Source organism: Pseudomonas sp. 39004 (genome assembly GCF_028682155.1).
GTDB lineage: Bacteria > Pseudomonadota > Gammaproteobacteria > Pseudomonadales > Pseudomonadaceae > Aquipseudomonas > Aquipseudomonas capeferrum.
This window is the reverse complement of sequence record NZ_JANIAG010000007.1, coordinates 1-57,671: the sequence shown is the minus strand read 5'-3', so window position 1 is coordinate 57,671 and position 57,671 is coordinate 1. Positions and strand designations below refer to the sequence as shown.

Below are 57,671 nucleotides of genomic sequence, written 5' to 3'. Positions count from 1 at the left end.
CTGACCAACGTGCCGTTCATCAACGGCGCCGGCGAGGCGGTGGTGGTGACCACCGACGCCCTTGGCCGGCAGGTGTCGACCACGCTGCCGTTCTATGTCACCAGCAGCCTGCTGCAAAAAGGCCTGTCGGACTTTTCGGTAGCTGCCGGTAGCCTTCGCCGCGACTACGCGGTGCGCGACTTCAGTTACGGCCCAGGCGTCGCCTCGGGCAGCCTGCGCTATGGCCTGAGCGACAGCTTTACCCTCGAAAGCCACATCGAAACCTCTGAATCGCTTTTGCTGGGCGGGCTGGGTGGCAACATGCGGGTGGGCAACTTCGGGGTGCTCAACGCGGCCTTGGCGCAGAGCCAGTTCGAGGGCGAGAAGGGCCATCAGGTCGCCCTCGGCTACCAGTACAACAGCCAGCGCATCGGCTTCAGCTACCAGCGCCTGCAGCGCTATGGCGACTATGCCGACCTGTCACGGGTCGACAGCCCGGACATGCAGCTGAGCCAACGCAGCGAGCAGGTCACCGTCAGCCTCAACCTCAACGAATACGGCAGCCTCGGCGCCGGCTATTTCGATGTCCGGGCCGGGGACGGTTCGCGCACACGGCTGATCAACCTCAGCTGGAGCAAGTCGCTATGGGGCAACACCAGCATCTACCTGTCGGGCAACCGCGAGGTTGGTGATAGCCAGTGGGCCGTGCAGGCGCAAATGGTGATTCCGTTCGACTTCAATGGCACCTTGGCCATGAGTGTGGAACGCAGCAAGGAAGGCGAGGACCTGCAGCGGGTCAATTACAGCCGTGCGGTGCCGGTGGGCGGTGGTGTCGGCTACAACCTGGGTTACGCCACCGGTGGCAACCGCGATGCCTACCGCCAGGCCGATGCCACCTGGCGCCTGCAGTCGGTGCAGTTGCAGGCTGGTGTGTATGGCAGCAGTGGCGAGATGACCCGTTGGGCTGATGCCAGCGGCTCACTGGTGTGGATGGACGCCGGGGTGTTCGCCGCCAACCGCATCGACGACGCCTTCGTGGTAGTCAGCACCAATGGCTATGCCGATGTGCCGGTGCGCTACGAAAACCAGCAGATCGGCCGCACCGACAGCAGCGGCCATCTGCTGGTGCCGTACAGCAGCGGCTACTACCGGGGCAAGTATGAAATCGACCCGATGGACCTGCCGCCCGACATCCTGGCGCCGGAAGTGGAGCAACGCGTGGCGGTCCGTCGGGGCAGTGGTTACTTGCTGGAGTTCCCGATCAAACGTGTGCTGGCGGCGAGCATTGAGCTGGTGGATGGCAATCAGCAGGTGATCAAGCTCGGCAGCCGCGTGACCCATGAGGAAAGTGGCAGCCAGGCCGTGGTTGGCTGGGATGGGTTGGTCTACCTGGAGAACCTGTCGCCGCACAACCGCCTGCAAGTTGCGCTGGAGGGGGGCGGGCATTGCCAGGTCGAATTCGACCTGCCTGAAAGTGCAGGGTCGATCCCCTTGATTGGCCCATTGGTGTGCCGATGAAGGCCTGGCAACGAAGGTTATGGGCCAGCGCGCTGCTGCTGCCAGCAGGTGTGGCATGGGGCAAATGCACGTCAGTGCCAACCGTGCCTGCGACATTTGGCACCATCAGTTCGACCCTGGTGCGCAGCACGGTACAGACCGCTTTCAGCAGCAATTCGGGGTTGCAGTGCAACGGCTCGGTGCTCAGCGTGCTCGGCAGTGGCGATACCTTCAAGGCGACCATTCTTCCGGCCACCGGTGGCTTGGTCGGCCCCACAGGCGACGTCATTCCCTACACGTTGTATGCCGACAGCAGCACCAACTACCCGATCACCCGGGGCGTGGCCTTCGATTTCGCCCGCAACGGCATTATTGACCTGCTCGGGTTGCTCAACGGTACGCCCAAGGCGGTACCGATCTACATGCGGACCCAGATCGGCAGTAACGTTGCGGCGGGGCTCTATCAGGAAACGCTGAGCGTCGGCTGGGCCTGGAACTACTGCGACGGCATCGGCATTGGCGGTTTGTGCATCGGGCGCGACAACAGTTCCGGCACCCAGCCGCTCACGGTCAGCCTGACGGTGAGCAACGACTGCCAGATCACCACCCCCACCATCAGTTTCGGCAGTGCACCCGTGGTATCGGGGTTTGCCACGGTGAACCAGGGCGTAAGCCTGACCTGCACCAAGGGTACCAGCTACACGGTGGGGCTGGATGACGGGCAGAACGTGTCTGGCGGGCGGCGCCGGATGAAATCCGCAGCCAACAACTACCTGGCCTACGATATTTTCAAGAGCGCCAGCGCGGTGCGCTGGGGCTCGGTCACCGGGGCCCGACGTTCGAGCAGTGACGCCGACATCAACCCGGGGGCTGGCACCGGCACGGGCAGCCAGGTGTTCAACTACAACGCCAAGGTGTACACCGACCAGGCCACACCGCCGGCGGCCACCTATACCGACAATGTGACGCTGGATGTGCAGTTTTAGCGGTCGACCCTTGATGTCAACGCAGGTCGTCAACCATTTTCAGCAACGTCTCCAGCACAGCCCCGGCCAAAGCCTTCGACCGCGCCCCCGACCACCCGGCAACCGGATCAGGCGCATCGTCATGGTCCTTGAACGGCATCTCCAGCGTCAGTGACAGGCAGTCATGGGCCATCCCCACGGCATTGCACGCCAGCGTGGTATTGGCCTGCCCAGGCTCATCGCGCGTGTAGCCATGCACGGTCTGGAAGTCCGGCGTCACGCTGCACAGCGTGCTACGGAACTGTTCCTCCAGCTTCGCCAGGCGTGGCGTGTAGCCTGGGTTGCCTTCACACGCAGCGGTGAACACATGCGGGATTTCTTCGTCCCCATGCACATCGATGAATGCATCCACCCCGTACTGCTTCATCTGCGCCTGGGCAAAGAACACCTCGGGGCTGAGTTCGACGCTGGCGTCCTGCCAGGCGCGGTTGAGGTCCTTGCCTTTGAAGTTGGTGCGCAGATGCCCGAGGAAGGCACCGTCCGGGTTCATGTTGGGGATCAGGTACAGGTCGGCTTTTTCCAGCAGTTGCCGCACCTTGTCATCGTTGGCTTGCAGGCGGTCGATCACGCCCTCCATGAACCACTCGGCCATGTGTTCGCCCGGGTGCTGCTGGGCGATCAGCCACAGCTTGCGTTTGCCGGGTGCGCCGTTGCCGGCACGTAGCAAAGGGATGTCACGGCCCTGCACGCTACGGCCGCTGGCCAGCAGTTCGACCCCCGGAATCTGCTGTGCGCGTTCGATCAGTTGGTTGTGGCGGGCGCGAGGGTAGGGTTGGAAGTAGGCGAACCAGACCTGTTCGTGCTCAGCGTTCAGCTCGAACGACAAGGCCTTGCCATCGAACTGGCTGGGTACGCGGAACCACACCTGCTGGTCGTAGGAGGCCACCGCGTTGTAGCCGGCCCAGGCCTGCTTGTATGAAGATTCGTAGGCGTTATCCAGGCTGAAGCGATGGGCCTGCCCCGGTGTCAGCCCGCTGACCTTGAAGTGAAACCACTGGAAGTGGCCGCTGTGGGTGTCCGGGCGGATGGCCAGGTGCACCTGGGCTGGGTTGCTGGCATCCAGTACCTGGATGTTGCCGGAATCGAAATCGCAGTCGATCTGCAGGGGGGACAGCGTCACGGTCATCGCCGGGCTCCTTGACGGGCTTTGTTGTGGGGTTACTGTACACCGGTTGCGTGCCGGAGTGATGCAGGTGGCCTGTTGCTGCGGGTTTCATGTGCTCGGCAATAGGTTAATAGCTGTGTATTTTGCATATTAGGTTAGTTCTAAAATCAATTTCATTTATTAGCTGTCGCCCGCTACAGTCGTGGTTTTCCAGGCCCTGCAAGGAGCAGCGGATGTCCCTTCGAACCCGACTCTTGATCATCGCCGCCAGCACGTTGCTGGCCACCCAGGCATTGGCTGCCGAGCGCCTGACGCTGCGCATCGGTGACCAGAAAGGCAACATGCGCGCCCAACTGGAGGCCGCGGACGCCCTGCGCGACCTGCCATACGACATTCAGTGGGCCGAGTTCCCCGCAGCCGCGCCATTGGCCGAGGCGCTCAATGCCGGGGCAATCGACGCCGGCATCATCGGCGATGCGCCATTGCTGTTTGTGCTGGCCTCGGGGGCGCCGGTCAAGGCGGTTGCCGTTGACAAGTCCGACCCGTACGGCACCGCGCTGCTGGTCAGCCCAGAGGCGCCGTTGCACAGTGCCGCCGACCTCAAGGGCAAGCGCATCGCGACTGGCCGAGGCTCGATTGGCCATCACCTGGCCCTCAAGGCGCTGGACCAGGTTGGCCTGTCGGAAAAGGACGTCGAGTTCCGCTTCCTCGGCCCGGTCGACGCCAAGATCGCCTTGGCCAATGGCGCGGTAGACGCCTGGTCGACCTGGGAGCCCTACACCGCACTGTCGGAATTGAGCGGGCAGGGCCGGGTGCTGGTCAATGGGCGCGGCCTTTCCAGCGGCAACAGCTTCCTTGCGGCCACCGACAAGGCGCTGGAGGACGCGCCACGTCGCGCGGCGTTGCAGGACTACCTTGCGCGCCTGGCCGGTGCCCAGGTCTGGGCCAACCAGCACCTGGACAGCTACTCGAAAACCCTTGCGGCGATCATCGGCTTCCCTGAAGACGCCGCCCGCCTGCAGTTCGAACGCCGCCAACTGCGCTGGCAGGCGATCGATGCCAAGACCATCGCCGAGCAACAGGAAACCGCCGACTTCTACCAGGCCCATGGCCTGATGAGCCGGCGGCTGGACGTTGCGCCGACCTTCGCCAGCGGCTTCAGCGTGCCCGCTGCCGATTCACTGGCGGCCCAACGCTGAGCCGCTGGCAGCGGCCGCCGATCAATCCGCCAAGGTGGCGTTGTCGATCACGAAGCGATACTTCACGTCGCCTTTGAGCATCCGCTCATAACTCTCATTGATCTGATCGGCCCGGATCAGCTCGATGTCGGCAACGATCCCATGCTCGGCGCAGAAGTCGAGCATCTCCTGGGTTTCGGCAATGCCGCCGATCATCGACCCGGCAATCGCTCGGCGCTTCATGATCAGGTTGAATACGTTCGGCGATGGATGCGCCGTGGCAGGTGCCCCCACCAGGCCCAGCGTGCCATCGCGCTTGAGCAGCACCAGGAATGCATCCAACTCATGCGGCGCCGCGACAGTGTTGAGGATGAAGTCGAATGACAGGCGGTGCGCTGCCATTGCGTCGGCGTCGCGCGACACCACCACTTCATCGGCGCCCAACGCCAGCGCCGCTTCACGTTTGGACTCGGACGTGGTGAAGGCCACCACATGCGCGCCCATGGCATGGGCCAGCTTGATGCCCATGTGCCCCAAGCCACCGATGCCGACCACGCCGACCTTCTTGCCCGGCCCAGCGCCCCAGTGGCGCAGCGGGGAATACGTGGTGATACCGGCGCACAGCAGTGGCGCCACGGCCGCCAGTTGCGCTTGCGGATGGCGTACGCGCAGCACATAGCGCGCATGCACGACGATCTGTTGCGAGTAGCCGCCCAGGGTCCAGCCGGGTTCGTCGGGCGTTGGGAAGTTGTAGGTACCGATCATGCCGTTGCAGTAGTTTTCCAGCCCCGCGTCACAGTCGGCGCAGTGTTTGCAACTGTCGACGATGCAGCCGACACCGACCAGATCGCCGGCCTTGAAGCCTTTGACATGCTCACCCACGGCAGTCACCCGGCCGACGATTTCGTGGCCCGGTACACAGGGGAAGCGGGTGCCCTCCCATTCGGAGCGCACCTGGTGCAGGTCGGAGTGACAGATGCCGCAATAGTCGATGGCGATCTGCACATCGTCGGCGCCTGGCGCGCGACGGGTGATGCGGATCGGTTCGAGGGGCTGGTCGCTGGCGTGGGCGCCATAGGCGATGACGTGCATGGGGAGATCCTCGGGTGAAGAGTCGGAACAAGCAGCATGTCCGACCCTCACCGGGCAGGGGTAACTCGATTCAGCCGACGGATTGCCTGATTCTGTTGCCGGCGTCAGCGCATGGCGCGCTGAAAAACGCCATCAGCATGGCTCGCCTTCTGCGCCTTCCCTGGCCATCCACTTCAACAGCGTTGCGATGGGCACGCGGCGGTGCACTTCGTGCCGCTGCTGCGCAGCTGCATCGCCAGAGCGTTCGCGATAGCGGCTGACGATCAGGTACCGGCCATCTTCGGAGACCCGGGCCTCGAGCTCGTGCAGCAACTGTTGCCGGGCGTTGCTCTCCAGGCGCCTGAACAGCACCACGGTTGGTTGTGCATCACGCATCGGTTGGCACCCCCTGGCAGCGTGCTGGGTGGCCAGCTTTGCCCTCGGCTACCCGTTCGGCACGCTGCTGGGCGGTGTAGTCGCGCACGGCCTGATAATAGTCTGGCTGAGTGCGCAGCCTGTCGGTCAGCGGCAGCACTGCGGCGCGGCCATCCACCAGCCCACCTGCCGCTGCCGCGTTGCCCAAGGTGTCGACCGTGTCGCTGGTGTCGCCAAACGGTGCGACTGCGATGCCCAGCACCCTGCCGGTTGCATCGCGCAGGTTGTGCGTGCCGAGCAACGGCAGTTCGACGATCGGGCCATCGGCAATGTTCCACACACCGAAGGTCTGGCCAAAGTCCGAGGTGTGTCGGGCCAGCCCCATCTTCCCGGACACATCGACCAGGCCTGCCACGCCCAGGGTCGTGTTGAAGGTGAAGCGTGCAAGGCTGGTCATTGCCCGCTCGCCATTGCCTTGCAGCAGGTCGTTGAGAAATACCTTGGGCTCGCCGAAGTTGGCGGCGAAGTTGTGCACGCCCTGCTGGGTGAAATCAGGCAATGCGCTGTAGCCACGGGCGATGGGTGCCAGCAGGTAGTCATCGACACTTCGGTTGAAGGCGAACACGGCGCGGTTGGCGGGTTCGGCGGGGTCGCTGAGTTGATAGGCCACAGGCCCGCAGGCACTGGCAGGCGGCCGCTGACTGCAGCCTGCGGCGGCGAGCAGTGACAGGGCGAGTAGGGCATTGCGGGCTGAGGACCAGGCATGGGGGAGGGTGGGCATGGGCGCATTCCTGACAAGAACTGGCGCCGATGGTGTGGCCGGTTGATTGCCAGGGAATGTCCGGATTGCTTCGCGGTTGTCACTTTGTTTCCGGGTTGAAATATATGACGGCAGCTGCGCGATGGCCGTACAGTAAGCGTTTACTGTCCCTGTTCGCGGTGCCCTGGTGTGAGCCATTTGCTGATTGTCGACGATGATGTCGAAGTACTCGACCTGCTGCAGAAGTTTCTCCGTCAGCATGGTTACGAAGTCGATGTGGCCAGTGATGGCAAAGGCCTTTGGCAGGCGCTCGAACGGCGGGTGCCAGACCTGGTCATTCTTGATGTGATGCTTCCGGGCGACAGCGGCCTGGTGCTGTGCCAGCGCTTGCGTGCCGAATACAAGATGGCGGTGATCATGCTCACCGCCATGGGCGAGCTGAGCGACCGTGTGGTCGGGCTGGAGCTGGGCGCAGACGACTACCTGACCAAGCCGTTCGCTGCCCGTGAGCTGTTGGCCAGGGTGCGGGCGGTGCTGCGCCGCGCAGGCGAAAGTGCGAGCAGCCCACCCGCTGACGTGCGTACGGTACTTGAGTTCTCGGGCTGGCAACTGGAGGTGCTGCGCCGTGAGTTGCGCTCGCCAGAGGGCGTGCTGATCCCCTTGTCCACGGGCGAATTCGAACTGCTGCTGGTGTTTGCCGAGCACCCCAGGCGCGTGCTCAGCCGCCAGCAATTGCTGGACCTGGCGCGGGGTGAAGCGCACGAAGCCTATGATCGAAGCATCGATGTGCAGGTGAGCCGGCTGCGGCGCAAGCTTGAGCGCGATGACGACTGCGAGCCGCTGATCCGCACCTTGCGCAACGTCGGCTACCTGTTCAGCGCCAGCGTGAACAAACGATGAGCCCGCTTGCCTGGGTGCGCAAGGCGCTGCCACGGCCGCGGGTCACCATCGCCCGCTGGATTGCGCTCACGACCCTGGCTGCCATGCTTGGCCTGCTGCTGCTCAAGTGGCTGTTCAGTGTGCTGCTCAGTGTGTGGGCGCAACCGCCGTTGCTGGAAAGCGGCCTGATCGACAAGGTTGCCTCGGTCGCCCGCATGATCGACGCCGCGCCTGCGGCACAGCGGCCGGCCCTGGCCAGCGCAGCGGGTGATGCGGCCTACAGCGTGCAATGGCTGCGCCGGCATGCCGACGCTGGGTTGCCGACCCTGGCCGATAGCGAGTTTCGCGAAGGCGCGCCGACCTTGCGTGCGCTGTTGAAGCGCCCGGACGCGCAGATCGAGGTCTTCGGACCGCAGGATCTGCCCGCGCAGGCGCAGCAGCGTGGGTATGCCCTGCTGATCGAACTGTCGGACAAGTCGTGGCTGCTGTATCGCGCCAGTGACCGCAGCTGGGGGCTGGATGAACTGCCGCGCAACCTGATCATTCTGGCGTTGATGATTGCCTCCAGCCTGGCCTTGGCGCTGCTCGCCACGCGTTACCTCGCCCAGCCTCTGGAGCGTTTCGCCGAAGGGGCGCGGCGCTTTGGCAAGGACTTCAACGCGCCACCGATACCGGTGGTCGGCCCTTACGACTTGCGCCAGGCCATCCTTGCGTTCAACGCCACGCAGGCCCAGCTCAAGCACTTTCTCGACGACCGCACGCAAATGCTCGCCGCCATCTCCCATGACCTGCGCGCCCCGCTGACCCGCATGCGCCTGCGCGCCGAGTTCATCGAGGACAGTGAACTGCAGGCCAAGTTGTTCAAGGACGTGGACGAGATGCAGGCGATGGTCGACGCCGCATTGCAGTTCTTCCGTGACGATGCGCGGCTGGAGCCGAGCACGGCGTTCGACCTGGGTGAACTGCTGTTGACGGTGGTGGATGACTTCAAGGATGCAGGCATGGACATCCGCCTCAGCGGCCCGCGCCGCTGCGTCTATGTGGGCCGGCCCATCGGCATCAAACGGGTGGTGGTGAACCTGATCGACAACGCAGTGAAGTACGGCTGTGAGCCGACCGTGCAGTTGCACGTTGCTGACGAGCACCTCGTCATTGCAGTGCTTGACCGTGGGCCGGGCATTGCGCAGCCACTGCAGGCGCGTGTTTTCGAGCCGTTCTACCGCATCGAAGGCTCGCGCAACAAGGATACCGGCGGGGTGGGCCTTGGCTTGCCGGCGGCGCGCGCCATCGTGCTGGAACAGGGCGGCAGCGTGACCCTGAGCAACCGCCAGGGCGGCGGGCTCGAGGTCAGGGTCACGCTGCCTGTCGGTTGACCGGGTCGCTGTGCTCAGAGCTCCAGGTCACTGAGGCCGGGGTGATCGTCCGGGCGCCGGCCGAGGGGCCAGTGGAACTTGCGATCCGCTTCGGCTATGGGTTGCTCATTGATACTCGAATGGCGGTTGTGCATCAGGCCATCGTCGGCGAATTCCCAGTTCTCGTTACCATACGCGCGGAACCATTGGCCGCTGTCATCGTGGTACTCGTAGGCGTAACGCACGGCAATGCGGTTGCCGGTAAAGGCCCACAGCTCCTTGATCAGGCGATACTCCAGCTCATGGTTCCACTTGCGTGTCAGAAAGGCCTGCACCTCGGCCCGGCCACGGGGGAACTCGACGCGGTTACGCCACACCGTATCGGGCGTGTAGGCAAGCGCCACCTTGGCGGCGTCGCGGCTGTTCCAGCCGTCTTCGGCGAGGCGGACTTTTTCGATGGCGGTTTCGCGGTTGAAGGGGGGCAGCGGTGGGCGGGGCATCGTAGGCACTCCTGAGGTGATTTGCACCTATTCAGAGTAGTCACCGAGTCTGGTGAGGAGAATGGGTGCGTTTGACACTTCATAGTTGCGGGCTGCGGAACAATGCGCTGTACGGCGTAGTATCGAGTTCTGGCACCGTAGCGCAACCCAGGTCTCAGCCGGCTCAGTCCCAGTGCGGCGCCAGGCCGTCGGGGCTGACTTCGCGGCCATTGCGCTCGAGGGTGGCAATGCGCGCCATGTCGTCGGTATCCAGGTGCAGGTCACGGGCGAGCAGGTTGCTGGCCAGGTTTTCGCGCTTGGTAGAGGACGGGATTACCGCGTAACCCAGTTGCAGGGCCCAGGCCAGTGCGACCTGCGCGACGGTGGCTTTGTGCTTGGCGGCGATTTCGGCCAGCAGCCGGTCCTTCAGGACCTTGCCATAGGCCAGGGTCATGTAGGAGGTGACGGTGATGCCCTGTTCCTTGAGGAAAGCGCTCAGCGCGCTGTTTTGCAGATAGGGGCTGAGCTCGATCTGGTTGGTGGCGATTTCGCCCTTGCCCACCACTTCGATGGCCTGGCGGGTCAGGTCGATGTTGAAGTTGGACACACCGATCTGGCGGGTCAGGCCCAGCGCCTTGGCCTCAGCCAGTGCAGTCATGTATTCGGGCAGCTCGATGCCATTGCCCGGTGCGGGCCAGTGGATCAGCAACAGGTCGACGTAGTCGGTGCGCAGTTTGGCGAGGCTTTCGCGCAGGCTGGGGATCAGTTTGTCGGCTGCATAGTTGTCGACCCAGATCTTGGTGGTGATGAACAGCTCGCTGCGCGCCACGCCGCTTTCGGCAATGGCCTGGCCCACGTCGGCTTCGTTCTTGTAGATCTGTGCGGTGTCGATGGCGCGGTAGCCCAGTTGCAGTGCCGAGCTGACCGAGTCGATGACGGCTTGGCCGGTAAGGCGGAAGGTGCCTAGGCCGAAAGAGGGAATGCTCATGGAGGTGCTCCTGTTGAGTGAGACTGTTCGAGTGGGCAGCAGTGTGCGGGGTTCAGGTGAAATGATTAAGGCGGGTCTGGGCGAAGGTCATTTGACTTGTAGTCACGAATGGCGGGGGTGACCGTGATCAAGTCGCGGGCAATCCATCGATTGCCGCCCTGGTTGACTTAAGTAGTGCGGCTGCCCGGCGCAACGCTGTTTAGCTGCGGGCTGAACCTACAATCGGAAAATGCCGCCCATGACCTCGCCATCGCAGCAACCCAATCTCACCGACACCCTGATCGCCAGCCTGTTACCCACCTGGCTCAGCACGGCCTCACTCGATCAGCTGGGCAAGTTGCGGACAAGCCTGCAGCATCAGCAGCGCACCCAGCACAGGCTGGCGACGTTGTTTTCCCGTGTAACCCCATTGGATGCCTTCGCCGAGGCGTTGCTTGACCAGGTATTGAGCGAGCAACTGTTGCCTGGGCTTGATGTGCGGCAGGTGAAGTTGCGGCGCACCACCATCCTTCCTGGTTCGTCTACGGTACCTGGCGGGTTGGGCCAGTCGCAGACCGAGGTCAGCGAGGTGACGTTGCTGGTTGCTGCGCTGCACAACTTCGCCGAACAGGAAGCCGCGCCGGCAGGCTCGCTGCAGACCGAGGTGATCGTTGACGCTGAAGGCACGGTGCAGGCGCTTGACCCACAAACCTACGTTGCGCTATGCCGAAGCGTGGATGTCGGGGGGCAGTACCAGGGGCATCTTGAATCCATACTGCTGGCGCCGGGCGTGCCGGGTACGCAGGTAGCCGCATTGCTCGAAGAAAGCGCACGCGCCAACCTGGAGGCCGACGTGCGCCTGGCGGCAGCCAAAGGTGAGATCGATGAGCGCACGTGCTTGCAATGCCTGCCGGTCATCGCGGAAGTTGCCGTGGTGGCGTCCGACCCAGCCCGATTGTTGCCCTTCGAGATTCGCCTGCTGGGCAAGTTGCTGCGCGGGGTGGTGGCGTTCGAAGCGCGCCAGGAGGGGCTGCCGAGCGCACCGCTCGAGGGGGTCGTGCTGTGGGTGCCGGATGATGTTCATGGTGCGTTGCAACGTTATGATTCCTGGGATGACCTGTGGCAGGCCCTGAGCCAAAGGTGCCGGCAGGACGGCTATCCTGCCTTCATTCAGCGCTTCGTCAGCGAGCGCGACCGGTGCGCCTTCAGCCAGACCCTGCAACGTTTGTTGCAGACCCATACCAACAGCCAGCCAGTCCAGCTCGATGGCCGCAGTCAAGCGATCGAAGGGCAGCTGTTTCAGCACGTACGCCAGGTGCGTATCAATACGCTGCTTGACGATGCGTGCGTGTTGGCCACACCCACTGCCAAGGCCAACCAGGCAGAGCGCGAGCGGCGCATGGGCGACTATGCCAGTGCAGGTCTTGACCTGTTGGGGCTGGCCAGCCTGTTCGTCCCCGTGCTTGGCCTGCCGTTGTTGGGTATCGCTGCGTTGCAGGCCAGCCATGAGGTTTATGAAGGGTATGCCGACTGGCAGCTAGGGGACCGGGAAGGCGCGCTGAATCACCTGTGGGGCGTTGCTGAAAACCTGGCCGCAGGGGTGGCATTGGCGTCGATCGGTTTGGTAGCAGGGCGCCTGATCGAACGGTCTGCCTACGTGGACGCATTGATGCCGGTGTTGACCGAAAACCATGGGTTGCGCCTGATCGATGCAGCTCTGCCAGGCTACGCGTTGCCAGATGGAGGGCTGGCCGTTGGCGAGCGGGCCGAGGTGGTGGGACAGATGCGCTTGCGTACCCACCTGGCGACCTACCAGGTGGTCGAGGATGCTCAAGGGGCGGGCTTGCGCATCCGCCACCCCAGCAGGGCGCAGGCCTACTCGCCGTTGCTCGACAGCAATGGCGAGGGCGGTTGGCGCCATCAGTTGGAAACCCCACAGCATTGGCAGGGTTCTACGCAACTGATGCAACGCTTGAACAGCGCCTGGGCGGCGCTCGAGCCACTGACTGCCGAGCATGTCATGCGCATCACAGGCTTCGATGAAGCGCGTCTGCGCCGCTTGCACCTTGAGCATGCGCCAGCGCCTGCACGGTTGCAGGATGCTGTGCAGCGCTACCAGTTGCATGCACAGCATCCAGCGTTGCACGGTGACGCTTTCGAGCTGCACCTGAGTGGGCTGCAGGCCCCTGCAGAACCCGCCGAGCGGGTGTTGAGGCGCGACTTCCCCGGCCTAACGCCGCGTGGCGCGCGGGAGATCACCCAGCGTGCGGGGCCCGAAGTGATCGAAGCCATGAACAGCAGCCAACGTGTGCCGCTTGCCTTGGCCACCGAAGCACGCTGGCTGTTGCGTGACTGCCGCTTGGATCGTGCCTGCGCAGGGTTCTATCAGGCGGCAGCGGTGAATGCTGACACCGAGCGGTTGGCGCTGGGCCTGATCGCAGAGGCGGCACCGTGGCCGCAAACCGTGCGGGTCGAGCTGCGCAGCGAGCGCCTGGGCGGCGATCTGCTCGCCCAGTCAGGTGCACAGGATGCCAGCCAAGTGAGGTACATCGTCAGGCGTGGCCAGGGTTACCAGGCTCTGCAGGATTCGGGGGTGCCACTGCCGTCGGCGAGCGAAAATGACAGCGTGTGCCAGGCGCTATGGTGGCACCTCGATGAGGCGCAGAAGCAGGTGCTGGGCGAGGGTGTGGGTACGGCTGAGCAGCTTGGCCATACCCTGGCCATTCGCGCTGGCGAACCACGGGAGCGCGCGGCAACGCTGCTTGGCATGGCGCCGCCAAAGGGGGCTGTGCGCCCGCCAGTGCGCCTTGGCGATGGTCGGCTGGGCTACCCGCTGAGTGGTGGCGATGCCTCGCGACCACTGCGCGGCCGGGTATTCACCACGGCAGACCTGCATGCCCGCCAGTCCATTCGCACCGGGCTGCACCAGTTGTTCACGCACCGCTCGGTTAGGGATGTGATGTGGTTGGCGATGCAACTGGAGCAGAGGCCGGGCCGCACGGTCTGGACAGCGTTCAGTGACCTGGCAAGGCAGGTCGAGCGGCTAGACCTCAGCCTGCGTGGTTGGCGGGGGCAAGCCACGCCGGAAAATTACCATCGCCGCCAGCGCGTCGGGCAACTGATTCGGGAGGCATGGGAGCCTGATTTCTATGGACCCGGCGGTGTAGAGGAGTTGGTAGTACGCAATGAGCCAGTCGGTGGCCTGCCCCTGCTGCCAGCGGATATCCAGTTTGGGAACCTGCACCGGCTGTGCTTGAGCAATCTTGGCTTGACCTCGCTGGAAGGCGATTTCCTTGGCCGCTTCACCCAATTGCGCAGCCTGCAATTGAGTGGCAACAAACTGACCGTGGTACCTGGCTTGGGCAACCTCCGCCGCTTGTTCAGCCTGGACCTGCAGCACAATCGCTTGACCACCGTCGATGGCGTGCAGCATATGTCGTCGCTGACGCAACTGGTCTTGAATGATAACGAGGTCAGTGGCGTACCTGGGTTGGCAACGCTAACCAGACTCACCCGCCTGGACCTGCGGCGCAACCGGCTGACTGCGCTTGACGGTGTGCAGGGGCTGACGCTGCTGACCCAGCTGGACCTGAGCGACAACCTGTTGTCTGGCCTTCCCGATCAGATTCACAGGTTGATCCGGCTACAGTATCTGAACCTGAGCAATAACCAGTTCACGTCGTTGCCAGCGGGTGTCGAGCGGATGGTGGGGTTGACCCAGTTGAACCTTGCCGGCAATCGCCTTGACGAACTGCCGGAGGCGTTAGGCGGGCTGAGCCGGTTGTTGCAGCTGCACGTGGCCGAGAACAGGCTAGTGAATGTCCCGGCGGCCATCGGCAACCTGACCAGCCTTAAAATCCTCAACTTGCGCGGCAACCAGCTCACCGCGATACCCGAGGGCCTGGAACGGCTGCGACAACTGACCGAACTGTACCTGGGCGATAACCAGATCGTCATCGATGTCTCAGGCGGCCAACGCCTGGAAGCGTTCAGCGCGCTGCGAACCTTCAGCTTGAATGGCAACCCGATCGGCATGATCCCGCCACTGCGTAACCTCGACCACCTGGCCCATCTGTCGCTGCGCTCGACAGGCCTGAGGGAATTTCCATTGGCTTTTCTGGAGCACCATGCGCAGCTGTATGTGGACCTTGCCGATAATCTGATCGTCGAATTGAGCGAGCGGGCCTTGATCTGGATTCGGCAGCACCCGAACCGGCTCAACATCAACAACAATCCCCTAGATGAGCAGGTGCTGGCACGTTGGCGTGCTGCGCGGGTGCAGTTCGACACGCTAAGCCAGCGCGGTTGATTCAAGGGCTGCCGCTGCCAGTGGGGCGGTTTGCAATAGTTACCGCCAGCCCCCCGCTTGGCAGTGGTGCAATCGCAGCTCTCGCCATGAGGAGCCTGTGATGCAGACCCCGCCATTTCCCGAAGCGTCCACGGATGCCTTGATTGCCAGTCGCCTGCCTGCCTGGCTGACCGAGGCCCCGCTCGATACCCTTTACGCGTTACACGAAAGTCAACGCCGTCAACAGCAGGTACAGCAGCTACTGCACGACCTGCTGGCGCAGATCGCACCGCTGGACGTCTTCGCCGCCCCATTGCTGCAACACGCACTGCAAGCGCAGCATCAGCTGACGCTCGATGTGCGTCAGGCCAGATTGCGACGCAGAACCTTGCAGCGCTTCCCCTCGCACATTGCGCACGTGCCAGATGGGGTCAAAGAACAGGTTTATGAACACAGCTTGCTGCAATCGGCCTTGCATAACTTCACCGAGGGCGAAACATTCGCCAGCGCAATCATGCAGGGGACTGCGGTGCTGGATGCAACCGGGCAGCCTTGTTCGCTTGCTCCCAAGGCATTCTTCAGGCTGTGCCGCTCGCTCGACCTCGGTGGCCAGTACCAGTCGTACCTCCAGGCGCACCTGACACCGGCAGGAGAGGCCGGTCGGCAACTCGAAGCACTGATCGAGGAGGGCTTGCGTGCAAACCTGGAGGCGGCGTTACGGTTATCGCTGGTCAACGGGGAAATTGCGCAGCACGCTTATGAACATTGTGCTGCGCTGGTTGCGCTGTTTTCATCCGAGGCGTTTTCGGCTTCAGGGCTGCGGCCCATGCAACTGCGGGTATTCGGTCAGCGGGTACGCGGTGCGGTGGCGTTTGAAATCACTCATCAGGAGGCCACTGATGAGGTATTCGAGGGGATATTGTGCTGGATCCCCGATGACCCTCAAGGCCCCTTGACCTGGTACACGTCCTGGGATGTCTTGTACTTGACCCTGGGCAAGCAGTTTCGCTTACCTGGGTACGTCGAGTTCTTTCAGCGGTTCATCGGTGCACGTGACCTGCAAGCCTACGTGCGCGCCCTGGATAACGCGCTGAAAGCCACCGACCGGGATGTGCCGGTCGAGCTTGACGGGCGTCATGAAGCAATCGAGCTACCGCTGTTCGAGTATTTGCGCACGCAGCAGATCGACACCCTGCTGGACAACGCCAAGGTGCACGGCGTGCCCACTGCAGAAGTGGATGCGCAGGTACGCGACAGGCGCCTGCATTTCTACCTGAGTTTTGCCCTTGATGCGTTGGGCCTGGCAAGTTTCGCGCTGCCCGTGCTGGCTTTGCCGCTGCTGGGCATCACTGCGCTGCAGGTGGCGGATGAGGTCTACGAGGGTTATGCCGATTGGCAACTGGGGGACCGCCAGGGCGCACTGGAACACGTGTATGCGGTTGCAGAAACCGTGGCCATGACCGCTGTGAACGCTGGTGCAGGCGCAGCGTCGCACCGGCTGGCGCGTAACGTACGGGTCGAAACGTTGGTGCCGGTGCATGCGGTTGATGGCACGGTGAAGTTGTGCGACCTCGACTTGCCAGGTTATGCCGTTCAACACCAAGGCACCGTCGGCACGGTGGTCACGGTGCAAGGCGCAGAAGTGGTGCGTACCCCCCTGGCCAGCCATGTGACCTCAGCAAACGGTGAAACCCAGCAGCGCCGTATCCGCCACCCCACGCGCAGCAATGCCTACGCACCGTTGCTTGAAGGCAACGATGCCGGTGGCTGGCAGCATGAACTTGAGACCCCACATGAATGGCACGGCAGTGTTCAGCTGTTCAAGGACCTCGCTACGGATTGGGCGAACCTCGACGAGCAGGCCATACATAACGTGATGCGGGCCACAGGGCTCAATGAAGACCTGTTGCGCCGATTGCATGTGGAACACGCCTCGCCCCCGGCCCGCGTGTTGGATGCGCTGCAGCGGCACCAGTTGCACACGCAGTTGCCAGGGCTGCAAGGCGAGGGCTTCGAGCTGCAGTTACAGGCGCAACAGCCCTGGCCGTCCGAGGCCGAAACCCTGCTGCGTCGGGATTTCCCCGGGTTGTCGGTGCTGGGCGCGCGGGAGATCATCGCACACGCTGGTGAAGACCTGGTCGAGCAGTTGCAGGCGCACCAGCGTGTACCGCTGGCCTTGGCCGAGCACGCGCGCTGGTACTTGCGCGATACGCGCCTGGACCGCGCTTGCGCGGGGCTGCTGCAAGCCGCAGCGATCAATCGTGATACCGAGCAACTGGCGCTGGGCCTGATCGCTGACCGTGCTCCTTGGCGCGGCGTGCGCATCGAGGTGCGCGGCGATACGCACTTGGGCGCACGGTCTGCCTGGGCCGGTGCGCAAGAGGCCAGTGAAGTCCGTAGCGTAGTCAGAACTGCCCATGGCTATCAGGCGTTGGATGCGCACGGTGTCCCGCTGCCATCGGCAACGGCCGAAGACTCTTTGTTCCAGGCCCTGTTGCTGCAACTTGACCCTTGGCAGAAGCGGGCTTTGGGTAACGCTGGCGACTCACCTGAGGCGCTGGCTGAGGCGCTGTCGCTGTGGGCCGGTGAGCAGCGCGATCATGCCGCAACGCTGTTGGGCATGGCGCCGATCGGGCGTGGTTTCAGGCCACCGGTACGGCTCGGCGATGGTCGCCTGGGCTACCCGCTGAGCGGGCGTGGCGAGAGCAGCGATCGTGCGCTGCGACGCGGTATCCAACGGCTGTTCCCCGACATTGACCCAAGTACGATGGCACGCTTCGCGCAAGACGCCCGCGAGCTTGGGCTGACCCCTTGGAACTACTACCTGCGCCTGTGTGAAGAGCTGCGTGCCCTGGATCAGGCATTGGGCCTGTGGCGGCGACAATCGTCCGGGCCGATCCAGTTGCTCAGACGGGCGCGCATGGCACGGCGGATTCGTCATGCCTGGCAACGGCGCATTCGCGATGTTGACGGTCATCCAGCCCTGATCCTGGAAGGCTCACGCCTGGGCACGCTGCCAGCGCTCCCAGAATCGGTGCGCTTTGATCATGTGACCGCGCTCACCCTGCGCAGCCTCGAGCTGACAGCTATCGAGCAGGGCTTTCTTGCCCGTTTTCCCAATGTGCATCGTCTGGATTTGTCGTTCAACAGGCTGGCATCGATACCCGAAACCGCAGCATTGACGCAGCTTCGGCAGATAGATCTACGGGACAATCTTATCGTTGACATCAGCGAAGCGCAGGCGAGCGCGCTGCGTGCCAACCCCGAAAGGGTGCATTTGCAGGGCAATCCGCTTTCAGCAATGGCGCGCGAGCGGCTGGCGATGGGGGCGTCTGCAGTGCCACCCGAGCAGGGCGCAGGAAGCAGGGAGCGGTGGTTCGAAGGGGAGAGTGAGCACGAGGCGGCGCGGCATCGCAGCCAGTGGCGGGCGCTAGAGCATGAGGCTGGCAGCGGCGGGTTCTTCGCATTTCTCGATGCGTTGCGGGCTAGCGAGAAGTTTGCGCTTGAACCCGCAGAGATGCGGCGTCGGGTAGGCGAGTTGATAAACGCCATGTACCACCATGCTCACATTCGACAGGCACTTTTCCTGCAAGCGGCTGTGCCTCGCAGCAGCGTCGACCTTGATACCCTCATCATCAGGTTGCAGGTTGCATTGCGTACCGATGGGGTGCACGGCCGGCGTATCGAGCGTGAGCTGCGTAGCCTTGGGCGTGAACTGTTCAGGCTCGATCAGGTGAACCGCTTTGCTGCACGTCATATGGACGGCCTGCGTCTGCGCGCCGTGTCATTCAACCCGAGCGAGATCTACCTGGCATTTCGGGCACAGCTCGCAGAGCAGTTGGGCATTTATGGCCAGCCGACGTACTTGAGTTTCAGGCACATCGAGCATGTGACGCCAGATGATCTTGTCGGGGCCGAAGCAGCTGTGTACGAGGCCGAGACGGCCGAGGCGCTCAGCCAGTTCCTGGCGCAGCAGGCGTTCTGGGAAGATCACGTTCGGGTTGCTTACGACGATCAGTTTGCCGTCATCCGTCAAGCCTACGTTGAACGACAAGCTGTACTCGCCGCAGACCAGGCCCACGAGCAGGTGTCGCCAGATGCGTTGGCGCGCATCACCGAACAGCGCCGGGAGGAGGAGCAGGCACTGACGCTGACACTGGCCCGCGGCAGTTACTGGACATGGTATCGGCTGGAGCCTCCCCACGGTCCTGGCACCCGGGCGTTTGCGCACCTGTCGAGGCGGCTTGAAACAAGCCTGGAGCTATGGCGCGGGCTGCCAGGTGAGCCCGAGTACGCCGCGCGGTCACATGTCGCGGATGTACTGCGCGCGTTCTGGCAGTCGAATTATCGCGAAGAAGGGCCGTCCTTGGGCTCTACCAGTACAGGTTTGACTATCAGTACGTTGCCTGTGTTGCCCGCCGGTATCATGTTCGACCGGCTACGAGCCTTGTCCTTGCGTAATCAGCAGCTTTCGAACATCCAGGCTGACTTCCTGCGCCATTTTCCCAACCTGGAGGTCGTGCAGCTGTCTGGCAACCGACTGACCGAGCTTGGCGGGCTGGAACACCTGCCGCAGTTGCGCAGCTTGGACCTTGGCGGAAATCTGCTTGAGACGGTGACAGGGTTGCAGCACGTGACCCACCTGACCGATCTGGACCTCAGTGGCAACCACCTGGAGCAACTGCCGGCCGGCGTCGAGCAGTTGGCCCAACTGGCCAGCCTGGACCTTTCGTTCAATCGGCTCAACGTACTCGATGAGCGCATCGGGCAGTTGGCAAACCTTGAGAACCTGCAGTTGAGCGGTAACCTGCTGAGCAGTGTGCCCAGCAGCCTTGGCAACCTTGCCCAACTGAATATTCTCAACCTTGGCGCGAACCGCTTTGCCACTGTCCCGGAGCGTTTGAATCATCTGGGCAGGCTGACCCAGCTGTACCTGCACGACAATGTGATAACCCTCGATGCAGAAAGCCAGTTGCGCCTGGAGTGGTTCTCCCGGTTGGAAGTCCTGGACTTTGATGGAAACCCGTTGGGTGTGGCCCCTCAGTTGCGCTACAACGTTCACCTGCAGTACGTGTCGTTGCGTGCAACGGGCTTGCGCAGTGTTCCGCTGGCGTTGATGCAGCGCTACCCGGACCTGGTCGTGGACCTGCGTGGTAACCGCATTGCGACGCTTGGCGAGGACGCGTTGAACTGGATCGAAGCCCACCCGGAAACGATCAATCTCGAACAGAATCAGCTGAACGAAGAGGTCATGGAGCGAATACGCGAGGCGCTGGCACGGGTGCAGGCCGAATGGGTGAGGGCGATAGAGCAGCAGCAAGCCACTGCGAGCAGGAAACCGCGGGGCCGCAGAGGCTGAAAAGCGGTTTTGCGTGGGTTGCGGTAGAAGAAGGGGCACGGCCCACCGGGTAGTGGGCCGTACTTGCCGCGGTCAGCGGCGGCGGAACAGCGGCAGCGGCTGATCGGTGGCGCCCTGATAGGTCACCGAGAAGTCTTTCAGACCTTCCAGTGCGTCTTCCGGGTCCTTGTCAGCACGGATGGCAAACGCGTCGAAACCGCAGCGGGCCATGAAGAACAGCTGGTCGCGCAGAACGTCGCCGATGGCGCGCAGCTCGCCTTTGAACTGGTAGCGGTCCCGCAGCAGGCGCGCGTTGGAGTAGTTGCGCCCGTCGGTGAAGGCCGGGAAGTTCAGGGCGATGACCTGGAAGTGCTGCACGTCCTCGCCGATCTCTTCCGCTTCCTCGTCGCTGTCCAGCCACACACCCAGGCCGCCGTCGCGGGCCTTGAGCACGTGGGCATGGTCACGCCACAGTTGCAGCGGGACGATGTAATCGTCGCAGTTGCTCAGCTCGTCGAGGGTAGTTTCCTTGGGCAGCAGGTGCCAGGTTTCGTCGACGATCTGGTTGTTCTTAATGATTCGCTGCATAGACGCGTTCCTTGAAGGGGTCGATGCCGATACGCTGGTAGGTGTCGATGAAGCGCTCTTCCTCGGTACGTTGTTCGACGTACACGGCGATCAGCTTTTCAATCACGTCGGCCATGGCGTCCTGGGCGAAGGATGGGCCGAGGATCTTGCCCAAGCTCGCGTCACGCGCAGCGTTGCCGCCCAGGGACACCTGGTAGAACTCCTCGCCTTTCTTGTCCACGCCGAGGATGCCGATGTGGCCCACGTGGTGGTGGCCGCAGGCGTTCATGCAGCCAGAGATGTTGAGGTCGATTTCGCCGATGTCGAACAGGTAGTCCAGGTCGTCGAAGCGGCGCTGGATGGATTCGGCGATCGGGATCGACTTGGCGTTGGCCAGCGAGCAGTAGTCGCCACCCGGGCAGCAGATGATGTCGGTCAACAGGCCGATGTTCGGCGTGGCGAAGCCACCTTCACGCAGTTCTTGCCACAGGGCGTGCAGCTGGCGCTGCTCGACATCGGCGAGGATGATGTTCTGCTCGTGCGAGGTGCGCAGGAAGCCAAAGCTGTAGCGCTCGGCGAGGTCCGCCACGGCGTCCAGCTGCTTGTCGGTCAGGTCGCCAGGGGCAACGCCGGTGGGTTTCAGCGACAAGGTCACGGCCACATAGCCGGGGCGCTTGTGGGCGCGGGTGTTGCGCGAGCGCCAGCGAGCGAAACCTGGGTATTCGGCATCCTGGGCACTGTAATCGACGTTGTCGAGTGCCAGGTAGTCAGGGTCGACGAAGTGGCGCGACACGCGCTGGACTTCATCTTCGGTCAGGGTGCTGCTGCCGCCACGCAGGTGGACCATTTCGGCCTCGACCTTCTCGGCGAACACTTCGGGCGTCAGCGCCTTGACCAGGATCTTGATCCGCGCCTTGTACTTGTTGTCACGGCGACCGTAACGGTTGTACACGCGCAGGATGGCGTCCAGGTAGCTGATCAGGTCTTGCCAGGGCAGGAACTCGTTGATGAACGAGCCGACCACCGGGGTACGGCCCAGGCCGCCGCCCACCAGTACGCGGAAGCCAAGCTCGCCGGCTTCGTTGCGCACCGGCTCCAGGCCGATATCGTGTACTTCGATGGCGGCGCGGTCTTCCTTCGAGCCGTTGATGGCAATCTTGAACTTGCGCGGCAGGTAGGCGAATTCCGGGTGGAAGGTGGTCCACTGACGGACGATCTCGCACCACGGGCGCGGGTCGATCAGCTCATCTGCGGCGACACCGGCGAACTGGTCGGTGGTGGTGTTGCGCAGGCAGTTGCCGCTGGTCTGGATCGCGTGCATCTGCACGGTGGCCAGCTCGGCAAGGATGTCCGGGATGTCTTCCAGCGCCGGCCAGTTGTACTGCACGTTCTGGCGGGTGGAGATGTGGGCGTAGCCCTTGTCGTAGTCGCGAGCGATCTTGGCCAGTGTGCGGACCTGGCGGGCGTTCAGCTGGCCATAAGGCACGGCGACGCGCAGCATCGGCGCGAAACGTTGGATATACAGGCCGTTCTGCAGGCGCAGAGGGCGGAATTCTTCTTCGCTCAGCTCACCGGCCAGGTAGCGGCGGGTCTGATCACGGAACTGCTTGACGCGGTCCTCGATGATCCGCTGATCGTACTCGTCGTATACGTACATAAAAGTCCTGTCTCAGGCTGCATGCAGCTATTCGCGCGCACGGCCGCGCACTCCGGTTCGGAGCTGGGGAACGATATCAGAGTGTGTTTATGCGCTAAAGTGATGTTTTTGCATATGAAAAGAACCAAACGAACTAAGTGAGACTGACTGGCATTTGTTCGTCAACGCGGGTCGCAGGTTTATACTCGCGGGTTTGTTGCAAGGGGTGTAACCGCATGCTCAAGGCGCTGTGCCAAAGCTTGTGCCTGAGCCTGCCGTTGGCAGCCAATGCGCAGGCTGCTTCAGTCGTGTTCCTTAACCCGGGCCTTTCGAGCGAGACATTCTGGGTTGGGTATTCGCGCTTCATGCAGGCGGCGGCCGACGACCTGGGCCTGACGCTGCGGGTGGAATACAGCGAGCGCAGCGCCGAACGTGCGCTGAACCAGGCACGGGCGCTTCTCAAAGGCCCGCAGCGCCCGGACTATCTGGTGCTGGTCAACGAGCAGTACGTGGCGCCAGAAATCATCCGCCTGTCCCAGGGCACCGGGGTCAAGCTGTTTCTGGTCAATAACGGCCTGACCGCCAGCCAGGCGCAGAGCATCGAGGCCCAGCCTGAGAAGTATGCCCAGGTACTGGGCACGCTGATCACCAACGACGAGCAAGCCGGTTACCAGATGCTGCACGAGATGGTCGCCCTGCTGCCGCCGAGCAACGAGCCGGTGGACCTCGTGGCGTTTGCCGGGGTCAAGACCACCCCCGCCTCGCAGTTGCGCGAAGCGGGCATGCGCCGCGCCTTGGCTGACTTCCCCCAGGTGCGCTTGCGCCAGGTGGTGTATGGCGGCTGGAACCGGCAGCGTGCATTCGAGCAGGCGCAACTGCTGTTGCAGCGCTACCCGGGCACACGCCTGGTGTGGTCGGCCAACGACGAAATGGCCTTCGGCGCCATGCAGGCGTTCGAGGCTGCCGGGCGCATGCCAGGGCGGGACGCGGTATTCAGCGCCGTCAACAGCTCGCCGCAAGCGCTGCGTGCGCGCATCGACGGGCGTCTGGGCGTGCTCATGGGCGGGCATTTCACCTTGGGTGGTTGGGCCATGGTCATGCTCAATGACGATGCGCAGGGGCTGCCGATCAATCGGGGCGGGCGCCGTGAGCACAGTGTGCCGGTGCTGCAGTCGATTGACCCGAACAAGGCCCGACGCTGGCTCAAATTGCTCGAACGTGACGACTACGGCATCGACTTTCGCCACTACAGCGCTGAAGGCCGTCCATCCGATTTTCAGTACCCTTTCCTCACATCCCCTGTGGAGTACTGATCTGCCTGGCCGCGGCTGGCGAAAAACCCTGCTTGAGAGAAGGGCATTGCTCGTCTTTACTGCTGTGGGTGAAGTGCATTCCCATAACCACTACAAGAGGCAATGCAATGGGAAACTCAACCAAGGTCCGCAAAGCTGACAGCAGTGTCGATGCCTGGGCGATTCTGTGTTTGATCGTGCTGGTGGTCGTTACCGCCGTGTATTGGGTCAGCCACCAGTAGACTTCCCTTCAGACCGTGATGCAGCCTGAGCGCCTGCGGGGTGGATGCCCGCAGGCGTTTTCATTCAGGCTGAACCTCAGCGTGCCGTCAGGTGCATGGCCAGTTGCACCAGCCCGATCAGCAGCAGAATGAACAGCAGGGTGAACACCGTGCCCATGGCAATGAAGTGGCTGGCCTTGCCGTGGGTGAAGTCGCGCGCGCGGTTTTTGCCGCTTTGCACGCCGAAGGCGGCGGCGAGGATGCTGTGCAGCATTTGCCAGAAGGAGGGGGGCTTGCCTTGGCTTGAGTCGTCCATGGTGGCTCCTGGGTTTCGGAGGCAATCAGGGACAGTGTAGGCAATGCCAGGGTAGTTGGCATTTCTGGCCCTTTCGCGGTTAAACCTGCGAAAGGGCCAGCACAGGCTTAGTTGTCGTACCCGAGGTTAGGCGCCAACCAACGCTCGCTCACGCTCACTTCCTGGCCCTTGCGCGCGCTGTAGCGCTCGATCTGGTCCTTGTCCACCTTGCCCACGGCAAAGTACTGCGCCTGCGGGTGCGCAAAGTACCAGCCACTGACCGCCGCCGCCGGGAACATCGCAAAGTGCTCGGTCAGGAATACGCCGCTTGCGCCGGTCTCGCCAATGGCCGTGCCATCGAGCAGGCGGAACAAGGTTTCTTTCTCGGTGTGGTCCGGGCAGGCCGGGTAGCCTGGGGCAGGGCGGATGCCGCTGTACTGCTCCTTGATCAACGCCTCGTTATCCAGGTGTTCGTCGCGGGCGTAACCCCAGTGCTCTTTACGCACCTGCTCGTGCAGCCACTCGGCGCAGGCTTCGGCCAGGCGGTCGGCCAAGGCCTTGACCATGATCGAGCTGTAGTCGTCGCCCTTGTCCTGATACGCCTTGGCCACTTCCTCGGCGCCGATGCCGGCGGTGGTGATGAAGCCGCCGACGTAATCGGTGACACCGCTGCCCTTCGGCGCGACGAAGTCTGCCAACGACCAGTTCGGCTTGCCGTCGGGCTTGATGGTCTGCTGGCGCAGGTGGTGCAGGGTGGCCAGCGGCTGGCCGTCGTCGCCATACACCTCGATATCGTCATCGGCGACCTGATTGGCCGGCCAGAAGCCGAACACTGCGCGGGCACTGATCAGCTTCTCGTCGATCAGCTTGTCGAGCATCTCGCGGGCATCTTTGTACAGCGCTGTGGCCGCCTCGCCGACCACTTCGTCGGTGAGGATGCGCGGGAACTTGCCGGCCAGGTCCCAGGAGATGAAGAAGGGCGTCCAGTCGATGTATTCGGCCAGGGTCCGCAGGTCGATGTCCTGCAGCACCTTGACGCCGGTGAAGGAGGGCACTGCGGGCTGGTAGCCGGCCCAGTCATACTGCGGCTTGGCGGCAATCGCCTTGGCGTAGCTCAGGCGCTCGGTACGGGCACTGCGGTTGGCCGTGCGCTCGCGAACATCGACGTAGTCCAGGCGGGTCTTTTCGACGAAGCCGGGTTTGAGCTCCTTGGACAGCAGCTGGGTCGCCACGCCGACGGCGCGCGAAGCGTCGGTGACGTAGATCACCGCGTCGTTGCTGTACTTGGGCTCGATCTTCACCGCCGTGTGCGCTTTGGACGTGGTTGCACCACCGATCATCAGCGGCAGGTTGAAGCCCTGGCGCTGCATTTCGCGGGCCACGTGGACCATCTCGTCCAGCGACGGGGTAATCAGGCCGGACAGGCCGATGATGTCGCATTTCTCGTCGCGAGCGGTTTGCAGAATCTTCTCTGCCGGCACCATCACGCCGAGGTCGACGATGTCGTAACCGTTACAGCCCAGCACCACGCCGACGATGTTCTTGCCGATATCGTGCACGTCGCCCTTGACCGTGGCCATGAGGATCTTGCCCTTGGCCTCTGGCTTGTCGCCTTTTTCGGCTTCGATGAACGGGATCAGGTGAGCCACGGCCTGCTTCATCACGCGAGCCGACTTGACCACCTGGGGCAGGAACATCTTGCCGGCACCGAACAGGTCGCCGACCACGTTCATGCCGCTCATCAGCGGGCCTTCGATAACCTCGATGGGCCGCGCGCATTGCTGGCGGCACTCTTCGGTGTCTTCGACGATGTGCGCGGTGATGCCTTTGACCAGGGCGTGCTCCAGGCGTTTACCGACCGGCAGCGAGCGCCAGGCCTCGTTCTCGACTTCCTTGGTGGCGCCGCCGCCTTTGAAGTCGTCGGCGATGGCCAGCAGTGCATCGGTGCCTTCCGGAGTGCGGTTGAGCACCACGTCCTCGACCTTGTTGCGAAGGTCGGCCGGGATCTCGTCGTAGATCTCCAGTTGGCCGGCGTTGACGATACCCATGGTCAGGCCGTTGCGGATGGCGTGGAACAGGAACACCGAGTGGATCGCTTCACGCACCGGGTTGTTGCCGCGGAACGAGAACGACACGTTGGACACCCCGCCCGAGCTCAGCGCGTGCGGCAGGTGGTCACGGATGTAGGCGCAGGCTTCGATGAAGTCGACGGCATAGTTGTTGTGCTCTTCGATGCCGGTGGCGACGGCGAAGATGTTCGGGTCGAAGATGATGTCTTCCGGCGGGAAGCCTACTTCGTTGACCAGGATGTCGTAGCTGCGCTTGCAGATTTCTTTCTTGCGCGCGGCGGTGTCGGCCTGGCCGACCTCGTCGAAGGCCATTACCACCACGGCGGCGCCGTAGCGTTTGCACAGGCGGGCGTGGTGCTTGAACTGCTCGACGCCTTCTTTCATGGAGATCGAGTTGACGATGCCCTTGCCCTGGATGCACTTCAGGCCCGCCTCGATCACTTCCCACTTGGAGGAGTCGATCATGATCGGTACGCGGGAGATGTCCGGCTCGCCCGCGATCATGTTGAGGAAGCGGACCATGGCGGCTTGGGAGTCGAGCATCCCTTCGTCCATGTTGATGTCGATCACCTGGGCGCCGGCCTCGACCTGCTGCAGGGCCACTTCCAGGGCTTCGGTGTAGTTCTCTTCACGAATCAGCCGGGCGAACTTGGCCGAGCCGGTGATGTTGGTGCGCTCGCCAACGTTGACGAACAGCGACTGACGATCGATGGTGAAGGGTTCCAGGCCCGACAGGCGGCAGGCCTTGGCAATTTCCGGGATCTCGCGGGGTTTGTACTTAGCCACGGCTTCGGCGATGGCCTGGATGTGGCCCGGGGTGGTGCCGCAGCAGCCGCCGATGATGTTGAGGAAGCCGCTGGCGGCGAACTCCTCGACCACTGCGGCCATCTCGGCCGGGGTTTCGTCGTACTCGCCGAAGGCGTTGGGCAGGCCCGCGTTGGGGTGCGCCGAAACATGGGTGTCAGCCTTGGTCGACAGCTCTTCCAGGTACGGGCGCAGGTCCTTGGCGCCCAGGGCGCAGTTCAGGCCCACGGAAATCGGCTTGGCATGGCGCACCGAGTTCCAGAAGGCTTCGGTGGTCTGCCCGGACAAGGTCCGGCCCGAGGCGTCGGTGATGGTGCCGGAGATCATGATCGGCAGTTCGACCTGGTCATCCTCGAACACCTGTTGCACGGCGAAGATCGCCGCCTTGGCGTTCAGGGTGTCGAAAATGGTTTCGATCAGGATCAGGTCGGCACCGCCCTCGATCAGGCCGCGGGTGGCCTCGACGTAGTTTTCCACCAGCTCGTCGAAGGTGACGTTGCGGTAGCTGGGGTCGTTGACGTCCGGGGAAATCGAGCAGGTGCGGCTGGTCGGGCCAAGCACGCCGGCGACGAAGCGCGGTTTGTCTGGCGTCTCCAGGGTCTTGGCATCGGCGACCTGGCGGGCGATGCGCGCGCCCTCGACGTTCAGCTCGTAGACCAGCGACTCCATGCCGTAGTCGGCCTGGGAAATCTGCGTGGCGTTGAAGGTGTTGGTTTCGAGAATATCGGCGCCAGCATCCAGGTAGGCTTTTTCGATGGCGGCGATGACATCAGGGCGGCTGAGCAGCAACAGATCGTTGTTACCCTTTACATCGCTTGGCCAATCGGCAAAGCGCGTGCCACGATAGTCGTGTTCCTCGAGGCGATAACTTTGGATCATAGTACCCATGCCGCCGTCGAGGATCAGGATGCGCTCTTTGAGTGCGTGCTGGAGTGCTTGGAGACGAGCGCTGCGGTCGGACATAGGAACTACCTGGTCGGGCGATATCAGAAGGTGCCGAATCATAACAAAGCTGCGCGGTTTTTAGGCGCATCGCCCATTTGCATGAATTTTGCTCATGTTGGCGCACAAGCACCCAAGCGCCACCAGGCAATCGTGATGGCTTTCATGAACCAGGACTTTTCGCACATGCTGCATCGTATTCTTGCCGGCGTCTTCGCCTTGCTCATCAGCGGCGTGGCGTTCGGGCAAGCCCCCCAGTCGAGTCCGGCCATTTCCTACACCCGGGACATTCAGCCGATCTTCACCGAGAAATGCGTGGCCTGCCACGCTTGTAACGACGCGGCCTGCCAGCTCAAGCTGGAAAGCCCCGAAGGGGCCGTACGTGGCGCCACCAAGGTACCGGTGTACCAAGGCGACCGAAGCAAGGCGGTGCCCACCACGCGGCTGTTCTACGACGCCCACAGCGAGGGCGAGTGGCGCAAGAAGGGCTTCTACTCGGTGCTCGACAGCCAGGGCAGCCAGGCGGCGCTGATGGCGCGCATGCTCGAACTTGGGCACAAGACACCGCTCACGCCCAATGCCAAGTTGCCCGAGGACATCGTCCTGGGGATCAGCCGCAACAACATGTGCCCGTTGCCCCATGAGTTCGACGCCTACGCTGGCGCGCACCCCAAAGAAGGCATGCCGCTGGCGGTCACCGGCCTGACCGACCAGGAGTACAGCACGCTGCAACGCTGGCTGGCCACGGGGGCGCCGGTGGAGTACCAGCCGGTCCAGCCCAACCCGGCCGAGGCCAGGCAGATTGCCGACTGGGAAGCGCTGCTCAACCGCCCAGGGTCCACCGAAGCCCTGGTCGGGCGCTGGCTGTACGAGCACCTGTTCCTTGCACACATCTACTTCGTTGGCGGGGAGCAGGGCCACTTCTTCCAGTGGGTGCGTTCGCGCACGCCCAGCGGCCAGCCGGTCGACCTGATCGCTACCCGTCGCCCCAACGACCCGCCGGGCACCGACTTCTATTACCGGCTGATTCCGGTGCAAGGCGTGATCGTGCACAAGACGCACATCACCTACCCAATGGGCCCACAAAAGCTCAAGCGGGTGAAGCAACTGTTTTACGCCGGTGACTGGCACGCTGCGGCGCTGCCCGGCTATGGCCCGCGTCATCGGGCCAACCCGTTCGAGACCTTCGAGGCGATCCCGGCGGTGGCGCGCTACCAGTTCATGCTGGACAACGCCGAGTACTTCGTGCGCACCTTCATCCGCGGCCCGGTGTGCCGTGGGCAGATTGCGACCGACGTGATTCGCGACAACTTCTGGGCGCTGTTCCAGGAGCCGGCCCATGATCGCTACATCACCGATGCCCAGTACCGCGGCGCCGCCACCCCGTTGCTGGCCATGCCGGGGCAGGTCGATGACGTGGGCAGTGTGCTGAGCCTCTGGCACGCCTACCGCGACAAGCGCAACGAGTACGAAAAACTGCGCCGCGAAGCCTATGCCGAAATGCCGGCGCCGGGCTGGTCGACGTTGTGGGCGGGTAACGACAATGCGCTGCTGAGCATTTTCCGCCACTTCGACAGCGCCTCGGTGAGCAAAGGCCTGATCGGCGATGTGCCGCTCACCGTGTGGCTGTTCGACTACCCGCTGCTGGAGCGCACCTATTACCAGTTGGCGGTCAACTTCGATGTGTTCGGCAACGTCTCGCACCAGTTGCAGACACGCCTGTACTTCGACCTGATCCGCAACGGTGCCGAAGTCAATTTCCTGCGCCTGATGCCGGCCGATCAGCGCGGCGCGATCCTCAGCGACTGGTACCAGAACAGCGGCAAGGTGAAGATGTGGCTCGATTATGAAGACATCGATACCGATACCCCGAGCGGCATCAAGCTCGACCCGGGCAACCCCAAGCGCGACTTCGGCCTCAAGCTGCTGCAGCGCACCGGCAGCCTGAATGCGGCACCCGACCCGATCAACCGATGCCAGGGTGCCTACTGCTCACGGCCGCAAATGAGCGAAGAGTTCCGCAATGCCGAGCAGTCGCTCAGCCGCCTGGTGTCGCGCCCGGCTGCCGGGCTCAAGGTCATCAACCAGCTGCCTGAGGCAAGCATGCTGCGCATCGAAGGGCAGGGCGGTCAGCGCCAGGTGTACAGCCTGCTGCGCAACCGTGCGCACAGCAACGTCGCCTTCCTGCTGGGCGAAGCTTCCCGCTATCAGCCAGGGCTGGACACACTGACCTTGTACCCGGGCGTACTCAGCAGCTACCCGAACTTCATCTTCAACATACCGACCCAGGATGTGCCGGAATTTGTCGAAGACATGGAGTATGCGCGTGATGACCCGAGCAAGTTCGAGCGCATCGTCATGCGCTGGGGCGTGCGCCGTAGCCATCCGCAGTTCTGGCAGTACTTCCATGACCTGAACAGCTACATCAAGGAGACCCAGCCGGTGGAAGCGGGTGTGCTGGACATGAACCGCTACGAGAACCTCTGATCGGTTGGCCTGACCTTTCCGGGGTAGCTGCGGTCGGAAACGGTGGGTGGTCCTGATCGACTGCAGGGGGGGCTGCTGGGCAGCCCTTCGCGGGTATTGCCCCCTCTGCGCGCGGTCACCGGCCTCAATGCACCGGCAATCGCAGGGTATTCCATGCTGTATTCGCTTCAGGCACTGCGGGCGTTCGCCGCCTGGGTGGTGGTTTGCCACCATTTCATGCAGATTTTCTTCGACTTCCACGCCAGTGGCCCCATCGGCCAACTGCTTACCGACCGGGGCGCCGTGGGCGTCGATATCTTCTTCGTCATCAGTGGGCTGGTGATCTACCTGTCGACCCGTGACAAAACCATCGAACCGCGTCAGTTCCTGCTCAACCGGGTGCTGCGCATCGTGCCGGCGTACTGGTTCTACAGCTTGCTCATGGCGGGCCTGCTGCTGGCGGCCAGCCGCTGGATGCCGCACCAGCAGTTCGAATGGCAGCACCTGTTGCTGTCGTTACTGTTCGTGCCAGCGGAAAACCCTGGGGGGTACGGGCTCTACCCGACCTTGAACGTGGGCTGGACGCTCAATTTCGAGATGTTCTTCTACCTGCTGTTCGGCCTGGCGTTCCTGGTGCGCCAGCGCCATCACCTGTGGCTGGTGAGCGCGGCGCTGTTGCTGGTCAGTGAAGTGCTGGGCCGGCTGGGCGTGCTCAGCCATTTCTACAACAACGACATCATCTACGAGTTCCTGCTCGGCATCGGCTTGGGCGTGCTGTATCGCCGGGGTCTGATTCGCGAGGGCGTGTGGATGCCGCTGGCGTTGCTCGGGGTGGCGGGGTACGCCCTCTATCACCTGGACGCTTCCCAGCGCCTGTTGCACTGGGGCGTGCCCAGTGCCTTGGTGGTGCTGGCCTTCATTGCCCTGGAACCCTGCTTCAAGGGCAACCAGGTACTCAAGGCACTCGGCGACTGTTCGTATTCGGTGTACCTGATCCACGTGCTGGTGCTGTATGCCGGCTGGTTCGCCAGTGAGTGGCTGCACTTGAACCCGTACCTGGTGTTTGCCCTGTGCGTGCCGTCCATTGGACTAATGTCGTGGTTCAGCTACAAGTGGCTGGAGCGTGGCTTGTACCGGCGAATGCAGGCCTGGCTGGCGGCGCCACGGGGCAGGCCCCGGCTTACGTGCTTTCCCGAGTCAAATACTAGGACTTTGTGCCGGGGCCAGGTTGGCGTACACTTGGCCGCAAGTCTGTGAGGAACTTACATGAGCGCTATAACCATTACCGACGCCGCCCATGATTACCTGGCCGATCTGCTCTCCAAGCAGAATACGCCCGGCATCGGCATTCGCATTTTCATCACCCAGCCAGGCACCCAGTACGCAGAGACTTGCATTGCCTACTGCAAGCCGGGCGAAGAGAAGCCTGACGACACCGCCGTGGGTCTGAAGAGCTTCACCGCTTACCTCGATGCGGTCAGCGTGCCCTTCCTTGAAGACGCGCTGGTCGACTACGCCACCGACCGCATGGGCGGCCAGCTGACCATCAAGGCGCCAAACGCCAAGGTGCCGATGGTCAACGAGGACAGCCCGATCAACGAGCGTATCAACTACTACCTGCAGACCGAGATCAACCCCGGTCTGGCCAGCCATGGCGGCCAGGTGAGCCTGGTGGACGTGGTCGACGACGGCATTGCCGTGCTGCAGTTCGGCGGCGGTTGCCAAGGCTGCGGCCAGGCTGACGTGACGTTGAAGGAAGGCATCGAGCGCACCCTGCTCGAGCGCATTCCCGAGCTCAAAGGTGTGCGTGACGTGACTGACCACACCCAGAAGGAAAACGCGTACTACTGACAAGTACGCGTCCCTAGCAACAAACTGTTACGGATTCAACCCCTGCGACAACAGGCCGCAGCCCGTATTCAAAGGGCTGCAGGCCAACACCGCCTTCGTCGGGTAGAAGCACTTGGGGTGTCATGTAAGAATGCCCCGGTTTTTCGACCGGCCCCTCCCAGGGTCGGCACCTTTCCTGTGAAGGATGGCCTGTAAAGGATGGTTCCATGAATGATCTGTATACCCGGCGCGCGGTTGTCGCTGGGATGGGCGTTCTCGGGCTTGGCCTGCTGGCCGGCTGCAGCCCGGCCCGGGGTCTCGAGTTCAAGTACGGCAAGAACATGAGCAACGAAATCCTTGGGCGCAAGTTCAACCTCAAGGACCCCCAAGGCAACCCGCGTACCCTGTCGAGCTTCTACGGCAGCATGCCGATGATCTTCTTCGGCTTCACCCAGTGCCCGGCGGTCTGCCCGACCACGCTGGCGCGGGCGGCGCAAATCAGGCAAATGCTCAAGGGCCGTGACCGTGACCTGTTCCAGGTGGTGTTCATCACCCTGGACCCGGAGCGCGACACCCCCGAAGTGCTCGATGCCTACGTCAAGGCGTTCGACCCGTCGTTTACCGCCCTGACCGGTACCCCTGAGGAAATCGCCGAGGTGGCCAAGGAATTCAAGGTGTTCTACGAGAAGGTCCCGGCCGGTGACACCTACACCATCTCTCATTCGTCCACCAGCTACGTCTACGACACACGTGGCACTCTGCGCCTGAGCCTGGGCCATTCCCTGAACGCCAAGGAATGCGCCGAAGACCTGGTCACCCTGATGGAGATTTGCTAATGGCTGTTTCACTGCAACCGTTCAAGCGCGGCCTGGCCGCCATCGCCCTGCTGGGCCTTGCCCTGCCAGCGTTGGCCGAGACCACCGTGAGTGATGCCTGGGTCCGTGCCAGCGTGCCGCACCAGCAGTCCACCGGTGCCTTCATGACCTTGACTGCCAGCAGCGACAGCAAGCTGGTAGGGGTCGAGTCGCCAGTGGCCAAGACCGTGCAGGTGCATGAAATGACCATGAACGGTGATGTGATGGGCATGCGTGAGGTCAAGGCAGTCGAGTTGCCGGCTGGCAAGGCTGTAACCCTGGACCCGAATGGCTTGCACGTCATGCTGATGGGCTTGAAGCAGCAGGTGAAGGAGGGTGAACAGGTGCCTCTGACCCTGCTCATCGAAGACGCCAAGGGTGGCAAGCAAACGCTGCAGGTGCAGGCGCCGGTGCGTCCGCTCAACGCCGAGGCTGGCGGTGGGCATGACCACATGCACATGAACCACTGAAATACCGGGGGCCGCATAGCGGCCCCCGTTCATTCAGCTGCGAAAGCGTGGCAGCGGCCTGTCCAGGGTCAGCGAGGTCAAGGTCTTGCGTACCTGGGCTTCGTCGGCCTCCAGGGCCTTGAGGCTCGCGCGAATCTTGCCGGCGACGGGCACATCGCCCTGCCGGTCGATCCAGTCGGCGATCTCCTTGCAAGCACTGCTCAGGCAGGCCTGACGCTGGTTCATCAGCGATATGAGGGTGGTGAGCTCTCTTTCGGACATGGCAGGATCCTCCAATTCAGCCCTGTCAGTGTAGCAGTGCCTGACCCGTTTGCCCGGCCAGTCCCGCGGCCTGCCTAGCTGTGCAGGCAAGCCTGTCGATAGGCTCCCGGCGTCACTCCATAGGCCTGCTTGAATTGCCGGCTCAGGTGGCTTTGGTCAGCAAAGCCCAGGCTGAATGCCACCTCGGACGCCGTCAGGCCGCTTTTCAAGAATTCCCGGGCTCGGGCCAGGCGCCGTTGCTTGAGCCAGGCATGCGGCGGCAGGCCGGTGGCCTGGCGAAACACCCGGGCGAAGTGGAAGGGCGACAGGTTGACCGCTGCCGCCAGGGCTTCAAGCGAGGGTGGGTCGGCCAATTGGCTCTCCAGCAGTTCGCGGGCGCGTGCTACCGCCAGTGGCTCGAGGCCGGGTGCTGAAGGCTCGGCGCACTGCCCGTGGCGTTGCACCAGGGCCAGCACGGCATGGCGCCAGGCGGTCTGCTGCTCCAGCGCACTGGCAGCCGATTCGGACAGCTGGTGCAGTTGACTGAAGGCCAGCGCCAGGGCCGGGTCCTGGATCACACTGTCCTTGAAGCTGGGCATGCCATGGCGGCCCATCTCCAGTTCCTCCAGCACGCCGGTGACGCGTTCGTGTTCCGGGTAGAAACCGCGATAGCGCCAACCGGCTTCATGGGCAGTGGCACCGGTGTGCAGCTCGTCGGGGTTGATCAGCACCATGCTGCCCACCGGGGCCAGGTGCTCGCTACCGCGATGCCAGAAGCGCTGGGCGCCGGACTCGATCACGGTGAACACATAGCCTTCGTGCACGTGCGGGGCGAAGCGTTGCTGAAAATACCGCGCGTGCAGCATTTCGACGTCGCCCAGCGCCGGCGCCTGCCACAGGTGTGTCTGTTCGCGCAGGGGCGTGGTCATGCCAGCCAGCTGCGCAGGAGGAAGAAGATCAACATGCTCACCAGCATGCTCAGCAACACGCTGCGGGTCAACAGCACCAGCGCGACGGCCACCACCGATCCCAGCAGATAAGGGTTGAGCAGGCTCAGGTTCAGGTGATGGTCAGGCATGAAGATGATCGGCCCGCAGATGGCGGTGAGCATGCCCGGCACTGCAAACCCGAGAAACTGCCGGGCGTTGGAGCTCAGGCGCAAAGGCAGGCGCGGTTCAAGAAACGCATAGCGGTTGAGAAACACGATGGCGCCCATGGCGAAAATCAGTAACCAGGTCATGCACGGCCTCCAAACCACTTCTGGCAAACGAAACCGGCGCTCATGCCGAGCAGGCCTGCCGCCACCAAGGCGGTTTCCCAGTGCCAGGCACTGAACAGCACCGAACAGAACAGCGAAACGGCCACACACACTACCGTTGCGAGGTTGCGCACCAGGGGCGCGATCAGGGCGACGAAGGTGGCGACAATGGAAAAGTCCAGGCCCAACTGGTCGAGGTGCGGAATGTTCTGGCCAAGCACGATGCCGGCCAGGGTGAACAGGTTCCAGGCGACATAGAAGGTCAGGCCCACGCCCAGCGCGTACCAGCGGTTGAACTGTTGCTGGTCGTAATGGCTGGTCAGGGCGAAGAATTCGTCGGTCAGCAAAAAGCCCAGGCCCAACCGCCAGCGCAGTGGCTGGTTCGACAGCACGGGGCGCATGGACAGGCCGTACAGCAGGTGCTGCGAGGTCAGCAGCAAGGTGGTGAGCAGGATCGACGCCAGGTTGGCGCCGCCCTTGAGCATGCCAATCGCCACCAGTTGAGCGGCACCGGCAAAGACGATGGCCGACAGGCCTTGGCCTTCCCAGGCACTGAGGTTGGCTTCAATGGCCATGGACCCGGCCAAAAGGCCCCAGGGGGCCACGGCCAGGGACAGCGGGAGGATGGCGATGGCGCCACGCAGAAAGGCTTGGCGGGCAATGTGTGGGCTGTGGGGCATGGTGGCTGCAACGCGTGTACTCGGTTGCGCAGCATGCCAGAGTGGTAATGGCGATGGCTTGAACGATCTTGCTGGTTTGGGCCCTGTTCGGGCCCAAGGGCGTTAGCGATGGCTGGCCAATCCGTGTTGCGCTGTCACGCACCCGTTGATGTCCACGGCCTTTTGCAGCAAGGTCTGACGCTGCTGCGTGTCCAGGTTTGCCAGCAAGCGGTACACCTCAGCCTGGTAGTCGCGCTGACGCCCCCACTGCATTTCCAGGCCCTGCGGCTGGCTGCGGCTACAGGCCAGTCGCGTGGCAGGTTGCGGGTAGTAGGGGGCGTACTGGGTGGCCATGCTCGGGATCGCCTCAAGGGCAGTGCGGTACTCCGCGCTGGTGTTGTAGGGCGGGCACCAGGTGGCGATGGCCGGTGCCGGAGCCGCGAAGCCTTGCTTGAGGCTGGCTACCAGCAAAGGGCAGGCCGCGTCGGGGATCTGCCCGGCGGGCAAATAGGTCATGTAGTAGAGCGCCAGCCGGTACTGCGCCACCGGGTGGCCCAGCGCCACTGACTTTTTCAGCAGTGCCACCGCGGTAGGCAACGTGTGGGCAAGGGCCTGGCCCTGACGGGTGAGTTCCGGGTCGCTGCCCAGGGCAGTGCGCAGTGAACTGGCGCTGTCATCCTGGCTATCGGCCTGTTCCAGCAGCGGCAGGGCCTGGCGGTAGAGCAGGTCGGCATGAGGGTCGATGCGCACGTCGAGCGCTTGCGCAGCCAACGGCATCAGGGCGATCAACAGCATGGGCAGGATGACCGCGCGACTCACAGGCAGGCCTCGTGAGAGGCGCAGTCACGGCAGGCAGCCAGTTGTTGATGGACGGCTTCGATGTTCATGACAGGTACACGTGCGCCTCGGGCGGATCGGAACGACGACGTATTCTAGCCACCCAAGGGCCCTCGCCGAAAGACCAGCAGGCAACTGTCAGACGAGCTTGATGGGCGTGACCTTGCGCTGAGCGTGTTTTTCCTGGGCCAGGCCCAGCTTGGCGGTAATGACCTTGGCCAGGGCATTGTTGCCCAGGTCGTTGAGGTGCAGGCGGTCGACGAACAGGTCGGCGCCGAATACCGGCGAGCTGCTGAGCATGCTGTTCATGTCGTAGCAGGGTACCGGATCGGCCTGGCTTTTGATGCGGCGAAAGAAGGCCATGTGCAACTGGCTGTCAAAGACCCCGTCGAGCAGGCGGTCGAAGTTGGCCGGCTGTTGCTCCAGCGCCGTCAGCATGGCCTGCTCACCCTCAGGCAGGGTTTCGCGGCACCAGGGCAGCAATGGCTGGAGTATGAAGGTGAGGGTGGCATGGCTGTCTGCCAGCAGGCGCTCCCATTGGCGCAAGGTACGGCCGATGGTGTCGGCTGCACGGGCCAGTCGCTTTTCAGGGGGCGATAATGGCCTGGCGACAGGCGCTATGGGCGGGGGCGTGGTCAAGGCTTGGCCAAGCCGTCGCCAAAGCGATTGCGGGCGCGGGGCCACAGCAGGCGGCATGCCGTCGCTGTAGCTGTTCAGCGTGTCGCGCAGGGCCGTGGCGTGAAGCGGGTCGTGGGGGCTGGCGAGGACTTCGCCAAGGGCTTCATGGGCCAGTGTATTGAGGCCGCTGAGCACCACCACATGGCCCAATTGGCCGAGCCGATGCTGGTGGGTGAGGAACATCAGCAGCTCCTGGCCGGCATTGAGCCCGCAGCCGGCCAGGTTCAGCCAGACTTCCCCAGTCAGCATCGACAAATGTGAAGCCACCGTGTGTTCGTCGCAGCTGGCGCCGATACCCAAGGCGGTAGAGCCCCCCACCAGCAAGTTGATGCGCGGCGCGGCGCCGCGCTCGGCCGCCGAGAAACGCTTGCCCGCACAATGGCTGTAGCGCAGGCCAAGGGCATCGGTGTTGATAGTGCCGGAGCGATAACCGCGCTCGTGCACCTGCAGGGTGTGTGGCGCACGGTGGTTGCCCAGCAGCAGAAAGCGCTGGTAGTCCTGTTGCAGCGGCGAAGGAGGGCCCGGGACAGGCGTGCTGGTGTCGGTCGATCTCATGGGCACTCCTTCGCGTTGTTGCTGGCTCAGGCCGCCAGTTCCTTGAGGTTGTAAAGCAGGCCGCCCGCTGCAATCAGCAACAGGGCGACGCCCGAAGCCAGGCTGATCAGGCGGTTGCTGCGTTGCGAGGCGATCTTGCCGATGGCGAAGATGTACAGGCTGAGCACGGCGAAATCGATGGCCACCCACAGCAGCGACAGCACCACCATGCTCTTGCCGAACGACTCGGTGATCTGGATGAACTGGGGGAAGAAGGCGATGAAGAAGATGATGTCCTTGGGGTTGGAGATGCCCACCATGAAGCCTTGCAGCAGGCCGCCGCGCCCAGGCCCCTGTGCCTCGCTCGCCGCGTCCGAGGCCGGCGCCTGCAGGGCTTCCTTGAGGGTGCACACGGCGATGTAGCCGATGAACAGGCAACCCATCAGGCTCATGCTGCTGAGCCAGGCCTTGTCGATGGCAGCGCTGGTCAGGATGATCCAGGCTGCCGCGCCTATCAGTACCAGGGACGCCCAGTTGGTACCCACGGCGGTGAACATGGCCTTGCGCGAGCCCGAGGCGGCAGCGGTGTTGACGATCAGTGCTACAACCGGGCCAGGGGTGGCGATCAGCAGCAGCACGGTCAGGGCATAGGTGGCGGTCAGTGCGGTATTCACGGTCAATTCTCGATCAGTGTGTCGGCTGGTACATGGGCGTGGAACGGGCAGCGTGACGGGTTGAGCGAACCTGCCTCCTGCAACTGGTACTGCTTCCACTCGTAGTTGTCGGCATCGCCGAATGCGCCAAGGGTGTCAGGCATGACACCGTCGTTGTAATGGGCCACGCGCTCGCGGATGCGGGCACGAATACGCTTGCCACTTTCAGTGCTGGCGTTGGCCACTTCGTCAAAGTTCTCCCGGGGGTTGATGACGAAGGTGATGTGGGGGCCCAGGTTGCGGCTTTTCATCTGCCGGTGGCCCGGGAAGTTCATGTTGATGAACAGCGGCATGCCGGCATAGCAGAACGACCAGCCATTATCGTCCGGGTCGGTGGGTATCGCTTGCGGCCAGGGATGCGGGTCGCGGGCATGGACCCCACGCAGCACCTTCCAGGCCAAGGCCTGTTGCTCGGCAAGGGTGTAGTCGCCAGGGGTTTCGAGAAACACCACCAGTGGGCTGCCGATGCGCTGCTTGAGCGGAACCGGTGCGATGGTGCGCACATAGTCGGCCAGGCCCTGAGCGATGTCATCGGCCAGCTGCTCGGCGCGGGCGAAGAGGATGTGGCAGGTCTCGCTGGCGACTGCCTTGCGCCCGAACAGGCACGGAAAGTCGGGGCTGGCGAGAATGCCGCGAAAATGCTGTATGGTTTTGTACGTCCAATGCTGCGTGTTCCGGACATGTTCAGTGGCCAGCTCTAGCGCATCCAGGCGATAGCAGTTTCCATAACCCGTAAACATGATTTCCCCAGGTTTCCAATTAAGTAACGTTCCAGGCATATGCAGGCAGAATCTTGGTTATCTTTATTATTTACATGCATTTTCTGAGACGGACTTAACGTTGTAAAACGCGTGGAACTATGACCTACTATTAGTCTTACTCATGCTTCGGACGTCGCCATGTCGGAACGGATTCAGGCTCTGCACGCCTTGCGTGCTTTCGAGGTGGCCTCTCGGTATGGCTCCTTTACCCGTGCGGCGGAGGAGCTGGCACTGACCCAAGGGGCAGTCAGCCACCACATCAAGACCCTCGAGGCCATGTTCGGCTGCGACCTGTTCGAGCGCCGTGGCCCGAAACTGAGCCTGACCGAGCACGGGCGTCTGTTGTCCCAGGAGCTCAAGGTCGGCTTCAAGATCATCGAGAATGCCTGCGCGTTGCTGCGTCAGGACCGCTACGGCCTGCGCCTCAAGGCCCCGTCCACGCTTACCATGCGCTGGCTGCTCAGGGCACTGGACGGGTTCAAGAAGAACGACGACAGCTGCAGCGTGCAACTGTCGAGCGTGTGGATGGACATCGACAGCGTGGATTTCTATTCCGAACCCTACGACTGCGCCATCCTCCTGGCCAACGGGCGTTTCCCCGCTGACGTCGAGAGCTTCAAACTGTTCGATGAATGGCTGATCCCGGTCTGCCACCCCGACTACATGGCACAACCGCAACCCGACCTGGGCGACCTGCGCCAGTGCGAGTTCCTTCACCCGTCCCCGGACCGGCGCGATTGGCGGCGTTGGCTGGCGCGCATGGATGCGCTGGATATCAGCATCGACCAGGGGCAGGTGTTCGATACCCTCGACCAGGGCATCTCAGCCGCCCAGCAAGGGCTGGGCATCTCGGTGGTGGACCTGGTACTGGCCACGACCGACCTGTCGGCAGGGCGCCTGGTGACACCGTTCAAGTACGCAGTGGCCACTGGCGACGGCTATTACATGACCTGGCTCAAATCCAGCCCCAAGGCGCGGCAGATGCACAAGTTGCGTGATTTCCTGTTCAGCCAGGTACCGCCGCTGGCCTACAAGGACATCAACTATTTGTACGGTTGAGGGCTGCCTGGCAAGACCCGTTCGAGCATGAAGTCGATGAACACCCGCAGCTTGGGCGGCACGTGGCGCCCCGACGGCCACAGCAGGTAGAAGCTGCCACGCCGTTCCATGAAACTCTCGAGCACGCTCACCAGTGTGCCTGCGGCCAATTCGCGGCGCACGCTGAAGTCTGGCAGGCAGGTGATGCCGCGGTGGTTGAGGGCAAAGCAGATGCGCGTCTCGACGTGGTTGCACACCATCGAAATGGGGATGTCATAGCCCTGGTCGGGGTGCTCCTGGCGCAGCGGCCAGACTTCCAGCTTGCCGTTGCTGGGGAAGCGGTAGTGCAGGCAGGTGTGCGTGCTCAAGTCACGCGGGTGGCTGGGCGTGCCGCGCTCGCGCAAGTACTCGGGTGATGCTACGAGGCGGTGCTGGAAGTGGCCGAGGAATTTGGCACTGAGGCGCGAGTCCAGCGGCTGGCCACCACGCATCACCACATCGAAACCCTCTCCGACGATATCCACCATGCGGTCGGTGAACTCCAGGTCCAGCTCCACCTGGGGGTACAGCGCCATGAACTCGGCCAACGCCGGCATCACCAGCCCGGTGACCTGGGGCAGGCTCACGCGCAGGCGGCCGCGCGGGGTTTCGCTGGCCTGCGACAGCGCCTGCTCGGTCGCTTCGATTTCCGCCAGGATGCGCCGGCTGCGCTCCAGAAACAGCGTGCCTTCGGCGGTCAGGGTGATGCTGCGCGTGCTGCGATGGAACAGGCGCACACCCAGGCGACTTTCCAGCCGTGCCACGCGCTTGCCCACGGCCGAGGCAGTGATGCCCAGTGACTGACCGGCAGCGACGAAGCTGCGGGTTTCGGCAACCCGGTTGAAGACCACGAAGCCGCTGAGGCTGTCCATGACGTGTTCCTGATTGCGGACATTGATGTCCGGGGTGAGCGGCATTGTAACCGTCTTTTTCCGTAATGCCGCCGCCGTGCACACTGTCGCCCTCGATTTCCACTTCAAGGCACCCTGCAATGTCCCAGATATCTTGCGCACCGCCATTGGTTGAGCGCGCCGAGCGCCTGCCCCTGAGTGGCCTGCTGGCGCTGGCCATGACCGGCTTTATCGCCATCCTCAGCGAAACCCTGCCCGCCGGTTTGCTGGACCAGATCGCCGGTGGCATGCACATCAGCCAGGCCATGGCCGGGCAATGGGTTACGGCCTACGCACTCGGTTCGTTGTTGACTGCCATTCCCTTGGTGACCCTGACCCAGGGCTGGTATCGCCGTCGCGCTTTGCTGCTGGCGATCGGCGGCTTTGTACTGTTCAACGGCTTGACGGTGTTGTCGTCGTCCAACGCCCTTACCCTGGTGCTGCGCTTTTTCACCGGTGCCGCTGCCGGCCTGGCCTGGGGGCTGATCGCCGGCCATGCCCGGCGCATGGTGCCGGTAGCCTTGCAGGGCCGGGCGATGGCCGTGGCCATGCTTGGGCAGCCGATAGCGTTGTCCCTCGGGTTGCCTATTGGTACCTGGCTTGGGGCAATGCTGGGGTGGCGTGCCACCTTCGTCGTGGTCACCCTGGTGGCGCTGTTGCTGGTGGTCTGGGTATTGCGCGCGGTTCCGGATTACCCGGGGCAGGCAGCCGGCAAGCGCCCTGCGGCGTTGCAGGTGTTGCGCACACCGGGCGTGGCGCGGGTGCTGCTGGTGATCCTGACCTGGGTCCTGGGCCACAACATCCTCTATACCTACATCGTGCCGCTGTTGGCGGCGGCGGGGATGGCCGCCGAGATTGGCCAGGTGTTGATGGTGTTCGGCCTATCGGCGCTGGCGGGCATCGGGCTGGTCGGGTTGTTGGTCGATCGGCATCTGCGCAAGCTGGTACTGCTGAGCCTCGCCGGGTTTGCCGTGGCCGCGCTGGTGCTGGGGCAGGCGTCTTCGTGGGCGATGTACCTGAGCATTGCGCTGTGGGGCGTGACGTACGGCGGCGCGCCAACGCTGTTGCAGACGGCCTGTGCGGATGCGGCGGGCGAGGGCGGTGATGTGGCGCAATCGATGCTGGTGACGGTGTGGAACAGTGCGATTGCGTTGGGGGGGATTATTGGCGGTTTGCTGTTGACCGGGGCCGGTGTCGCGTGGTTTGCGCCAGTGGCGTTGCTGGTGATCGGCTTGGCGTGGCTGCTGGCGTGGGCAGGGCGGTGTAGCGGGTTCGTCGCCGGCTCCCGCTGAAAACAGCGCTGAGTTGCCCCGGCAAGACATGCAAAGCCACAGGCTGCCCTGCAAAGGGTAGAATCGTCACTTCAGGCACAACAGACAACCAGAGGTCGACGCGGTGGATTTGCAGCAGGGCTTTGTCCTGACCCGGCATTGGCATGACACACCCGAAGGCACGTGCGTGGAGTTCTGGCTGGCTACCGACCAGGGGCCGCGGCAACTGCGCCTGGCGCCGCAGGTGTCGGTGGCGTTCCTCCCCCAGGCGCAAGCCGAGCATGCTCGCGTGCTGCTGGCCAACGAGCCGGGCGTCGAGCTCAAACCCTTGCAACTGCGTGACTTCGATCAGCGCCCGGTGCTGGGCCTTTACTGCCGCCAGCATCGCCAGTTGATGCAGGTGGAGCAACGCCTGCGCAACGCCGGCGTCGAGGTGTACGAGGCGGACATCCGCCCACCCGAGCGCTATCTCATGGAGCGCTTCATTACCGCCCCCGTGCAGTTCACCGGCCAGCCCAACGCCCAAGGTGTGCTCTGCGATGCCCAGCTCAAGCCCCTGCCGGACTACCGTCCGCCACTGCGCCTGGTGTCGCTGGATATCGAAACCAGCCAGCGCGGTGAGCTCTACAGTATTGCCCTCGAAGGCTGCGGCCAGCGCCAGGTGTACATGCTTGGCCCGGCAAACGGCGACAGCAGCGCCGTGGACTTCGACCTGCATTACTGCGACGACCCTGCCGCGCTGCTCGCGTGCCTCAACCAATGGATGGCCCAGCATGATCCGGATGCGATCATCGGCTGGAACCTGGTGCAGTTCGACCTGCGCCTGCTGCACGAACACGCCAAGCAATTGCAGGTGCCTTTGGCCCTGGGGCGCAACGGCGCGCCCATGACCCTGCGCGCTCACGCCAGCGGCGGTCACGTATTCGCCGATGCCCCCGGGCGGCTGCTGATCGACGGCATCGAAGCCTTGCGTTCGGCCACCTGGAGCTTCCCTTCGTTCAGCCTGGAAAACGTGGCGCAAACGCTGCTGGGCGAGGGCAAGGCCATCAGCACGCCTTATCAGCGCATGGACGAAATCAACCGCATGTTCGCCGAGGACAAACCGTCGCTGGCACGCTACAACCTCAAGGACTGCGAACTGGTCACGCGCATCTTCGCCCATACCCGGCTGCTCGAATTCCTGCTTGAGCGTGCCAGCGTCACGGGGTTGGCCGTGGACCGAAGCGGTGGCTCGGTGGCGGCGTTCTGCCATTTGTACATGCCGCAGATGCACCGCCTGGGCTTTGTCGCGCCCAACCTCGGCAGCCGCCCCGACGAGGCCAGCCCCGGTGGCTTCGTGATGGACTCACGCCCTGGTCTCTACGATTCGGTGCTGGTGCTGGACTACAAAAGCCTGTACCCCTCGATCATCCGCACCTTTCTGATCGACCCGGTCGGCCTGGCCGAAGGCCTGCGCCAGCCCGATGACCAGCACTCGGTGGCCGGCTTTCGCGGCGCTCGCTTCTCCCGTAGCCGGCACTGCCTGCCAGCCATCGTCGAGCGTGTGTGGCAGGGCAGGGAGGCGGCCAAGCGCGCGGGTAACGCGCCGCTGTCGCAGGCACTGAAAATCATCATGAATGCCTTCTACGGTGTACTGGGTTCCAGCGGCTGCCGCTTCTTCGACCCGCGCCTGGCGTCGTCGATCACCCTGCGCGGCCACCAGATCATGCGCCAGACCCGTGAATTGATCGAAGCGCGCGGTTTCGATGTCATCTACGGCGATACCGATTCCACGTTCGTCTGGCTCAAGGGCGCCCATGGCGAAGACGCCGCTGCGCGCATCGGCCGTGAGCTGGTGGCAGAGGTGAACCTTTGGTGGCGCCAGCACCTGCACGATTCGATGGGGCTCGACAGCGCGCTGGAGTTGCAGTTCGAAACCCATTACCGACGCTTCCTGATGCCCACCATTCGCGGCGCCGACGAGGGCAGCAAGAAGCGTTACGCCGGCCTGGTACAGCGCGCCGATGGCAGTGAACAGATGGTGTACAAGGGCCTGGAGTCGGTGCGCACCGACTGGTCGCCGCTGGCGCGGGAGTTTCAGCAGGCGCTGTACGGGCGCATCTTCCGTGGCCAACCGTATCGCGACTACGTGCGCCAGTACGTGCAACAGACCCTGGCCGGTGAACTGGATGAGCTGATGGTCTACCGCAAGCGCTTGCGCCGCCCGCTGGCCGACTACCAGCGAAACGTGCCGCCGCACGTGCGTGCGGCGCGCCTGGCCGATGAGTACAACAGCCGCCTCGGCCGCCCACGGCAGTACCAGAACGGTGGCTGGATCAGCTACTTGATCACCACTGCCGGCCCTGAACCCTTGGAGAGCCTGCAGGCGCCCATCGACTACGAGCACTACCTGAGCCGCCAGCTGCAGCCGGTGGCCGATGCCATCCTGCCCTTTGTCGGTGATGACTTCGCGGCGTTGACGGGCAGCCAGTTAGCGTTGTTCTAAGTGCGGGCATTAGCTATGTAGCGCCTCGACGAACCTGTTCTGCCTAGGCTGGCCTCTTCACTGAAGAGGAGGGTTTGAGCATGGGCACTACCGCGGGCAATGATGTCGAGTCAGGCTTGCCGCATCTGGATACGCTGCAGCGCGACAGCGAGGCGTTTCAGGATGACATCATCGGCCAGCGCTTGCCCCGTTGGCTACGCCAGGCGCCGGTTGAGCAACTGCCCGAGATCAGTCACGCACTGGCCAAGAGCCTTGAATGCCGTCAGCAACTGGGCGCGGTGCTGGCGCGCATCGACGGGATCGATCATTTCGTTGTATCGGCGCTGGAGAACGCGCTCACCGAGCGCTATGGCGTCACGGGCAATCCACGCCGGCTGACGTTTCTGGAAGGGCGCCGTGAGCCGGTAATCAATGCTCAACCGGTTGGGGCTCACCTCACCGAGTTGGTGTACGAAGAAAAGCCATTGCTCGAGGTGGTACTGCGTAACTTCACTGCCGAACAGGCCAGCACGGGCGGCCAGCCTGTCGGCAACCGGCTGCTGGTGCCGCGTGCAGGCACCCACACACCACCCACCGCCATCGCCTTTGCCGCATTGTGCCGCGAGCTGGACCTGGGTGAGGGCTATCAGCGTCATCTGGATGCCATCCTCACGCCGGGCGAGGATCCAAAACGCATCGAGTCGCTGCTGGTCGATGCAATCCGCTATGCCATGTTGGTGGATGGGTACAAGGCCAGGCAAGAAGAGGTGCTCGATGCCAGTGACCTGAAACTCTTGGTAGGCATGTGCCTTGAGGGCAAGCTATTGCGCCTGGCAGGTGACCTGGTGGTGGCTAGGCAACTGAGGTTGCTCGGGTGCACGATCGAGCAGGTCATGGTGCTCGAAGTGATCGATCAAGGGCCGCTGTTCAACACCACTCGGCGATTGTTGATGCATGTGCCGGGTGACCCGGTGGCGGCGTGGAGTGCATTCGACAGCCTCGATGACCTTAACCGCGCGCTTGGCCGTCGCCTGCGCCTCAAGACGTATCAACGGTTCTTCAGCCGCTTCGTGCTCAGGCGCGACAGCCAGGCATTTTTCGCCACGGTGGTGCCGGCTTTTGACGACCTTCCAGACTGGGCCAGTTTTGACCTGAAACCGTATTTGCAGGCGTATCCGTCACCCCTGTTCAACAGCCTGGCGCAGGCGCGCATGCGCCAGATCAAGGAGGACGCAGCGATGATCGCGGTGCCGGTGGCACGGCTCGATCGCGAGCTTCAGCGTGCCCATGACGAACGGCTGGCCGCAGAAGGGTGGGCGCTGCTCAACCTGGCGTCGTTCTTTGTACCGGGCTTGGGGCTGGTCATGCTCGCGGTGACCGTATGGGAGTTGCTGGGCGAGGTCTACCACGCCATCGAGGCCCTGCATGACGGGGACACCCAGCAGGCACTTGATCATATGACCAACGTCGCCACCGACCTTGCAATTGTCGCGGCCACGGCGGCCGGTGTTTCGCTGACCAAGCGGTTGTGGGCACGTTCGGCGGTGGTCGATGCGATGGTGCCTGCGCGGCTGGAAGACGGTAGCACCAGGCTCTGGCAGCAGGACCTGGCAGCGTATCGCAGCATCGCGCCGAGCAGCGCGGCGGCCCAGGATGCCTTGGGTATTCGGCGCTACGATGGCCAGGCCTGGGTCGAAATGGACGGGCATCACTACCCTGTGGTCGAGCCAGCCGGCGACGGCCAATGGCAGCTTCGCCCGCGCAGTGGAAACGGACCTGTGCTACGCCACAACGGCGCCGGCGCCTGGCGGGTATGGACCGAGCAGCCCGCGCAATGGGACGACACCTACCGCATGTTCCGCCGTCTTGGCGCACCGCTGGACAGCATGAGTGACGAGCAGATCGACCAGGTGCTGGGCTTTCATGAGCTCAACGCCGATCACCTGCGGGCGCTGCATGTTTACGGGCGTGCGCCGGAGCCTGGGATGCTCGACAGCGCCGAGCGCTCCAGGCTCGACCGGCGCATTCGCCTGGTGGTCAGCCATTTGCGCGCGGGTGAGCAGGTTGAGGATTTCACCGTGCTCCAGCATGCCCGGCGCCTGCAAGGTGCCTCCGGTGCGTCAGACCAGGCGTTGGCCGAACTGGCATGGGCCCAGCGCCGCCACTTGCTGGGGCAGTTGTATGAGGCCGTGCAGCCCAGCGACACGCCCGGTTCTGTCTTGCTGCGCAAGGTGTTTCCGGGGCTGCATTCGCGTGCCGCGCGAGCGCTGCTGGCGGCGGCCAACGGGCATGATCGACGGCGCTTGTTGCAAAGCGGTCGCGTGCCATTGAACCTGGCCGAAGCGGCCAGGCGCAGTGTCTCGGACATCCGCAGGGTTCGAGTGCTTGAAGCGTTGACCCTGGATACCCCACAGAACGCCGACCTGGCACGAGTGGTAGTGGGGTTGCTCAAGTACCTGCCTGGCGCTGGCCAAGGTGTGCGCTGGCGTCTTTTCGAAGGCCAGCGCGGTGGGCCACTGCTGTCATCGGTTGAGGAGGGCACCCACGGTTTCGATCTCTTGCACCAGCATGGCGCCTTCCAATTGCTCGATGCGCAAGGCGTACCGCAAGGTGAGGCCGGCGAGTTGTTCGAGGTGATGGCTGTTGCCTATGCGCCGCATCAGCGCGCGGCCATGCAGATGAATGAGCCTTTCGCCCACAACCTGAGGGTTACGGTGGCGCATGAGGCCCTGCGACGTCACGCCGAAATCGAAGGCTTGCTGGGTGTGCAGCGCCCAGGTGCCTTGCGACTACCGCAGCGTTTGGCCGATGGTCGCTTGGGCTACCCCTTGGGCGGCAGCAACTCGGGTGGCCCGGGACGGCCCGAACGGGCGCTGGGGGCGACGGTGCGTGACCTGTTTCCGTCGTTCAGTGATGAGCAGGTGGCGGCATGGACCGACAATGTGCGGCGCTCGGGTCGACAGCTGGATGCGGTACTGGCCGCGCTGCGCACAGAATACAGGGCGCTGCGCAACAGCCTGGACGCATGGGTTGGGGAGGCCGTAGGTGAAGCCAGGGAGGACCGGGCCTGCTTGCGCGAGACGCTGATCGATTGTTGGCGGCGCACGACCGATGCCGGGCAAACCCACCTCGACACCGACCACAACTACCGCATGGTCTTGTACAACATGTGCCCTGAGGGGCTGCCGGAATTACCGGCCCAGGTCAGCTTCGCTCATGTTTCCGATCTGTCACTGCTGCGCTTGGAGCTGCAGGATGTTCCCGCGAGTTTTCTGCTCGCCTTCTCGCGCCTGCGCATGCTGGATCTGGGGGGCAATCTACTGACTCAATTGCCGCAGCCCTTGTTGCAACTGCGCAACTTGCGTCAACTGACCCTGACCAACAACCAAATCGTGTTGAGCACCAGCCAGGCCGCTACCTTGGCAAGCGCCACACACCTGGAGTACATCGACCTGTCCCACAACCCATTGGGGCGCACCTTCACCTTGAGCGGGTTGACCGCGCTGCGCTGGTTGAACATGCGCAACACCGGCCTTACGCACTTCCCCCACGGTATGGCCAGCCGTTCCTCCCTGGTTCTCATGGATATGCGCGAGAACCGCATTACGCAGATCCCCCACTGGTTCTATCAACTGCCGCCCGGGGTTCGGCGGCGCACCAGGCTGGCCGGAAACCCGCTGGAGGGCGAAGAGCTGGTACGTCTACAGGCGTCTTTCATGACGCCGTTCGTACCCCTGGACGAGGCCTTGCTGCGAGAACAGCTAATCCATACCCGTGAGGTCTGGGGGGATGCTGTTGGCCCGCAGCACCGTGGCCTGCTGATTGCTGCGTGGGAAACGGTGGATGTCGGCGAGCCAGCAGAGCGCTTCTTTCGTGTCCTGCAGCAGTTGCTGCAGTCTGCGGATTTTCACATCAATGCCCAGTCCCTCGCGCAACGGGTACTGGCCGTATTGCAGGCCATGGCCAAGGAACCAGCTCTGCGTCAGGCGTTGATGGACATCGCCAACGACGAGTGGGGTTGTCAGGATGGCGCTACTTGGTGCCTGAGCAACCTTGAGTTGAATGTGCTGGTGTGGCAAGCCCGGACGGATGCACAAGGCAACACGGAGCGTGCCTTGCTCGCGTTGGGGCGGCGTTTGTGGCGTCTGGATGAAGTCGACCGCCTTGCCGTGCGCGACATTCTTGATCGCGGTGGCAACCCGGATGAAAGCGAGGTGGGGCTCGCCTATCGCCTTGGGTTGCGTGATCGTCTGGGCTTGCCCATTCAAGTGGGAGACATGAGTTTTCGGCCACTGGCAGGGGTGACTGAAGCGCACCTTGCACGGGTTGAAGCGCAAGTGCTTGAAGCCGAGACGCAAGAGCAGGTCGCCCGTTCGCTGGTGGACCGAACCTTCTGGCAGGCGCACCTGGAACGCGCTCATCCGGATCGTTTCGCGCAAGTCGACAGGCCGTTCCGGCGCCGGCTCGACAGCGTACTCGATGACGAGGCGCTGACCGACGAGACCAGGCAGGCACAGTCCGATGCCATTCTTGGCGAACAGCGCGCAGCGCGGCGGGGGCTGATGCTCGACATGACGCTGGCGGCACTCGAGGCCGGGCCTAGGGACGCGGGTATCGACGTGTAATGGCCCCGACAGACAGTGCACAGTCCTGTCTGCAGCCGCTTTGGACTATGCTCAGTGACAGGGCGGTGTGCTCGGTAAAGGCCGTCATCCTGTTCTGACGCATGCCTGGAAATTGCCCGTTACTTTTCCCTGACACACCGGGTGTTTGAAGTGGTTTAGGCTCCAGGTCGGATTTTTCTCCGTGATCTGCAGTCATTGGTTTATCGAGATATTAAGGAGATGTGTATGCTCGTTCGGTCACTGACCCTCGCCACCTTGCTCGCCGTCACCAGCCCACTGTTCGCCGCAGACAGCGACGCGCCTTTGGCCAAGGAGTTGGGCAAGGCACGGCCTTTGGTGATCATCGCCCCCAGTACAGCCGACCCGACACTGCGCGGGTTGAATAAAGCACTGGAAGACCCTGCCATTCAGGCGGCCTTCAAGGAGCGCAGCCTGGTGCTGTACAGCGTTGCCAAAATGGTGGGCAAGCGCGAGGACAAGAACCTCGAGCAGCAAACCACCATGGCCCTGATTCGCGAACTCAAGCTCGGCGCGAGCGCGGGTACCAAAGTGATCCTCGTAGGCAAGGACGGTGAACGGCACATGCTCAAGGATGACGCGACCGGCGAGCCGATCGACCCGCAGGCCATCCTCAAGGCGGTCGATGAACTGCCGGCGAGCGAGAAGGCCGTGACGGCGCCGGAGCCTGTCGCGGCAGCGCCTGAAGCCAAGGCCAAGGCCAAGGACAGCAAGCCTGCCAAGCCGGTCAAACCGGCCAAGCCAGCTGCACCGCCCAAACCGCTGGAGGACTGATCGCCTTCGCCCGCTCCCTGGCCGCAGGGGCGGGCGCTCTGTATCGCACTGTATCCTGCACGGCTGCAGACCCATTTCTGTACAAAATTCGGACATCGGCGATACATCCCCGACACACCCACGCGGCCTAATGGCTCCACACCCCAACCACAGTGGAGCAACACCATGACTCATGCACGGAACACCCTCGGCCTGCTCGGCGCCGCACTGCTCGGCAGCATGGCCTTTGGCAGCAGCGCGTTCGCAGTCGAGCCCCTGTCCCAGGGTTATCAACTGGCTTCGGCTAAGGTTGCCGGCGAGGGCAAATGTGGCGAAGGCAAGTGCGGGAGCAGCAACAAGGCCAGCCAAGGTGAAGGTAAATGCGGTGGCGACAAGAAGGCCAGCGAGGGCGAAGGTAAATGCGGTGAAGGTAAATGTGGCGCCGCTGGCAAGGCGGGTGATGCCAAGGTTACCGGTAAGTCCTGACTTCAATCCTGGTAATGACACAACGCCCCGCCTGCTGGACAGGCGGGGCGTTGTGCATGTTGCGGAGACTTATCGATGACTACCTCTCGCTTGTTTGCAGGCCTTGGCCTGCGCCGTGGCCTGATGCCCGAGTTGTTGAGCCTTGAAGAGGGCGCAGTGGACTTTCTCGAATGTGCGCCGGAAAACTGGATCGCTGTTGGCGGTGCCTATGGCCGAGGCCTGGCGCAACTGACCGAACGCTTTGCCCTGGCCTGTCATGGCCTGTCCCTGTCCCTTGGCGGCAGCCTGCCACTTGATCGGGGCTTTCTGGACCAGACCCGTGACTTCCTCGATCGCTACCACGTACGCCTGTACAGCGAACACCTGAGTTACTGCAGCGATGACGGCCACCTTTATGACCTGTTGCCGATGCCTTTCACCGAAGAGGCGGTGCATCACGTTGCCGCCAGGATCCGCCAGGCCCAGGACCACCTGCAGCGGCGCATCGCCGTGGAAAACATCAGCTACTACGCAGCGCCTTACCAGGCGATGAGCGAGCTGGACTTCATCCGTGCGGTGCTCGACGAGGCCGATTGCGACCTGCTGCTGGATGTCAACAACGTGTTCGTCAACGCGTGCAACCATGCTTACGATGCGCAGGCGTTTCTTCAGGGGCTGCCGCAGGCGAGGGTCATTGGCATGCATGTGGCGGGTCACTACGATGAGGCCCCCGACCTCAAGGTCGATACTCACGGAGCACCGGTAAAAGAAGATGTGTGGGCCTTGTTCGCGATGGCCTGCAAGCGTTTCGGCGCCAAGCCGACGGTGCTTGAGCGTGACTTCAATTACCCGCCATTGGCCGAACTGCTCGACGAGCTCGCCCGCATGCGTGCTGTGCAGCAGGAGGTGGCGCATGCGCGAAGTGTTGCGTGAACAGCAGTACACACTGGCACGGCATCTGCGTGATCCGGCCCGGCATGCCCCGCCGCCTGGCATCGAGGCGCGCCGCTTGAAGGTTTACCGTGAACTGTTCTACGGCACGATCGAGGGTTTGTTGGCCGGCAGTTTCCCGGTGATGCGGCAAACTCTGGGCGAGCTGCGCTGGCATGCCCGTGTGCGTGATTTTTATGCCAACTACCGCAGCCAGACACCCTTGTTCACCGAGGTGGCCGAGGCGTTCATCGACTACCTCCAGGGTGTCGACCCCGATGCCCCGTGGCAGCTGGAGCTCGCCCACTACGAGTGGGTCGAGGCCCAGCTCTACCTGAGCGATGCCCAGGACCCGGCGCATGATCCGCAGGGGGACCTGCTGCAGGGCGAGCCGCTGCTGTCGTGCACGGCCAGGGTGCTGGCTTACCGTTGGCCTGTCGAGCGTATTGGCCCTGGTTATCAGCCGCAGGTGGCGCCTCAGGCGCCCACGTTGCTGCTGGTTTACCGAGATGTAGGGCTGCAGGTGCGCTTCGCCCGTCTGGCATCCATGGCTTACCGTTTGCTGGCCGAGGTGCAGGGGACGGGGCAGGAGCGCCTGCGAGCACTGGCAGCGGACCAGCAGCAGGGCTTGGTATTGCTGGAAGGTCTGCGCGCGCAAGGGGTTGTTATCGGTACGGTTGTCGGGGCAGGCTGAGGCAGGCAGGGGATAGGGTTGGGTGACCAACCTATCCTGAATAATCATTTCATTGCTATTGAGCCCCTGGCCGTGAGCCGTGCCCGGAGCCAATGGTCAAGGCTCAGGCGGCCGGCGCCCTGGAGCAGCAGTGGCAGCAATGCCACCAGGTAGATCATTGGCAACTTGAAGTTGCCAAAGCCCTGGTCGGTGATCGCATACCCCTGTGCCAGCTCCGCAAGGCCCGACCACTGTGCCGGCCAATGCACCGCAGCGATGGCCACCACGGTAACGACCATTAGCCCGGCCGAGGCCAGCCGCGTACCCAGGCCCAGCAACAGAAGCACAGGCAGCACCAGCTCGGCCCACATCGACAATTGCCAGTTCAGTTCTGCCGGCAGTGCGCTGAAGGGAAACGGCAAGTTCGACTGCAGGTGACCGAACCAGTTGTGGCCGGTGAATTTCTCCCAGCCAGACTCGAAAAACTCCCAGGCCAGAAACAGCCGCAGCGGCAGGTCGGCGCTCCAGCTGCCGATACGGTCGATGCGGGTGAATGTGTGGGTTATTGCCGTCATGCTTAGCGGTTTCATTGCTGTAACTCCTGCTGTGCCATTGTGTGGCCAGGAGTGTGTAGCGGTGGCGTATCGGCAGTGTGTCGGTGGATGCGTCAGTGTGTATCGGACTGTAGCTATCGGTTGTGTAAGCCGGCCGATCACTCATGCGCCTGGGTTCACTGCAGCTCGATTTCTGCACACAACCCACCGCCCTGGCGATTGCTCAGGGTCAATCGCCCGCCCATGGCCTGGGTCAACTGCTGCGCGATCGCCAGCCCCAGCCCGGTGCCCCCGGTACTGCGGTTACGCGAGCTTTCAACCCGGTAGAAGGGCTTGAGCACTTCATTGAGCTCAGCATGCGGGATACCGGGGCCGTCATCGAGTACCCGAATCCGGGTGCAGCCCTGTTCACGGCTGACCTCCAGCAGTGCTTTGCCAGCGAACTTGAGGGCATTGTCCACCAGGTTGACCAGCACCCTGCGCAGCGCATGTGGGCGGGTCTCCAGCAGGCCTTCGGCGTTACCATGGCGTTCGACCTGGGCGCCGCTGTCCTGGTAATCGAACACCAGGCTGTCGAGGAAGGCGCCGAGGTTGATCCGGCACGGGGCCTCGGTGTTGATGTCCATACTGCGGGCATACGCCACACCTTCGCGTACCAGATGCTCCATGGCACTCAGGTCATGCCACAGTTTGTCTTTCTCGACCCCCTCGTCCATCACTTCGACGCGCAGCTTCATGCGGGTGATGGGGGTTTGCAGGTCGTGGGAAATCGCTGCCAGCAGCTGCATGCGCTCCTTGAGGTAGGCCGCGATGCGCGCTTGCAAGGCATTGAAGGCGACGGCGGCGTACTTCACCTCGCGTGGGCCGCTTTCGTCCAGTTGTACACCGGGCTTGTCCGGGTCGAGGTTGTCCACCGCCTGCGACAGGCGGGTGAGCGGGCCGATGGCCAGGCGCACTGCCAGCCAGGTGCACAGCAACAGCAAGGCCAGTTGGATCAGCAGCACCACCGGCAGCCAGCGGGCCACCGGTACGCTTGCCGGGGTGACGTCGAGGGTCAGGGGTGCGCCGTCGGCCAGGGTCAAGTGCACCTGAAAGTGCGCATTCGGGCCAGGGATCTCCTGGAACGTCAGGCGATAGTCGTCGCCGATGGCCTTGACGATCGACTCGGCGGCCATGGGCGGGTCGCTGGTCGGCATCGCCTGGCCTTGCAGGCCCTGGTCAAGGTGGTAGCGGTAGGTGCGCCGCTCCAGGCGTGGAAGCCAGGCGGCGCGTTCGGCTGCGGGCAGGCGGTCGAGGATGGCCACCGACGTGGCGACGTCTTGCTCCAGGTTGCTGAGCATCATCGAACGGCTGCTGATGTAGCGCTCGTAGGCTTGCAGACCGAACGACAGCCCATAGGCCAGCACCAGGCCTGTGAAGAAGATCAGCGCCAGGCGCGAGGCCAGGGTACGTGGCCATTTCATGAGGGCGACTCGAGCAGTTGCACCGGCAGTGAGAACACATAGCCCTCGTTGCGCACGGTCTTGATGCAGGCGGGTTCGCGGGCGTCGTCCCCCAGGCGCTGGCGCAGGCGGCTGACCAGCAGGTCGATGGAGCGGTCGAAGATGTCCGCCTCGCGGCCCTGGGTCAGGTTGAGCAGTTGTTCGCGGCTGAGTACCCGTTGCGGGTGGTCGAGGAATACCCGCAACAGCCGGTACTCGGCGCCGCTCAGGGCCACCAGGGTATCTTCGCTGTCGAGCAGGTGGCGTGCGGTGGTGTCCAGGCGCCACGGGCCGAAGGCAAGCAGGCGGCTGCTTTCACTGATGGTCAGGTTGGGCGGCAGCATCCGTGTGCGGCGCAGCACGGCATTGATGCGGGCCAGCAGTTCACGTGCGGAGAACGGCTTGGTCAGGTAGTCGTCGGCGCCCATCTCCAGGCCGATGATGCGATCGGTTTCATCGTTGCGCGCAGTCAGCATCAGCACCGGCGTGTTGCGGTGCTTGCTGGCGCGCAGTTCACGGCACAGCAACAGGCCATCGTCGCCGGGCATCATGATGTCGAGGACGATCAGGTCGACGCTGTTGGCTTCGAGAAAGGCGCGCATTTGCCGGCCATCGGCGACGATGCTGGTGCGCAGGCCGTTCTTCTTCAGGTAGTTGCCGACCAGTTCGCGGATCTCGCGGTCGTCGTCGACGATCAGGATGTGATCGACGTGTTCCATGCGCAGCGTTCCTGTGTGGGGAGGGTGTGGACGCAGTGTACCGAGCGTTATCGGGCTTGCCTGCGGGGCTTTGTATTGCAGTGTATCTGCTGCGGGTGCAGATACAGGAGGAGGCAGATCACAGGTTCAGGTGACACATACGGGATACCTGGCGGGCGTGTAATGGCTCTCGACCGGGGAACAATCCTCCCCACCCCCAGCGTTTCACAGGAGAGTTGCCATGAACCTCAAATCCATCGCCAGCGCCAGCCTGCTCGCCGTGCTCAGCTTCGGCGCCTTGACCGCCCAGGCCGCCATGGCGCCAATGAACGATACCAGTGTCATGCAGTACCGTTACGGTGATCACCTGGATGTGAAGAAAGTCCTGTCGGTGCAGGATGATCAAAGCAACACTTGCGGCCTGGTCAACACCCGCATGGACTATCTCGATTCCAAAGGGCAGCAGCAGAGCGTGGAGTACCGCTCCTACGCCACCGGCGGCTGCCATGAGAATTGATCGGCGCCTGGCGCTGAAGGTGGGCGGCCTGGCGCTGGCGCTGACAGGCCTGGGCCTGGCCGGTTACCTGAACGCAGGCGACAGTTACGGCGCCATGCCCTCGCTGGCGGGCGCCAGCCAGTGGCTGAATTCCCCGCCACTGGACGCGCCGGCGCTCAAAGGCAAGGTGGTGTTGGTGGACTTCTGGACCTGGGACTGCATCAACTGCCAGCACAGCCTGCCGCATGTGAATGACTGGGCACGGCGCTACGCCGACCAGGGCCTGGTCGTGGTGGGCGTGCATACGCCTGAATACGATTACGAGCATGATGTTGCAACCTTGCGCGACAAGGTGGCCATGCTGGGGATCGCTTACCCCGTGGCAGTGGACAACGACCATCAGGTGTGGAATGCCTGGGGCAACCAGTTCTGGCCGGCGCATTATTTTGTCGACCGCAAAGGGCAGGTGCGCCATGTGCATGTTGGCGAGGGGGACTATGGCACGCAGGAACAGGTGATACAGGCATTGCTGGATGAAAAGGCTTGATCGGCCTGTGCCGGCACTTTCGCGGGGCAAACCCGCGAAAGTGCCGATGCCGGTTCAGCTGAAACTGGCAAAGTGGGCCTGCATCCGCCCCGCATCGGCCTCGCGTCCGCTGAACAGTTCGAACGCCTTGACCGCCTGGAACACCGCCATGTTGCTGCCGTCCAGTGTACGGCAGCCCAGCGCCCGCGCTGCACGCAGCAGTTCGGTTTCCAGCGGGAAGTAGATGATCTCTGCCACCCACAAACGTGCGTGCAGCAGCGCCACCGGCAAAGGCGTCCCTGGCAGCTTGGCCATGCCCACAGGCGTGGTATTGACCAACCCGTCTGCCTCGGCCACTGCCGCGCTCAAGTCTGTACCGAGCACTGCTCGGCCTGCGCCGAAATGCGCGTTGAGGTTGTCGACCAGTGCTTGCGCCCGCGCAGCGTCCACCTCGAACAGCACCAGCTGTTCCACGCCCCCACCCAGCAGCGCATGGGCCACTGCCGAGCCGGCGCCACCGGCACCCATCTGCACCACCTGCCGGCGTGCCACATCTGGCAAGCCGCGGCGCATGCCTTCGGCAAAACCCAGGCAGTCGGTATTGTGGCCAATCCGCTTGCCGTCCTTGAGCACCACGGTGTTCACCGCACCGATCCCGCGTGCTTCATCCGACAGCTCGTCGAGTAGCGGCAAAATCGCCTGCTTGAACGGGTAGGTGATGTTGAGCCCGGTGAACCCGGTGTGCTGTGCGGCATCGAGCAGGCCGGGCAGGGCGCTGTCGTCCAGCTGCAACTGATCGGCGTCGATCAGGCGATAGAGGTAGCGCAGCGCCTGAGCGTCGCCTTCGTGCTCGTGCAGCGCCGGGGTGCGTGACAACTGGATGCCGCGGCCGATCAGGCCGGCGAGGATGGCTTGTTCGCTCATGCTGCCTGCTCCCGCAGCATGTCTGCGAAATGGCTCAGGGCCAGGCGGTAGCCATGGCTGCCGAGGCCGCAGATCACGCCAACGGCAATCGACGAGACGAACGACAGGTGGCGGAAGGGTTCGCGTTTGTGCACGTTCGACAGGTGCACCTCGATGACCGGCAGTTCACTGGCAACCAGGGCGTCGCGGATGGCCACCGAGGTGTGGGTCCAGGCGCCGGGGTTGATCAGGATACCGGCGCAGCGGCCACGGGCGGCGTGGATCCAGTCGATCAGTTCGCCTTCGTGGTTGGTCTGGCGAAATTCGATATCCAGGCCCAGGGTGTGGGCGCTGTCGGCGCAGCCCTGGGCGAGGTCGGCGAGGGTTTCGCGACCATACTGGGTAGGCTCGCGGGTGCCCAGCATGTT

At 63.3% G+C, this 57,671-nt stretch carries 45 protein-coding genes and 2 pseudogenes (1 of these 47 running past the window's edge); 23 read left to right on the top strand and 24 right to left on the bottom strand.

Features of this window, described 5'->3' with window-relative positions; translation table 11 throughout:
- Both NP534_RS02380 and NP534_RS02375 read left to right on the top strand, forming a co-directional pair.
- Positions 1-1,497 carry the 3' portion of a fimbria/pilus outer membrane usher protein gene (locus NP534_RS02380; protein WP_274097644.1) on the top strand. 801 nt of this gene lie to the left of the window's left edge, so the window shows 1,497 of its 2,298 coding nt (coding positions 802-2,298); its start codon lies beyond the left edge, outside the window; the stop codon is at positions 1,495-1,497.
- Positions 1,494-2,462, top strand: a complete 969-nt coding sequence (locus NP534_RS02375) for a Csu type fimbrial protein (RefSeq protein ID WP_274097634.1) — start codon at positions 1,494-1,496, stop codon at positions 2,460-2,462. The genes NP534_RS02380 and NP534_RS02375 overlap by 4 nt, the downstream gene beginning before the upstream one ends.
- A gap of 16 nt (positions 2,463-2,478) precedes the next feature.
- Here the strand turns inward: NP534_RS02375 and NP534_RS02370 are convergent, their stop codons facing one another.
- Positions 2,479-3,627, bottom strand: a complete 1,149-nt coding sequence (locus NP534_RS02370) for a M14 family metallopeptidase (protein ID WP_274097633.1) — start codon at positions 3,625-3,627, stop codon at positions 2,479-2,481.
- Between the two features lie 212 nt (positions 3,628-3,839).
- Here NP534_RS02370 and NP534_RS02365 point away from each other — a divergent pair, with 212 nt between their 5' ends.
- Complete coding sequence (locus NP534_RS02365) at positions 3,840-4,805, top strand: ABC transporter substrate-binding protein (protein WP_274097632.1); 966 nt, start codon at positions 3,840-3,842, stop codon at positions 4,803-4,805.
- A 21-nt stretch (positions 4,806-4,826) separates the two neighbouring features.
- On the opposite strand, the gene NP534_RS02360 is transcribed toward NP534_RS02365, so the two are convergent.
- The 3 genes from NP534_RS02360 to NP534_RS02350 all read right to left on the bottom strand — a co-directional run bounded on the left by NP534_RS02360 (position 4,827) and on the right by NP534_RS02350 (position 7,011).
- A complete protein-coding gene (locus tag NP534_RS02360; RefSeq protein ID WP_274097631.1) occupies positions 4,827-5,876 on the bottom strand; it encodes an NAD(P)-dependent alcohol dehydrogenase in 1,050 nt (349 codons plus the stop codon).
- A gap of 132 nt (positions 5,877-6,008) precedes the next feature.
- Entirely contained in the window at positions 6,009-6,251 is a 243-nt protein-coding gene (locus NP534_RS02355; RefSeq protein WP_274097630.1) for a hypothetical protein, read from the bottom strand.
- A complete protein-coding gene (locus NP534_RS02350; RefSeq protein ID WP_274097629.1) occupies positions 6,244-7,011 on the bottom strand; it encodes an MlaA family lipoprotein in 768 nt (255 codons plus the stop codon). The genes NP534_RS02355 and NP534_RS02350 overlap by 8 nt, the downstream gene beginning before the upstream one ends.
- Before the next feature lie 168 nt (positions 7,012-7,179).
- On the opposite strand from NP534_RS02350, the gene NP534_RS02345 reads away from it, so the two are divergent.
- Complete coding sequence (locus NP534_RS02345; RefSeq protein ID WP_095063633.1) at positions 7,180-7,890, top strand: response regulator; 711 nt, start codon at positions 7,180-7,182, stop codon at positions 7,888-7,890.
- The gene (locus tag NP534_RS02340; protein ID WP_274097628.1) at positions 7,887-9,242 is read left to right on the top strand and encodes a sensor histidine kinase; all 1,356 of its coding nucleotides are present in this window, start codon (positions 7,887-7,889) and stop codon (positions 9,240-9,242) included. The genes NP534_RS02345 and NP534_RS02340 overlap by 4 nt, the downstream gene beginning before the upstream one ends.
- Positions 9,243-9,256: 14 nt before the next feature.
- Here NP534_RS02340 and NP534_RS02335 read toward each other — a convergent pair whose 3' ends face one another.
- Together NP534_RS02335 and dkgB are read right to left on the bottom strand one after the other, a co-directional pair.
- On the bottom strand, positions 9,257-9,721 hold the full coding sequence (locus tag NP534_RS02335; RefSeq protein ID WP_274097627.1) for a nuclear transport factor 2 family protein: 465 nt from the start codon (positions 9,719-9,721) through the stop codon (positions 9,257-9,259).
- Positions 9,722-9,884: 163 nt separating this feature from the next.
- Complete coding sequence (dkgB, locus tag NP534_RS02330) at positions 9,885-10,688, bottom strand: 2,5-didehydrogluconate reductase DkgB (RefSeq protein ID WP_274097626.1); 804 nt, start codon at positions 10,686-10,688, stop codon at positions 9,885-9,887.
- A gap of 238 nt (positions 10,689-10,926) precedes the next feature.
- On the opposite strand from dkgB, the gene NP534_RS02325 reads away from it, so the two are divergent.
- Positions 10,927-14,976, top strand: a complete 4,050-nt coding sequence (locus tag NP534_RS02325) for a leucine-rich repeat domain-containing protein (protein ID WP_274097625.1) — start codon at positions 10,927-10,929, stop codon at positions 14,974-14,976.
- 100 nt (positions 14,977-15,076) lie between these two features.
- Positions 15,077-20,314: an NEL-type E3 ubiquitin ligase domain-containing protein gene (locus tag NP534_RS02320; RefSeq protein ID WP_274097624.1), complete on the top strand. Its 5,238-nt coding sequence runs from the start codon at positions 15,077-15,079 to the stop codon at positions 20,312-20,314.
- A 72-nt stretch (positions 20,315-20,386) separates the two neighbouring features.
- On the opposite strand, the gene NP534_RS02315 is transcribed toward NP534_RS02320, so the two are convergent.
- Together NP534_RS02315 and NP534_RS02310 are read right to left on the bottom strand one after the other, a co-directional pair.
- The gene (locus NP534_RS02315) at positions 20,387-20,881 is read right to left on the bottom strand and encodes a DUF934 domain-containing protein (RefSeq protein ID WP_033699021.1); all 495 of its coding nucleotides are present in this window, start codon (positions 20,879-20,881) and stop codon (positions 20,387-20,389) included.
- Positions 20,865-22,517, bottom strand: coding sequence for a nitrite/sulfite reductase (locus NP534_RS02310; RefSeq protein ID WP_033699019.1), 1,653 nt, complete (start codon positions 22,515-22,517; stop codon positions 20,865-20,867). The genes NP534_RS02315 and NP534_RS02310 overlap by 17 nt, the downstream gene beginning before the upstream one ends.
- A gap of 215 nt (positions 22,518-22,732) precedes the next feature.
- Between NP534_RS02310 and NP534_RS02305 the strand changes: the two genes are divergently transcribed.
- Positions 22,733-23,809, top strand: a complete 1,077-nt coding sequence (locus NP534_RS02305; RefSeq protein WP_274097623.1) for an ABC transporter substrate-binding protein — start codon at positions 22,733-22,735, stop codon at positions 23,807-23,809.
- A gap of 297 nt (positions 23,810-24,106) precedes the next feature.
- On the opposite strand, the gene NP534_RS02300 is transcribed toward NP534_RS02305, so the two are convergent.
- Together NP534_RS02300 and metH are read right to left on the bottom strand one after the other, a co-directional pair.
- Positions 24,107-24,325 carry a DUF2970 domain-containing protein gene (locus NP534_RS02300; protein WP_274097622.1) on the bottom strand — a complete coding sequence of 73 codons (219 nt, stop codon included), beginning with the start codon at positions 24,323-24,325 and terminating at the stop codon, positions 24,107-24,109.
- 107 nt (positions 24,326-24,432) lie between these two features.
- The gene (gene metH, locus NP534_RS02295; protein ID WP_274097621.1) at positions 24,433-28,140 is read right to left on the bottom strand and encodes a methionine synthase; all 3,708 of its coding nucleotides are present in this window, start codon (positions 28,138-28,140) and stop codon (positions 24,433-24,435) included.
- 165 nt (positions 28,141-28,305) lie between these two features.
- Here metH and NP534_RS02290 point away from each other — a divergent pair, with 165 nt between their 5' ends.
- From NP534_RS02290 to NP534_RS02270, 5 genes and pseudogenes are all read left to right on the top strand, one after another.
- Complete coding sequence (locus tag NP534_RS02290) at positions 28,306-30,606, top strand: fatty acid cis/trans isomerase (RefSeq protein WP_274097620.1); 2,301 nt, start codon at positions 28,306-28,308, stop codon at positions 30,604-30,606.
- Positions 30,607-30,759: 153 nt separating this feature from the next.
- A pseudogene (locus NP534_RS02285) lies at positions 30,760-31,793 on the top strand (acyltransferase family protein).
- A gap of 58 nt (positions 31,794-31,851) precedes the next feature.
- A complete protein-coding gene (nfuA, locus tag NP534_RS02280; protein WP_012271640.1) occupies positions 31,852-32,436 on the top strand; it encodes a Fe-S biogenesis protein NfuA in 585 nt (194 codons plus the stop codon).
- Between the two features lie 206 nt (positions 32,437-32,642).
- On the top strand, positions 32,643-33,251 hold the full coding sequence (locus NP534_RS02275; protein WP_033699010.1) for an SCO family protein: 609 nt from the start codon (positions 32,643-32,645) through the stop codon (positions 33,249-33,251).
- Entirely contained in the window at positions 33,251-33,739 is a 489-nt protein-coding gene (locus tag NP534_RS02270) for a copper chaperone PCu(A)C (RefSeq protein WP_186663176.1), read from the top strand. Before NP534_RS02275 ends, NP534_RS02270 begins: the two co-directional genes overlap by 1 nt.
- A 33-nt stretch (positions 33,740-33,772) precedes the next feature.
- Here the strand turns inward: NP534_RS02270 and NP534_RS02265 are convergent, their stop codons facing one another.
- The 8 genes from NP534_RS02265 to NP534_RS02230 form a co-directional block, all read right to left on the bottom strand.
- Entirely contained in the window at positions 33,773-34,000 is a 228-nt protein-coding gene (locus NP534_RS02265; protein WP_033699008.1) for a hypothetical protein, read from the bottom strand.
- Positions 34,001-34,074: 74 nt separating this feature from the next.
- Positions 34,075-34,908, bottom strand: coding sequence for an AraC family transcriptional regulator (locus NP534_RS02260; protein WP_274097619.1), 834 nt, complete (start codon positions 34,906-34,908; stop codon positions 34,075-34,077).
- The gene (locus tag NP534_RS02255; RefSeq protein WP_047581077.1) at positions 34,905-35,219 is read right to left on the bottom strand and encodes an AzlD domain-containing protein; all 315 of its coding nucleotides are present in this window, start codon (positions 35,217-35,219) and stop codon (positions 34,905-34,907) included. The genes NP534_RS02260 and NP534_RS02255 overlap by 4 nt, the downstream gene beginning before the upstream one ends.
- Complete coding sequence (locus NP534_RS02250; RefSeq protein ID WP_274097618.1) at positions 35,216-35,917, bottom strand: AzlC family ABC transporter permease; 702 nt, start codon at positions 35,915-35,917, stop codon at positions 35,216-35,218. The genes NP534_RS02255 and NP534_RS02250 overlap by 4 nt, the downstream gene beginning before the upstream one ends.
- Positions 35,918-36,019: 102 nt before the next feature.
- The gene (locus NP534_RS02245; RefSeq protein WP_274097643.1) at positions 36,020-36,691 is read right to left on the bottom strand and encodes a sel1 repeat family protein; all 672 of its coding nucleotides are present in this window, start codon (positions 36,689-36,691) and stop codon (positions 36,020-36,022) included.
- Positions 36,692-36,871: 180 nt separating this feature from the next.
- Entirely contained in the window at positions 36,872-37,966 is a 1,095-nt protein-coding gene (locus NP534_RS02240; protein WP_274097617.1) for a hypothetical protein, read from the bottom strand.
- Positions 37,967-37,992: 26 nt separating this feature from the next.
- The gene (locus tag NP534_RS02235) at positions 37,993-38,619 is read right to left on the bottom strand and encodes a LysE family translocator (RefSeq protein WP_274097616.1); all 627 of its coding nucleotides are present in this window, start codon (positions 38,617-38,619) and stop codon (positions 37,993-37,995) included.
- A gap of 2 nt (positions 38,620-38,621) precedes the next feature.
- Entirely contained in the window at positions 38,622-39,398 is a 777-nt protein-coding gene (locus NP534_RS02230; RefSeq protein ID WP_274097615.1) for a YqcI/YcgG family protein, read from the bottom strand.
- A 159-nt stretch (positions 39,399-39,557) separates the two neighbouring features.
- Here NP534_RS02230 and NP534_RS02225 point away from each other — a divergent pair, with 159 nt between their 5' ends.
- A complete protein-coding gene (locus tag NP534_RS02225; protein ID WP_274097614.1) occupies positions 39,558-40,478 on the top strand; it encodes a LysR substrate-binding domain-containing protein in 921 nt (306 codons plus the stop codon).
- Here the strand turns inward: NP534_RS02225 and NP534_RS02220 are convergent.
- Positions 40,463-41,368, bottom strand: coding sequence for a LysR family transcriptional regulator (locus NP534_RS02220; protein ID WP_274097613.1), 906 nt, complete (start codon positions 41,366-41,368; stop codon positions 40,463-40,465). The two genes, NP534_RS02225 and NP534_RS02220, sit on opposite strands and share 16 nt — an antisense overlap.
- A 119-nt stretch (positions 41,369-41,487) precedes the next feature.
- Here NP534_RS02220 and NP534_RS02215 point away from each other — a divergent pair, with 119 nt between their 5' ends.
- The 7 genes and pseudogenes from NP534_RS02215 to NP534_RS02185 all read left to right on the top strand — a co-directional run bounded on the left by NP534_RS02215 (position 41,488) and on the right by NP534_RS02185 (position 52,606).
- On the top strand, positions 41,488-42,678 hold the full coding sequence (locus NP534_RS02215) for an MFS transporter (protein WP_274097612.1): 1,191 nt from the start codon (positions 41,488-41,490) through the stop codon (positions 42,676-42,678).
- Positions 42,679-42,781: 103 nt separating this feature from the next.
- On the top strand, positions 42,782-45,142 hold the full coding sequence (locus NP534_RS02210; protein WP_274097611.1) for a DNA polymerase II: 2,361 nt from the start codon (positions 42,782-42,784) through the stop codon (positions 45,140-45,142).
- Between the two features lie 80 nt (positions 45,143-45,222).
- On the top strand, positions 45,223-49,746 hold the full coding sequence (locus tag NP534_RS02205) for an NEL-type E3 ubiquitin ligase domain-containing protein (protein WP_274097610.1): 4,524 nt from the start codon (positions 45,223-45,225) through the stop codon (positions 49,744-49,746).
- A 225-nt stretch (positions 49,747-49,971) separates the two neighbouring features.
- On the top strand, positions 49,972-50,538 hold the full coding sequence (locus tag NP534_RS02200; protein WP_274097609.1) for a DUF4174 domain-containing protein: 567 nt from the start codon (positions 49,972-49,974) through the stop codon (positions 50,536-50,538).
- Positions 50,539-50,703: 165 nt separating this feature from the next.
- Positions 50,704-50,973 (top strand): annotated as a pseudogene (locus NP534_RS02195) (HvfA family oxazolone/thioamide-modified RiPP metallophore); the annotation flags it as partial.
- Positions 50,974-51,078: 105 nt separating this feature from the next.
- Entirely contained in the window at positions 51,079-51,915 is an 837-nt protein-coding gene (locus NP534_RS02190) for an HvfB family MNIO-type RiPP peptide maturase (RefSeq protein ID WP_274097608.1), read from the top strand.
- On the top strand, positions 51,896-52,606 hold the full coding sequence (locus tag NP534_RS02185; RefSeq protein WP_274097607.1) for an HvfC family RiPP maturation protein: 711 nt from the start codon (positions 51,896-51,898) through the stop codon (positions 52,604-52,606). The genes NP534_RS02190 and NP534_RS02185 overlap by 20 nt, the downstream gene beginning before the upstream one ends.
- Before the next feature lie 44 nt (positions 52,607-52,650).
- Here NP534_RS02185 and NP534_RS02180 read toward each other — a convergent pair whose 3' ends face one another.
- The 3 genes from NP534_RS02180 to NP534_RS02170 all read right to left on the bottom strand — a co-directional run bounded on the left by NP534_RS02180 (position 52,651) and on the right by NP534_RS02170 (position 55,339).
- Positions 52,651-53,160, bottom strand: coding sequence for an HvfX family Cu-binding RiPP maturation protein (locus tag NP534_RS02180; protein ID WP_274097642.1), 510 nt, complete (start codon positions 53,158-53,160; stop codon positions 52,651-52,653).
- A 155-nt stretch (positions 53,161-53,315) separates the two neighbouring features.
- Positions 53,316-54,602 carry a sensor histidine kinase gene (locus NP534_RS02175; protein ID WP_274097606.1) on the bottom strand — a complete coding sequence of 429 codons (1,287 nt, stop codon included), beginning with the start codon at positions 54,600-54,602 and terminating at the stop codon, positions 53,316-53,318.
- Complete coding sequence (locus NP534_RS02170) at positions 54,599-55,339, bottom strand: response regulator (RefSeq protein ID WP_274097605.1); 741 nt, start codon at positions 55,337-55,339, stop codon at positions 54,599-54,601. Before NP534_RS02170 ends, NP534_RS02175 begins: the two co-directional genes overlap by 4 nt.
- Before the next feature lie 220 nt (positions 55,340-55,559).
- Between NP534_RS02170 and NP534_RS02165 the strand changes: the two genes are divergently transcribed.
- The gene (locus tag NP534_RS02165) at positions 55,560-55,835 is read left to right on the top strand and encodes a DUF2790 domain-containing protein (protein ID WP_274097604.1); all 276 of its coding nucleotides are present in this window, start codon (positions 55,560-55,562) and stop codon (positions 55,833-55,835) included.
- On the top strand, positions 55,825-56,361 hold the full coding sequence (locus NP534_RS02160) for a thioredoxin family protein (protein WP_274097603.1): 537 nt from the start codon (positions 55,825-55,827) through the stop codon (positions 56,359-56,361). Before NP534_RS02165 ends, NP534_RS02160 begins: the two co-directional genes overlap by 11 nt.
- 54 nt (positions 56,362-56,415) lie before the next feature.
- Here the strand turns inward: NP534_RS02160 and NP534_RS02155 are convergent, their stop codons facing one another.
- Positions 56,416-57,264, bottom strand: a complete 849-nt coding sequence (locus NP534_RS02155; RefSeq protein ID WP_274097602.1) for a shikimate dehydrogenase — start codon at positions 57,262-57,264, stop codon at positions 56,416-56,418.
- Positions 57,261-57,671, bottom strand: a 411-nt coding sequence (gene aroQ, locus NP534_RS02150) for a type II 3-dehydroquinate dehydratase (protein WP_274097601.1), incomplete at its 5' end; no start/stop codon positions are given. The genes aroQ and NP534_RS02155, both read right to left, overlap by 4 nt.

Excerpts from the sequence above, each read along its gene's own strand:
- NP534_RS02375 (WP_274097634.1), top strand. The coding sequence starts at position 1,494 with ATGAAGGCCTGGCAACGAAGGTTATGGGCCAGCGCGCTGCTGCTGCCA.
- NP534_RS02370 (WP_274097633.1), bottom strand. The coding sequence starts at position 3,627 with ATGACCGTGACGCTGTCCCCCCTGCAGATCGACTGCGATTTCGATTCC.
- NP534_RS02365 (WP_274097632.1), top strand. The coding sequence starts at position 3,840 with ATGTCCCTTCGAACCCGACTCTTGATCATCGCCGCCAGCACGTTGCTG.
- NP534_RS02360 (WP_274097631.1), bottom strand. The coding sequence starts at position 5,876 with ATGCACGTCATCGCCTATGGCGCCCACGCCAGCGACCAGCCCCTCGAA.
- NP534_RS02355 (WP_274097630.1), bottom strand. The coding sequence starts at position 6,251 with ATGCGTGATGCACAACCAACCGTGGTGCTGTTCAGGCGCCTGGAGAGC.
- NP534_RS02350 (WP_274097629.1), bottom strand. The coding sequence starts at position 7,011 with ATGCCCACCCTCCCCCATGCCTGGTCCTCAGCCCGCAATGCCCTACTC.
- NP534_RS02340 (WP_274097628.1), top strand. The coding sequence starts at position 7,887 with ATGAGCCCGCTTGCCTGGGTGCGCAAGGCGCTGCCACGGCCGCGGGTC.
- NP534_RS02335 (WP_274097627.1), bottom strand. The coding sequence starts at position 9,721 with ATGCCCCGCCCACCGCTGCCCCCCTTCAACCGCGAAACCGCCATCGAA.
- dkgB (WP_274097626.1), bottom strand. The coding sequence starts at position 10,688 with ATGAGCATTCCCTCTTTCGGCCTAGGCACCTTCCGCCTTACCGGCCAA.
- NP534_RS02325 (WP_274097625.1), top strand. The coding sequence starts at position 10,927 with ATGACCTCGCCATCGCAGCAACCCAATCTCACCGACACCCTGATCGCC.
- NP534_RS02320 (WP_274097624.1), top strand. The coding sequence starts at position 15,077 with ATGCAGACCCCGCCATTTCCCGAAGCGTCCACGGATGCCTTGATTGCC.
- NP534_RS02315 (WP_033699021.1), bottom strand. The coding sequence starts at position 20,881 with ATGCAGCGAATCATTAAGAACAACCAGATCGTCGACGAAACCTGGCAC.
- NP534_RS02310 (WP_033699019.1), bottom strand. The coding sequence starts at position 22,517 with ATGTACGTATACGACGAGTACGATCAGCGGATCATCGAGGACCGCGTC.
- NP534_RS02305 (WP_274097623.1), top strand. The coding sequence starts at position 22,733 with ATGCTCAAGGCGCTGTGCCAAAGCTTGTGCCTGAGCCTGCCGTTGGCA.
- NP534_RS02300 (WP_274097622.1), bottom strand. The coding sequence starts at position 24,325 with ATGGACGACTCAAGCCAAGGCAAGCCCCCCTCCTTCTGGCAAATGCTG.
- metH (WP_274097621.1), bottom strand. The coding sequence starts at position 28,140 with ATGTCCGACCGCAGCGCTCGTCTCCAAGCACTCCAGCACGCACTCAAA.
- NP534_RS02290 (WP_274097620.1), top strand. The coding sequence starts at position 28,306 with ATGCTGCATCGTATTCTTGCCGGCGTCTTCGCCTTGCTCATCAGCGGC.
- nfuA (WP_012271640.1), top strand. The coding sequence starts at position 31,852 with ATGAGCGCTATAACCATTACCGACGCCGCCCATGATTACCTGGCCGAT.
- NP534_RS02275 (WP_033699010.1), top strand. The coding sequence starts at position 32,643 with ATGAATGATCTGTATACCCGGCGCGCGGTTGTCGCTGGGATGGGCGTT.
- NP534_RS02270 (WP_186663176.1), top strand. The coding sequence starts at position 33,251 with ATGGCTGTTTCACTGCAACCGTTCAAGCGCGGCCTGGCCGCCATCGCC.
- NP534_RS02265 (WP_033699008.1), bottom strand. The coding sequence starts at position 34,000 with ATGTCCGAAAGAGAGCTCACCACCCTCATATCGCTGATGAACCAGCGT.
- NP534_RS02260 (WP_274097619.1), bottom strand. The coding sequence starts at position 34,908 with ATGACCACGCCCCTGCGCGAACAGACACACCTGTGGCAGGCGCCGGCG.
- NP534_RS02255 (WP_047581077.1), bottom strand. The coding sequence starts at position 35,219 with ATGACCTGGTTACTGATTTTCGCCATGGGCGCCATCGTGTTTCTCAAC.
- NP534_RS02250 (WP_274097618.1), bottom strand. The coding sequence starts at position 35,917 with ATGCCCCACAGCCCACACATTGCCCGCCAAGCCTTTCTGCGTGGCGCC.
- NP534_RS02245 (WP_274097643.1), bottom strand. The coding sequence starts at position 36,691 with ATGCTGTTGATCGCCCTGATGCCGTTGGCTGCGCAAGCGCTCGACGTG.
- NP534_RS02240 (WP_274097617.1), bottom strand. The coding sequence starts at position 37,966 with ATGAGATCGACCGACACCAGCACGCCTGTCCCGGGCCCTCCTTCGCCG.
- NP534_RS02230 (WP_274097615.1), bottom strand. The coding sequence starts at position 39,398 with ATGTTTACGGGTTATGGAAACTGCTATCGCCTGGATGCGCTAGAGCTG.
- NP534_RS02225 (WP_274097614.1), top strand. The coding sequence starts at position 39,558 with ATGTCGGAACGGATTCAGGCTCTGCACGCCTTGCGTGCTTTCGAGGTG.
- NP534_RS02220 (WP_274097613.1), bottom strand. The coding sequence starts at position 41,368 with ATGGACAGCCTCAGCGGCTTCGTGGTCTTCAACCGGGTTGCCGAAACC.
- NP534_RS02215 (WP_274097612.1), top strand. The coding sequence starts at position 41,488 with ATGTCCCAGATATCTTGCGCACCGCCATTGGTTGAGCGCGCCGAGCGC.
- NP534_RS02205 (WP_274097610.1), top strand. The coding sequence starts at position 45,223 with ATGGGCACTACCGCGGGCAATGATGTCGAGTCAGGCTTGCCGCATCTG.
- NP534_RS02200 (WP_274097609.1), top strand. The coding sequence starts at position 49,972 with ATGCTCGTTCGGTCACTGACCCTCGCCACCTTGCTCGCCGTCACCAGC.
- NP534_RS02190 (WP_274097608.1), top strand. The coding sequence starts at position 51,079 with ATGACTACCTCTCGCTTGTTTGCAGGCCTTGGCCTGCGCCGTGGCCTG.
- NP534_RS02185 (WP_274097607.1), top strand. The coding sequence starts at position 51,896 with ATGCGCGAAGTGTTGCGTGAACAGCAGTACACACTGGCACGGCATCTG.
- NP534_RS02180 (WP_274097642.1), bottom strand. The coding sequence starts at position 53,160 with ATGACGGCAATAACCCACACATTCACCCGCATCGACCGTATCGGCAGC.
- NP534_RS02175 (WP_274097606.1), bottom strand. The coding sequence starts at position 54,602 with ATGAAATGGCCACGTACCCTGGCCTCGCGCCTGGCGCTGATCTTCTTC.
- NP534_RS02170 (WP_274097605.1), bottom strand. The coding sequence starts at position 55,339 with ATGGAACACGTCGATCACATCCTGATCGTCGACGACGACCGCGAGATC.
- NP534_RS02165 (WP_274097604.1), top strand. The coding sequence starts at position 55,560 with ATGAACCTCAAATCCATCGCCAGCGCCAGCCTGCTCGCCGTGCTCAGC.
- NP534_RS02160 (WP_274097603.1), top strand. The coding sequence starts at position 55,825 with ATGAGAATTGATCGGCGCCTGGCGCTGAAGGTGGGCGGCCTGGCGCTG.
- NP534_RS02155 (WP_274097602.1), bottom strand. The coding sequence starts at position 57,264 with ATGAGCGAACAAGCCATCCTCGCCGGCCTGATCGGCCGCGGCATCCAG.